The 57671-nt window shown below is 47.6% G+C and carries 54 protein-coding genes, 1 tRNA gene and 3 pseudogenes; 32 read left to right on the top strand and 26 right to left on the bottom strand.

The genetic code is table 11. The features are described from left to right. Positions 1-27 precede the first annotated feature (27 nt). A tRNA-Ala gene (locus tag CMM32_08860) sits at positions 28-103 on the bottom strand. Between the two features lie 179 nt (positions 104-282). Between CMM32_08860 and CMM32_08855 the strand changes: the two genes are divergently transcribed. Next, a complete protein-coding gene (locus tag CMM32_08855) occupies positions 283-534 on the top strand; it encodes a hypothetical protein (protein MBT07004.1) in 252 nt (83 codons plus the stop codon). Positions 535-558: 24 nt separating this feature from the next. On the opposite strand, the gene CMM32_08850 is transcribed toward CMM32_08855, so the two are convergent. From CMM32_08850 to CMM32_08835, 4 genes are all read right to left on the bottom strand, one after another. Continuing rightward, positions 559-1764 (bottom strand): argininosuccinate synthase, encoded by a 1206-nt coding sequence (locus CMM32_08850; protein MBT07003.1) that lies wholly within the window; start codon positions 1762-1764, stop codon positions 559-561. A gap of 27 nt (positions 1765-1791) precedes the next feature. Then, positions 1792-2904 carry a 23S rRNA (adenine(2503)-C(2))-methyltransferase RlmN gene (gene rlmN, locus CMM32_08845; protein MBT07002.1) on the bottom strand — a complete coding sequence of 371 codons (1113 nt, stop codon included), beginning with the start codon at positions 2902-2904 and terminating at the stop codon, positions 1792-1794. Between the two features lie 47 nt (positions 2905-2951). Beyond that, positions 2952-3470, bottom strand: coding sequence for a hypothetical protein (locus tag CMM32_08840; GenBank protein ID MBT07001.1), 519 nt, complete (start codon positions 3468-3470; stop codon positions 2952-2954). Between the two features lie 106 nt (positions 3471-3576). Beyond that, complete coding sequence (locus CMM32_08835) at positions 3577-4140, bottom strand: rRNA methyltransferase (GenBank protein ID MBT07000.1); 564 nt, start codon at positions 4138-4140, stop codon at positions 3577-3579. A gap of 72 nt (positions 4141-4212) precedes the next feature. Between CMM32_08835 and CMM32_08830 the strand changes: the two genes are divergently transcribed. Continuing rightward, a complete protein-coding gene (locus CMM32_08830; GenBank protein MBT06999.1) occupies positions 4213-5184 on the top strand; it encodes a zinc-binding dehydrogenase in 972 nt (323 codons plus the stop codon). Between the two features lie 47 nt (positions 5185-5231). On the opposite strand, the gene CMM32_08825 is transcribed toward CMM32_08830, so the two are convergent. Further along, positions 5232-7196, bottom strand: coding sequence for an acetoacetate--CoA ligase (locus CMM32_08825; GenBank protein ID MBT06998.1), 1965 nt, complete (start codon positions 7194-7196; stop codon positions 5232-5234). A gap of 262 nt (positions 7197-7458) precedes the next feature. On the opposite strand from CMM32_08825, the gene CMM32_08820 reads away from it, so the two are divergent. Then, positions 7459-8340, top strand: coding sequence for a hypothetical protein (locus CMM32_08820; protein MBT06997.1), 882 nt, complete (start codon positions 7459-7461; stop codon positions 8338-8340). Positions 8341-8380: 40 nt separating this feature from the next. Here the strand turns inward: CMM32_08820 and CMM32_08815 are convergent, their stop codons facing one another. Continuing rightward, positions 8381-8872 carry a hypothetical protein gene (locus tag CMM32_08815; GenBank protein MBT06996.1) on the bottom strand — a complete coding sequence of 164 codons (492 nt, stop codon included), beginning with the start codon at positions 8870-8872 and terminating at the stop codon, positions 8381-8383. Further along, entirely contained in the window at positions 8856-9146 is a 291-nt protein-coding gene (locus CMM32_08810) for a 4a-hydroxytetrahydrobiopterin dehydratase (protein MBT06995.1), read from the bottom strand. The genes CMM32_08815 and CMM32_08810 overlap by 17 nt, the downstream gene beginning before the upstream one ends. A gap of 177 nt (positions 9147-9323) precedes the next feature. On the opposite strand from CMM32_08810, the gene CMM32_08805 reads away from it, so the two are divergent. Next, positions 9324-10181: a short-chain dehydrogenase gene (locus tag CMM32_08805; GenBank protein ID MBT06994.1), complete on the top strand. Its 858-nt coding sequence runs from the start codon at positions 9324-9326 to the stop codon at positions 10179-10181. Positions 10182-10235: 54 nt separating this feature from the next. After that, positions 10236-10730, top strand: a complete 495-nt coding sequence (locus tag CMM32_08800; GenBank protein ID MBT06993.1) for a hypothetical protein — start codon at positions 10236-10238, stop codon at positions 10728-10730. A 37-nt stretch (positions 10731-10767) separates the two neighbouring features. Here CMM32_08800 and mtnA read toward each other — a convergent pair whose 3' ends face one another. Genes mtnA through CMM32_08775 form a run of 5 tightly spaced genes read right to left on the bottom strand, consistent with a single transcriptional unit; the run spans position 10768 to position 17612 of the window. Beyond that, positions 10768-11883 carry an S-methyl-5-thioribose-1-phosphate isomerase gene (gene mtnA, locus CMM32_08795; protein MBT06992.1) on the bottom strand — a complete coding sequence of 372 codons (1116 nt, stop codon included), beginning with the start codon at positions 11881-11883 and terminating at the stop codon, positions 10768-10770. Positions 11884-11926: 43 nt separating this feature from the next. Further along, positions 11927-14536 carry a hypothetical protein gene (locus CMM32_08790; protein ID MBT06991.1) on the bottom strand — a complete coding sequence of 870 codons (2610 nt, stop codon included), beginning with the start codon at positions 14534-14536 and terminating at the stop codon, positions 11927-11929. A gap of 49 nt (positions 14537-14585) precedes the next feature. After that, the gene (locus CMM32_08785) at positions 14586-16235 is read right to left on the bottom strand and encodes a hypothetical protein (protein MBT06990.1); all 1650 of its coding nucleotides are present in this window, start codon (positions 16233-16235) and stop codon (positions 14586-14588) included. Between the two features lies 1 nt (position 16236). Continuing rightward, positions 16237-16842 (bottom strand): hypothetical protein, encoded by a 606-nt coding sequence (locus CMM32_08780; protein MBT06989.1) that lies wholly within the window; start codon positions 16840-16842, stop codon positions 16237-16239. Next, on the bottom strand, positions 16839-17612 hold the full coding sequence (locus CMM32_08775; GenBank protein MBT06988.1) for a hypothetical protein: 774 nt from the start codon (positions 17610-17612) through the stop codon (positions 16839-16841). The genes CMM32_08780 and CMM32_08775 overlap by 4 nt, the downstream gene beginning before the upstream one ends. Positions 17613-17697: 85 nt before the next feature. Between CMM32_08775 and CMM32_08770 the strand changes: the two are divergent. The 4 genes and pseudogenes from CMM32_08770 to CMM32_08755 all read left to right on the top strand — a co-directional run bounded on the left by CMM32_08770 (position 17698) and on the right by CMM32_08755 (position 21153). Next, a pseudogene (locus CMM32_08770) lies at positions 17698-18756 on the top strand (dehydrogenase). Beyond that, positions 18723-19121 (top strand): annotated as a pseudogene (locus CMM32_08765) (hypothetical protein). The pseudogenes CMM32_08770 and CMM32_08765 overlap by 34 nt, the downstream one beginning before the upstream one ends. 96 nt (positions 19122-19217) lie before the next feature. Continuing rightward, positions 19218-20282 carry a glycosyl transferase, group 1 gene (locus tag CMM32_08760; GenBank protein MBT06987.1) on the top strand — a complete coding sequence of 355 codons (1065 nt, stop codon included), beginning with the start codon at positions 19218-19220 and terminating at the stop codon, positions 20280-20282. Then, positions 20275-21153: a hypothetical protein gene (locus CMM32_08755; protein MBT06986.1), complete on the top strand. Its 879-nt coding sequence runs from the start codon at positions 20275-20277 to the stop codon at positions 21151-21153. The genes CMM32_08760 and CMM32_08755 overlap by 8 nt, the downstream gene beginning before the upstream one ends. Positions 21154-21157: 4 nt before the next feature. Here CMM32_08755 and CMM32_08750 read toward each other — a convergent pair whose 3' ends face one another. Beyond that, on the bottom strand, positions 21158-21991 hold the full coding sequence (locus CMM32_08750; GenBank protein ID MBT06985.1) for a deaminase: 834 nt from the start codon (positions 21989-21991) through the stop codon (positions 21158-21160). After that, positions 21978-22808, bottom strand: a complete 831-nt coding sequence (locus CMM32_08745) for a creatininase (protein MBT06984.1) — start codon at positions 22806-22808, stop codon at positions 21978-21980. The genes CMM32_08750 and CMM32_08745 overlap by 14 nt, the downstream gene beginning before the upstream one ends. 776 nt (positions 22809-23584) lie before the next feature. Between CMM32_08745 and trxB the strand changes: the two genes are divergently transcribed. Beyond that, entirely contained in the window at positions 23585-24544 is a 960-nt protein-coding gene (trxB, locus tag CMM32_08740) for a thioredoxin-disulfide reductase (GenBank protein ID MBT06983.1), read from the top strand. 49 nt (positions 24545-24593) lie between these two features. Then, positions 24594-25484 (top strand): LysR family transcriptional regulator, encoded by an 891-nt coding sequence (locus CMM32_08735; protein MBT06982.1) that lies wholly within the window; start codon positions 24594-24596, stop codon positions 25482-25484. 25 nt (positions 25485-25509) lie between these two features. Here the strand turns inward: CMM32_08735 and CMM32_08730 are convergent, their stop codons facing one another. The 4 genes from CMM32_08730 to CMM32_08715 are packed head-to-tail and all read right to left on the bottom strand — an operon-like array spanning position 25510 to position 30502. Then, a complete protein-coding gene (locus CMM32_08730; GenBank protein ID MBT06981.1) occupies positions 25510-26217 on the bottom strand; it encodes a hydrolase in 708 nt (235 codons plus the stop codon). A 15-nt stretch (positions 26218-26232) separates the two neighbouring features. After that, on the bottom strand, positions 26233-27204 hold the full coding sequence (locus tag CMM32_08725) for a protein-methionine-sulfoxide reductase catalytic subunit MsrP (protein ID MBT06980.1): 972 nt from the start codon (positions 27202-27204) through the stop codon (positions 26233-26235). Between the two features lie 25 nt (positions 27205-27229). Next, complete coding sequence (locus tag CMM32_08720) at positions 27230-29296, bottom strand: dehydrogenase (GenBank protein ID MBT06979.1); 2067 nt, start codon at positions 29294-29296, stop codon at positions 27230-27232. A 3-nt stretch (positions 29297-29299) separates the two neighbouring features. Beyond that, on the bottom strand, positions 29300-30502 hold the full coding sequence (locus tag CMM32_08715; GenBank protein ID MBT06978.1) for an aspartate aminotransferase: 1203 nt from the start codon (positions 30500-30502) through the stop codon (positions 29300-29302). A 166-nt stretch (positions 30503-30668) separates the two neighbouring features. Here CMM32_08715 and CMM32_08710 point away from each other — a divergent pair. The 10 genes and pseudogenes from CMM32_08710 (at position 30669) to CMM32_08665 (ending at position 40693) form a co-directional block, all read left to right on the top strand. After that, positions 30669-31832 (top strand): annotated as a pseudogene (locus CMM32_08710) (aspartate aminotransferase). A 119-nt stretch (positions 31833-31951) separates the two neighbouring features. Next, positions 31952-33958, top strand: a complete 2007-nt coding sequence (locus CMM32_08705) for an excinuclease ABC subunit B (protein ID MBT06977.1) — start codon at positions 31952-31954, stop codon at positions 33956-33958. Positions 33959-34039: 81 nt separating this feature from the next. Then, positions 34040-34798 (top strand): short chain dehydrogenase, encoded by a 759-nt coding sequence (locus CMM32_08700; GenBank protein MBT06976.1) that lies wholly within the window; start codon positions 34040-34042, stop codon positions 34796-34798. Positions 34799-34860: 62 nt separating this feature from the next. Beyond that, entirely contained in the window at positions 34861-35235 is a 375-nt protein-coding gene (locus CMM32_08695) for a dihydroneopterin aldolase (GenBank protein ID MBT06975.1), read from the top strand. Between the two features lie 389 nt (positions 35236-35624). Further along, a complete protein-coding gene (locus tag CMM32_08690; protein MBT06974.1) occupies positions 35625-37541 on the top strand; it encodes an excinuclease ABC subunit C in 1917 nt (638 codons plus the stop codon). A 45-nt stretch (positions 37542-37586) separates the two neighbouring features. Further along, on the top strand, positions 37587-38168 hold the full coding sequence (gene pgsA, locus CMM32_08685) for a CDP-diacylglycerol--glycerol-3-phosphate 3-phosphatidyltransferase (GenBank protein ID MBT06973.1): 582 nt from the start codon (positions 37587-37589) through the stop codon (positions 38166-38168). Further along, on the top strand, positions 38169-38687 hold the full coding sequence (mobB, locus tag CMM32_08680; protein ID MBT06972.1) for a molybdopterin-guanine dinucleotide biosynthesis protein B: 519 nt from the start codon (positions 38169-38171) through the stop codon (positions 38685-38687). Beyond that, the gene (locus CMM32_08675) at positions 38674-39954 is read left to right on the top strand and encodes a molybdopterin molybdenumtransferase MoeA (GenBank protein ID MBT06971.1); all 1281 of its coding nucleotides are present in this window, start codon (positions 38674-38676) and stop codon (positions 39952-39954) included. Before mobB ends, CMM32_08675 begins: the two co-directional genes overlap by 14 nt. 29 nt (positions 39955-39983) lie before the next feature. Next, positions 39984-40250: a molybdopterin converting factor subunit 1 gene (gene moaD / locus CMM32_08670; GenBank protein MBT06970.1), complete on the top strand. Its 267-nt coding sequence runs from the start codon at positions 39984-39986 to the stop codon at positions 40248-40250. Next, positions 40247-40693: a molybdenum cofactor biosynthesis protein MoaE gene (locus CMM32_08665; GenBank protein MBT06969.1), complete on the top strand. Its 447-nt coding sequence runs from the start codon at positions 40247-40249 to the stop codon at positions 40691-40693. The genes moaD and CMM32_08665 overlap by 4 nt, the downstream gene beginning before the upstream one ends. Positions 40694-40790: 97 nt before the next feature. Here the strand turns inward: CMM32_08665 and CMM32_08660 are convergent, their stop codons facing one another. The 3 genes from CMM32_08660 to CMM32_08650 all read right to left on the bottom strand — a co-directional run bounded on the left by CMM32_08660 (position 40791) and on the right by CMM32_08650 (position 43268). Continuing rightward, a complete protein-coding gene (locus tag CMM32_08660) occupies positions 40791-41723 on the bottom strand; it encodes a branched-chain amino acid aminotransferase (GenBank protein MBT06968.1) in 933 nt (310 codons plus the stop codon). 34 nt (positions 41724-41757) lie between these two features. Continuing rightward, on the bottom strand, positions 41758-42921 hold the full coding sequence (locus CMM32_08655) for an alcohol dehydrogenase (protein MBT06967.1): 1164 nt from the start codon (positions 42919-42921) through the stop codon (positions 41758-41760). Between the two features lie 113 nt (positions 42922-43034). Continuing rightward, the gene (locus CMM32_08650) at positions 43035-43268 is read right to left on the bottom strand and encodes a hypothetical protein (GenBank protein ID MBT06966.1); all 234 of its coding nucleotides are present in this window, start codon (positions 43266-43268) and stop codon (positions 43035-43037) included. A gap of 86 nt (positions 43269-43354) precedes the next feature. Here CMM32_08650 and ccmA point away from each other — a divergent pair, with 86 nt between their 5' ends. The 9 genes from ccmA to ccmI all read left to right on the top strand — a co-directional run bounded on the left by ccmA (position 43355) and on the right by ccmI (position 50449). After that, complete coding sequence (gene ccmA, locus CMM32_08645; GenBank protein MBT06965.1) at positions 43355-43960, top strand: heme ABC exporter ATP-binding protein CcmA; 606 nt, start codon at positions 43355-43357, stop codon at positions 43958-43960. Beyond that, a complete protein-coding gene (gene ccmB / locus CMM32_08640; protein MBT06964.1) occupies positions 43957-44622 on the top strand; it encodes a heme exporter protein CcmB in 666 nt (221 codons plus the stop codon). Before ccmA ends, ccmB begins: the two co-directional genes overlap by 4 nt. 25 nt (positions 44623-44647) lie before the next feature. Next, the gene (locus CMM32_08635; GenBank protein MBT06963.1) at positions 44648-45406 is read left to right on the top strand and encodes a heme transporter HemC; all 759 of its coding nucleotides are present in this window, start codon (positions 44648-44650) and stop codon (positions 45404-45406) included. Beyond that, positions 45390-45590, top strand: coding sequence for a heme exporter protein CcmD (ccmD, locus tag CMM32_08630; GenBank protein ID MBT06962.1), 201 nt, complete (start codon positions 45390-45392; stop codon positions 45588-45590). The genes CMM32_08635 and ccmD overlap by 17 nt, the downstream gene beginning before the upstream one ends. Next, positions 45580-46023, top strand: a complete 444-nt coding sequence (locus tag CMM32_08625; GenBank protein ID MBT06961.1) for a cytochrome c maturation protein CcmE — start codon at positions 45580-45582, stop codon at positions 46021-46023. Before ccmD ends, CMM32_08625 begins: the two co-directional genes overlap by 11 nt. Then, positions 46020-48011, top strand: a complete 1992-nt coding sequence (locus tag CMM32_08620) for a heme lyase NrfEFG subunit NrfE (GenBank protein MBT06960.1) — start codon at positions 46020-46022, stop codon at positions 48009-48011. The genes CMM32_08625 and CMM32_08620 overlap by 4 nt, the downstream gene beginning before the upstream one ends. A 6-nt stretch (positions 48012-48017) precedes the next feature. Further along, positions 48018-48560: a DsbE family thiol:disulfide interchange protein gene (locus tag CMM32_08615; GenBank protein ID MBT06959.1), complete on the top strand. Its 543-nt coding sequence runs from the start codon at positions 48018-48020 to the stop codon at positions 48558-48560. Further along, positions 48557-49033 (top strand): cytochrome C biogenesis protein, encoded by a 477-nt coding sequence (locus CMM32_08610; GenBank protein ID MBT06958.1) that lies wholly within the window; start codon positions 48557-48559, stop codon positions 49031-49033. Before CMM32_08615 ends, CMM32_08610 begins: the two co-directional genes overlap by 4 nt. Next, on the top strand, positions 49034-50449 hold the full coding sequence (gene ccmI, locus CMM32_08605; protein ID MBT06957.1) for a c-type cytochrome biogenesis protein CcmI: 1416 nt from the start codon (positions 49034-49036) through the stop codon (positions 50447-50449). On the opposite strand, the gene CMM32_08600 is transcribed toward ccmI, so the two are convergent. Then, positions 50446-51996, bottom strand: coding sequence for a hypothetical protein (locus CMM32_08600; GenBank protein MBT06956.1), 1551 nt, complete (start codon positions 51994-51996; stop codon positions 50446-50448). The genes ccmI and CMM32_08600 overlap by 4 nt on opposite strands. 20 nt (positions 51997-52016) lie before the next feature. Continuing rightward, a complete protein-coding gene (locus CMM32_08595) occupies positions 52017-52703 on the bottom strand; it encodes an MBL fold metallo-hydrolase (GenBank protein MBT06955.1) in 687 nt (228 codons plus the stop codon). Positions 52704-52854: 151 nt separating this feature from the next. On the opposite strand from CMM32_08595, the gene CMM32_08590 reads away from it, so the two are divergent. Continuing rightward, positions 52855-53445 (top strand): hypothetical protein, encoded by a 591-nt coding sequence (locus tag CMM32_08590; protein ID MBT06954.1) that lies wholly within the window; start codon positions 52855-52857, stop codon positions 53443-53445. A 61-nt stretch (positions 53446-53506) separates the two neighbouring features. Then, positions 53507-55540 carry a hypothetical protein gene (locus tag CMM32_08585; protein MBT06953.1) on the top strand — a complete coding sequence of 678 codons (2034 nt, stop codon included), beginning with the start codon at positions 53507-53509 and terminating at the stop codon, positions 55538-55540. Positions 55541-55575: 35 nt separating this feature from the next. Here CMM32_08585 and CMM32_08580 read toward each other — a convergent pair whose 3' ends face one another. Continuing rightward, on the bottom strand, positions 55576-56373 hold the full coding sequence (locus CMM32_08580) for a 4-hydroxy-3-methylbut-2-en-1-yl diphosphate synthase (GenBank protein ID MBT06952.1): 798 nt from the start codon (positions 56371-56373) through the stop codon (positions 55576-55578). Positions 56374-56484: 111 nt separating this feature from the next. Continuing rightward, the gene (locus CMM32_08575; protein MBT06951.1) at positions 56485-57363 is read right to left on the bottom strand and encodes a gluconolactonase; all 879 of its coding nucleotides are present in this window, start codon (positions 57361-57363) and stop codon (positions 56485-56487) included. Between the last annotated feature and the right edge of the window lie 308 nt (positions 57364-57671).

The raw sequence follows: 57671 nt of genomic DNA, 5'->3' as shown, positions 1-57671 counted from the left end.
TAAACATCTGTGTTTCTGCCGCGCAATTGGTGGAGCCGAGGGGGATCGAACCCCTGACCTCGACATTGCGAACGTCGCGCTCTCCCAACTGAGCTACGGCCCCCTCCCCATGATTTTAAGTCAACTGGAATAACATTAAAAAGCTTAGATGGCTTCCTCAGATTGGCACAATGCTTTATATATCTTGCTGTAGCAACGATAAATCGTAGCTTTAGCACTTTAACACGAGGTGGTGTTTTGCCTGAACTTTTAGTTTTTGTCGCCTATTGCTTGAAGCTTTATATGTGGGTCTTCGTTTTCGATGCGCTGCTTAGCTGGCTTGTTTCCTTCAATGTATTAAACACGAGGAGCCAAGTTGTTTATGTTGTCGGAACAGCCTTACAGCGCCTGACCCGCCCAGTGTTAACGCCAATAAGACGTTATACGCCTGATTTGGGCGGTATCGACATTTCACCTATCGTAGCTATTCTTGGCTTGGTGTTCATTCGAGATGTAGTGGTGTTAGGTTGGTTTATGCGTGCGTTTGTCGGCTAAATCCGGACGGGCTTACACACTGGTCTAATTCCTTTGTTTTTTTAGGGTGCGTAATCGCAAGGCATTCAATTTTATAAAGCCTTCCGCGTCTTTTTGGTTGTAAACAGAATCTGCCTCGAAAGTTGCAATCTCGGGGTCGTAGAGGCTTCTTGGTGCTTGTCTTCCTTCAACGATAACGTTTCCTTTGTACAATTTTAAGCGAACAGTGCCTGTTACAGATTTCTGCGTTTGGTCAATAGCGGCTTGCAACATTTGCCGTTCAGGAGACCACCATAGTCCGTTGTATATAAGCTCTGCATACCGCGGCATGAGTTCATCTTTTAAGTGCATTTCTGCCCTGTCCAAAGTTAGGCTTTCCATAGCGCGATGGGCGGCTAGTAAAATGGTTCCACCTGGTGTTTCGTAAACACCACGAGATTTCATGCCGACGAAACGGCTTTCTACAATGTCCGTTCGGCCTATGCCGTTGGAGCCGCCAATCTTGTTCAGACGGCTAAGTACATTTGCGGGCGACAATTCTTTGCTATCTATAGCAACAGCGTCCCCCTGTTGGAATCCTATCTCTATAATATGTGGTTCGTCCGGCGCTTGCTCGGGGGAAACCGTCCATTCAAACATGGATTCATCGGGTTTTTCCCACGGGTCTTCAAGCACTTTCCCTTCGTACGAAATGTGTAGAAGATTAGCGTCGGTTGAATAAGGGGGTTCGCCTTGTTTGTCACTTGGGATAGGTATCTGTTGTCGGGAAGCATACTCTATCAATGCCTTCCGAGAACCCATGTCCCACTCGCGCCATGGACTAATGACTCGTATATCGGGATTCAAAGAATAGTAGCCAAGTTCAAAACGAACCTGATCATTTCCTTTTCCAGTTGCACCATGCGCAACGGCGTCTGCTCCAGTCGCTTCTGCAATCTCGATCTGTCTTTTTGCTATCAGGGGCCGCGCTATGGCTGTCCCCAGCAGATAAATTCCTTCGTAGGTAGCGTTGGCTCTAAACATAGGAAATACGTAGTCCCTGACAAATTCTTCTCGTAAATCTTCTATGTAAATTTCACTTACCTCCATTTTAGAGGCTTTTTCGCGGGCTTCCGAAAGTTCTTCTCCTTGTCCGAGGTCAGCAGTAAACGTAACCACCTCGCAATCGTAGTTTTCCTGTAGCCATTTCAAGATTACCGATGTATCTAATCCTCCAGAGTAGGCCAGGACAACCTTTGCAACTTTTCCCATTATTCCACCTGTAGTTGTTTAACGTCGTCAGTGTCGCGTCAATTTTCTTTCCCGCGCACTGTCAGATTTTAGTTGTCCGCATGCCGCCAATATATCGCGCCCACGAGGAACTCTAATAGGCGCTGATAGACCGCCTGCGTTTACTATGCCAGCAAAGGCGTGCATTCGATTGTTACTGGAGCACTGATAGGGAGCATTAGGCCATTCGTTGAAGGGGATCAAGTTAACTTTTGCTGGGATCCCATTAAGTAGTCGTACCAGCGCTCTCGCGTCCGAATCTGAATCGTTGATGCCCTTAAGCATTACATACTCAAAGGTGATGCGACGCGAATTTTTTCCTGTTGGATAGTTTCGGCAGGCATTAAGTAGTTCCTCTATTGGATACTTTTTATTTATGGGTACTATAGTACTCCGTAGTTCATCTGTGACGGCATGAAGTGAGACAGCAAGGTTGACACCTAGCTCCCGCCCGCACCGCTCGATCAGTGGCACCACTCCAGCTGTTGATAAGGTTATTTTCCTCTTGGATAGAGCAAGCCCTTCACCATCCATGACGATGGAGAGTGCCCGGGCTACATTTTCATAGTTGTACAGGGGCTCCCCCATGCCCATCATAACTACATTGGAAATTAATCTTTGGTCAGAGCTTGAAGGCCATTCCCCTATAGTATCCCGGGCAATCAAAAATTGTTCAATTATTTCTCTCGACGAAAGATTGCGGACTAATTTTTGGGTTCCAGTATGGCAAAATTTGCAGGTCAAGGTGCATCCGACTTGGGAGGAAATGCATAGAGCACCCCGATCTTCTTCTGGAATATGAACGCATTCCACTTCATTGCCATCGGCAAATTCGACCAACCACTTTTTTGATCCATCGTCGCTATTTTGCATCCGCTTAATCTTAGGCCTATCAATAGTGTAATGATCACTTAATAGGGTTCGGAGGTGTTTTGGTAAGGTGGTCATATCATCGAATTTCTGAACGCCACGATGATAAAGCCAATGCCATATCTGTTTAGCGCGGTATGGAGCTTCCCCGATTTTTGCAAGTTCTATCTGCAGGGCTTTGCGGTCTAGGCCGATAAGGGTGATTCGGTCCTCACGGCTGGATATTTCAGGTTCTTTTATTAGAGGGAGCATCTATTTTCATGCAGCTTAGTAGCGAGAATTATCCATTTGAAATCATTTCACTTGCATTGTTCGTGTTTCAGGATGGTTTCATAGGCTTGGGTAAAGCCAAAGAGGGAATAGGTATCTGTTGTTTTTGTGCCCCGAGTGGAAAAGCCCACGACAATCATTTTTTTTCCATTCCGCATGCGTTCAATAAAGGGTTGGTCTTGACCCTCGTAGGCCCAAGCAATTTCATTGCTTGTCAGTAGCTTTTGGCTTTTCCCATCAATATCTACGCTGACCTCGCTGTCTTCCCTAAACGGATATCCCGCGTGCAGTGTAACAATGCCAATCCTCTCCTTCGAACTAATTGAGACTAACACATATACATCCCCGCGCTTCGTATAATTTCCTTTTTCGGATTTCGGTTCACTTATAATATAGCACCCCGAACGTGCCCCGTCCTTATAAGCTTGCGCATGCCAATCTTGAAATGTCCCCAGCCACTTATTTCCATCAGCTGCCCTTGCTGACGGAAATAGGCTTGCAGTTATCAGAAGTATAAAAATACAAGGCAAAAGGGTTTTTTGTTTCATCGTTTTTGTAGGTTCCTAGAATATTCGGCCAGGATAGACTTCATATTAAAATATAGAAATACACAAGGTCCATCGTGTATTTATTTTGATAATAGTTCCAATTTCATCAACCCTTGTTTCGCTTTTTGGGTGCACCGTGGATATGCCTTGCTCGCTCTATGGTCGGGCCGGTACTCCCGACAGGCCTTTCCGCAAATTTTCCGGTGCTCAAAAGTCGGTCATACATAACGATAGCTCCTGCTGTTCCAACATTCACACAGAATTTGGTGGGAATCCGAATAATTTGCGAGCATCGGTTCATGAGTGTGGCCGTTAAGCTACCACGCTCCGGGCCCAAGACATAAGCGGCACAACGGGGATGGTGAAATGAGGGTAACTCCTTTGCTGTCTCAGTTAACTCTACTCCAATAAGGGCGCATCCATCTGCAAGCACTAGTTCATCAGCGGCCTTAAACCTATAGAATGGAACACTCTCCGGGGTGCCAGATGTATCGGATTTTCCAAGTGTTAACGAGTAATGAGCATTAATTGTGAAGGTAAAACTGGCCCCAAAGGCATGCGCCGTTCTGAATAGATTGCCCAAATTCATGGGTTTGGATATCCCTTCCACACCGATGCCAAAATATCCTCTGTTTTCGGGTGGTCGATACACTTGGTTTGGGCTCTGCATAGTTTCGCTCTTCATTTAAGTGACACTCGTGGTATATAAGTTTCTTGTATTAAAAATTAGGGGATGCATACAATGCGAGCAGCTCTTTGTAAGGAGTACGGAAGCCCTCCGAGGTTAGAAGTTGGCAATGTTGCCAGCCCAACCTTGAACAGTAGCGATCTCCGCATAGAAGTCCACGCTTGTGGCATAAATTTTGCTGATGTGTTGTTAGTACAAGGAAAGTATCAGGCGAAGCCAGAGCTCCCTTTCATACCCGGGAACGAGGTAGCAGGAACCATTACCCAAATGGGTTCCGATGTTGATGGATTTGAGGTTGGGCAGAGAGTGATTGCGCTGTCCCAAGGGGGTGGATTCGCTGAGGAAGTTGTAGTTGACCCCAGCAGAGTTCTGCCTCTATCGGAAAGAATGGATTTCGTATCCGGTGCTTCCTTCCCGACTACCTACGGTACTTCGCACCTCGCCTTGGAGCATCGTGCCCACCTCAAGGCGGGGGAAACTCTATTAGTATTGGGGGCTTCAGGGGGTGTTGGCCTGACTGCGGTTGAGATTGGTAAGGCCATGGGTGCTACGGTCATAGCTGCGGCGTCCTCGAGAGAGAAATTGGCTATAGCGGAGGAACATGGAGCTGACCATCTGATCAATTATGTTGAAGCGGATCTTCGGGATTCTGTCGTCTCGTTATGTGGTGGCGTTGACGTGGTGTATGATCCGGTGGGCGGCGATCCATTTCTCCAAGCCCTTAGATGCATGAATTGGGAGGGCAGAATTGTGGTTATAGGTTTTGCCAGCGGGACCATCCAAAAAATACCTGCAAATTATCTGTTGCTTAAGAATTGCTCTGCAGTGGGAGCTTACTGGGGCCCATATATGGATAAAGAGCCTGATATTCTACTGGATTCGTTGGGTAAATTAGTATCGTGGTTTGAAGCGGGGAAGTTAGTGCCACATATCTCTGCAAAGTTTTCCCTAGAAGATTGTAATGAGGGGCTGGGATTACTTTATGAGCGCAAGGCTACTGGAAAGGTGATGCTGATGCCGCGGTGACATGAGCCGTGCTGCTGGTGTTATTCAGTTACTAAGGGGGGCTGTGTTTATACGTTCAGCTCTGATAGATTTTGATAGAGCGCCAGGCATTCGGGATTTTCAAGAGAGCTTAGATTTTGCACCCGACGGCCGTGAACAGCCTCCCGAACGGCGAGCTCCGAAGTCTTCCCGCTTTTTGTCCGAGGAATGTCAGTCACTTGTACTATTTTTGAAGGCACATGCCTTGGTGAGCAGTGTTCTCGGATCCTGGACATGATTCTGTCAATAAGTTCTTGGTTTAACTTCTGATCTGGTTTCAGAATGACAAAAAGTATTATCCGAACGTCGTCATTCCAAGTTTGGCCGATAGCCACACTTTCCTGGATTTCCTCGAATTGTTCGGCTTGTCTATAAAGTTCTGCAGTTCCTATGCGGACACCCCCGGGATTGAGTGTGGTGTCAGAGCGGCCGTGTATGATAAAGCCCCCAGTGTGGGTCTTTTCAACCCAGTCGCCGTGGCGCCAAATACCCGGAAAGTGCTCAAAATAGGCTTTCCGATAAAGTCTTCCTTGAGGGTCATTCCAAAATTTGAGGGGCATAGAAGGAAAGGGTTTTGTACAGACCAACTCGCCTTTTTCACCCGTACATTCTCTTCCGTTACTGTCGAAAACCTCGGTTGCCATTCCTAAGGCAGGGCCTTGGATTTCTCCTTTCCAGACTGGCGCTGTAGGGATGCCCGTCATGAAGCAGCCAACGATATCTGTACCTCCAGCAATCGATGCAAGATGAACGTCCGATTTAATATTCTCATAGACATATTCGAACGAACGAGGTGCCAGTGGAGAACCGGTTGAGGTGATGGTTTTCAGTGAGTTGAGCTGGTGGGTCTTGGCAGGGGAAAGACCACTGTTCTCAAGGGCGTCTATGTATTTAGCTGAGATTCCAAAAAAGGTGATGCTTTCTTTGTCTATGTAGTCAAAGAGAATATTGGGAGTGGGATAGAAGGGAGAGCCGTCAAAAAGCATGATGGTTGCTTTTGAAGCTAAGGCAGAAACAAGCCAATTCCACATCATCCATCCGCAAGTGGTAAAGTAAAATACTCTATCATTGGGTTTTATATCACAGTGTAGTTGGTGTTCCTTAAGGTGAGTTAGAAGAGCGCCTCCTGCGCCGTGCACTATGCATTTCGGGCGACCCGTTGTTCCAGAAGAATATAGAATATACAGCGGATGATTAAATGGAAGCGGAAGGAAAGTGGTGGTAAGCTCTTCCTCTGTTGTACAAAAAGAATCCATAGCGATGCATTTTGTCATGGCTTCGATTTGTAGGGTGGAGCCTGTGTTAGAATACGGAACAATGACGCAGATTTCCACTGATGGTATCTGCGAGATAATTTCGATAATTTTTGATCCGCAGTTATGGCGTTTCCCATTATAGAAATATTCGTCATTGCAAACTAGGATGCGCGGTTGTATCTGCCCGAATCTGTCTACAACGCCCGCAGCCCCGAAATCGGGTGAGCATGAGGACCAAATTGCTCCAAGGCTAGAGGCGGCCAAAAACCAAACTATAGTTTCGGGTACGTTAGCCATTAGTGCCGCCACTCTATCTCCCGGTTGAATTCCAAAATCAGCGAGCGTTTTTGCTAACCTGCTAACATTGCGGTTTAAGTCCGCCCAACTCAATCTCCTTTGAACCTTGTCTTCGCCCCAGAAAACAATGGCATCGGAGTTGTCGTTCTTTGATAAAATATTTTCACTAAAATTGAGTCTGGTATTAGGAAACCATTGTGCCCCGGGCATTTTGTCCGGTTGTTTAACCGCGGTGTCTCCTGAGGCAGGTACAGGCAGGTCAAAAAAATCGCGTAGAGCTATCCAGAATTCCCCTGGTTGCTGGATGGACCAACGGTGGAGCGCGTCGTAGGTTGGAAACTCGTGGCCGCTTCGCTTCTCAGCAAAAATGGTAAAGCGCTGAAGATTGCTTTGTTGAATTCTTTCAGGGTTTGGCGTCCAAATCGGAGCATATTTTGTCATTGGTATGGTCCTTAAAGGTAAAACAGGCACAATTTCGCATCTATTTCTGTCTCTGGGAAGGAGAAATGGTTTGCGTCCTTGGTAGTTTCTTCTACTGTGTGGGTGTGTTTTAGCTTGGCCGGCGATGGCCTATAGGTTGCACCATTGCTTCCGATAGATGGTGGGGTGATGTTGGCGTGCCATCTCTGCGCCTCCTTTCCCACTCAAGTACGTATTTTGCGAGGATCACTTAGTGCAGTCGAATTGGATATTCAAGGCAACGATGTTCAAGGTCGCCTGTTGTATGCTTATTGCTTGCCTGTGTTTTTCGCTGATGAGCGGGATAATCAGACATCTAGGCAATGAACTTGAGCCTATTATTATAGTCTTTTTCCGCTGTCTTTTTGGTATAGTGGCGATCCTTCCTTTTCTTGTCGGTAATGGCTTGCCCTCGCTAAAAACTAAGCATCCTGTTTTGCATATAATACGGGGTTGCCTGGCTGTAGTTGGCATGTGTTGTTGGTTTTACGGAATTAATTTAATGCCGATGGCGCAGGCAGTTGCTCTTAGTTTTACTTCTCCTCTCTTTGCCTCTGTTGCTGCTGTTATTCTGCTTGGAGAGGTAATGCGTGCGCGCCGTTGGTCGGCGACGCTAATCGGATTTATTGGCACTCTAGTTGTGCTTCGCCCAGGATTTGAGGAGTTTACTCTGGGTAACTCTCTAATTCTTACTGGAGCATTGCTTATGGCAGTGAACCAAGTCATGGTTAAATATCTTTCTGGAAAAGATCATCCTAATGCAATTGTTTTTTGGCTTGTCTTCTTAGTATTCCCGCTTTCTGCTGCACCAGCGGCCGCAATGTGGGAGGCTCCGGCGGGCATGGAGTGGGCTTGGCTTATTGTCTTGGGGCTTATCGCGACTGTGGGTCACCAATCTATGGTGAGAGCATTTGCACTTGCTGAAGCCACAGCAGTGGTTCCCTTTGACTTTATGCGGTTGCCTTTCGTAGCCCTACTGGGATTTATAGCCTTCGGTGAGGTGCCGGATCTTTGGACATGGGTGGGGGCATTAATAATAGTAGGCAGTTGTGTGTATATTGCCCATCGGGAGGCTTATGTGAGTATTCGAAAGCAGTCGAAGGCGCCATTTTCTGGGAATCTCTAATAGCGGCTTCTTGCAAATATAGGGACGGAGCAAAACTTCACTAAGTGAGAGAAGCCTGCGTTGCAAACAAGGCTACCATCAGGATAGCCAAGACCCCTAGTGTTAAAATTTTCCGAAGGCCTTTATACCAAGGGGGAGCATAACCATGAGAGTGCGAAATTGTATCTAAAAGGAAAGCTATGGCAAAGCCTGTAGCCAAGAGGAGTAGTTTCGATATGGGTTCAGGCATGGCTAACGCGAGCCACGCGAGGATCATGGGAAGGAGTGTGGTCGGGAACCACCAGGTGGGAGGCGACATTTGGCGCGCGGCCGCCATAATTCCGAAGCCCCATTGTATTGCTGCTACAAAAGTAAGAATTAGGGCGCCGAATTGTATCAGCTGTAGATATGCATTCAGTGCGAGCAGCCGGGTCCCTAGTAATATACTTAATGTCAAAAACAAAAATACAAGAAGCCCTAGCATTGATAAAATTACCACACTCAGAGGCATATCTTCAGGTTTTTTGAACATGACGTTAGCTGTGGTGCTCATTCATGAATCGGGCGAGTCGGAAATCACGCTCACTCAGCCCATTCACATCATGACTGGCGAGAATTACCTCTACCTTATTGTATACATTTAGCCATTCTGGATGATGGTCCATTTTCTCAGCCAAAAGGGCAAGTCTTGTCATCCAGGAAAATGCTTCACAAAAGTCCTTAAAGAAAAAAGTCTTCTGTATGGCTTCTCTATCCGGCAATTGTGTCCAACCAGCAACTTGGGAAAGGTTTTCTGTTATTTCCGCAGGTGACATTTTGGCGGCCATTTCTAGGATCCCTTCTTGAACCTTAGTTAATCCAAAAAAACCAGCATGTTTTATCGTCTTTTTGAAGGCAGTATACAATAACATCAAAGAGCCAAATTTGTGGTATTATGCGTTGGTGGGCTCGGTCTCCGAGCTTCGTTTGTAAATTTACATGTCAATGGCAAATATAGTGTCTGTATGTTTGAGAGGGAGGTTGGGGTTTTGGCTAAGGAAAATAAGAAAGTGGCGATAGTTACAGGGGCAGCTGGCGGGCTAGGTCGCATGCTTGTGCGAGCTGCTTTGGATGTCGGTTATTGTGTGGGTGCCTTGGATAGGGACCAGCGAAAACTTGATGAGTTGGCGGGGGAGTTGGCAGGTGAAAATCGAGAGGAATTGATCCTGCCGCGTTGCTTGAATATTGCGGAGGAAAGTGATTGCAATGAAGCGGTGGCGGAGGTTGGGAGTCACTTTGGCCGTGTGGATGCGTTGGTTAATGCTGCAGGAATCGGAATGGTTGTGATTCGCGATGATCACATGTTGAAACCTATTCGATTTGACGAGGTGACCTCGGATGAATGGGATTCATTCTTCGATATTAATGCCAAGGGACCTTTTTTGATGGCAAAAGCGACCCTTCCTTATATGACGGACAATCGATGGGGTCGGATTGTCAATGTAACTACCAGTATGGATACCATGTTTAAGCTTGGTTTTTGTCCATATGGTCCTTCTAAAGCGGCCCTTGAAGCCAACACCGCTATTTGGGCTCAGGAACTTTCTGGCACTGGTGTAACTGTGAACGTTTTAACTCCAGGAGGAGCAACTGACACGCCCATGTTGGCGAAATTACCCTTTTCTCGCAGTGGTATGATTCAGCCAGAAGTTATGCAGGCGCCTTTGAAATGGTTGCTTTCCGCTGACTCTGATTCCATTACTGGGCGCCGTTTCGTAGGGGTATTTTGGGATCCTAATAAAGACGCAGCTGTGGCGGCCGAAGAGTCTGGTGGGCCGGCAGCCTGGCCAGGTACGGGAAAACAAGGCATCTGGCCTACCTAGAGCGGGGAGACTTGGCTAGTCGCCGTTTTAACTTAGCCTTTGAGGAGTGGGGGTATGAATATTGAGGCAGTTCGCGGACATAGTGTTGTAATTCAACCGGACCAGGGCCCATCCTATTGGCAGCCATTGCCGGCAAATGGCTATAGCAGCATAATTGTCCATCCAGGAAACAATGGAGGATCGGATATTTCAACGGGTTTCCAAACAATTGCTGCTGGGGGACGAGTGCGTCCACATTCTCATCAGAATCAGGTTGAGTTACAAATCTGTTTCCGTGGCACTGGAGAAGTGGTTGTGGGCGGCCAGTGTCATCCTTTGTCGCCAGGAACGACTTGTTTGTTGGGCCCCGATACAGCCCATGAGATTATTAATAATTCCGATGATGATCTCGTAATGTTGTGGGTGATATCACCCTCCGGCTTAGAAACATTCTTTCAGCAGATAGGTCGTGTACGTAACATAAAGGAGGCTCCGCCAGAACCATTTGATAGGCCGCGCAATATAGGTGCTCTCGAGAAACAAAGTGGTTTCCAGAATATTGGATCTTAATAGTAACTTCTTTGGCCCTATGTATTGTATTGGGATCTCACGGGTTCCTAGTAGTTGGGTGTTCTTGTTCTGGAAACATGCTTGCTAAGGCAGCTACAGAAGGTTCTGCAATTCCCCGCTCGGTAATCAATCCGGTCACAAGGTTGGCTGGAGTCACATCAAATGCATAGTTGGCCGCAGTGGTGGAATCAGGAGTTAGCTGCACACGCACAATGTGGCCATCTTCAGTCATTCCCTGGATATGAGTAACTTCAGTAGGCGAACGTTCCTCTATAATTTCGCCCACTTCATTATCAGAAATTTCCCAGTCTATAGTAGAGGATGGAAGAGCAACATAAAATGGTATGCGGTTATCCTTCGCCGCAAGGGCTTTTAGATACGTTCCTATTTTGTTTATTACCACGCCACTTGCTGTCGTACGATCCGTTCCAACTATGCAAGCGTCAACTTGTCCAGTTTGCATGAGGTGCCCGCCAGTATTGTCGGCGATCACCGTATGGGGAACGCCGTGTTGGCCTAGCTCAAATGCTGTTAATGCGGCCCCTTGATTACGGGGGCGCGTTTCATCCACCCAAACATGGATTGGAATGCCGGCGTCATGGGCGGCATAAATAGGGGCAGTGGCTGTCCCCCAATCCACGGTTGCAAGCCACCCAGCATTACAGTGGGTCAGAATATTAATTTCTGATCCTTGAGGCTTTGTTTTGGCTAGGTCAATAATGAGTTTTCTTCCATGTTCTCCTATTTCGCGATTTGTTTTTACGTCCTCTGCACAGATACTAAACGCCATCTTGTAAGCTAGAAGCGCACGATCATTTTGGGGGGCTTCTTGGAGCATTTTCCGCATTTGATTAAGTGCCCAACGGAGGTTTACTGCGGTTGGACGTGAATCGATTAGGGCTCTGTATGCGGAGTTAAGGTTTGTATCATCTGGATTATGTCGCATGGCTAAACACATGCCGTAAGCTCCGGTTGCACCTATCAAGGGCGCTCCGCGCACCATCATAGTTTTTATTGCTAATGCAACATCATCAACTGTTTGGAGCGATACAATCTCGAATTTATGAGGTAATTTTGTCTGGTCAATGATGCGGACTGTCCAGCCGTCTTTGTCGAGGAAGATGGTACGATAGGGTTGCCCGTTGATTCTCATTTTAGTGCCGTTTCGAAGAGTTGAGCAAAGGAAGCTAATGCCTTCACAGCGATTCATCTGGGTTTGTTGCTGGGATGGTCTTTCCCATCATAGTATCGTTTTTGGTGTTGACATGATTAACTGTGCCCAGTGCCATAAAAAGTGTGCAAAAATAAGGGGCTACTTGCCCGACTAATATTAACGTCCACAGTGCTTCCAGCTTATCATCGATACCTGTACGCAGGCAAAATATAACTATGAGAGCAAGGCTAAGTAATAAAAGACAAAGTTCAGCCCTTATGTCTTTAAGTTTTGCCCCAATAGGCGTCTCCCTTGCTATTCTTGGGGTTTGTATGAAGGGGACTTTTTTTAGTGTAAATAGTCCAAAAAACACGGCCCGGGCGATAGTGTAGCTCAAAGATAGGCCCGCAATAGTGGCACGCCACCTAGCCCTTTCCGAGCAGTTCACGCGTATCCTGTAGAGAAGGTTATTTCTAATTTGTCGAAGGAGGAGAAATCCAAGGACTGGGACAAGAAACAGGGGCGAAGGGGGTGGTAAGATTTCTGGATAAACAGACATTGCGGCTGTCCAGAATAATGCAGCAACACTGAATATCAAAGCTAGAAAGTCCGTTATCCAGGGTAACCATCCGGCTAAAAAATGGTATCTTTGAGACCAGGTAAGAGAGCTCTTTCGTAGGCCAGTGAGATAACGAAAATGGTGTCGCAATATCTGCATTCCGCCATATACCCACCGAAAGCGTTGATTTCTGTATGCGCATAAATCTGGCGGCAAGAGGCCTTTCCCTAGAGACTCTCTAGTGTACATGGCATCCCAACCTTGTTCCAGAATCCGTAGTCCGAGTTCAGTGTCTTCGGTTAGACACCATTCACTCCAACCTCCTACTTCATCCAGGGCTTGTAATCGGACTAAAGTCATGGTGCCGTGTTGGATAATGGCGTTGGCTTCGTTGCGCTGAACCATGCCAATCTGAAAGAAACCAGCGTATTCCCAAAAACATCCGCTTTGAAAGCCATTGGATAGGGTCGAATGATGATCTTGTGGCGCTTGAACAATACCGACGTTTTCTTGTTCAAAAAAGGGAGCGAGGGTCCGCAGCCAATTTTTTTCTACGATATAGTCGCTATCAATTATTGCGATTATCTCTGTCAAAGGCGAGGTAAGTTTTCGGGCCATATTGAGGGCCCCTGCCTTAAAACCTGGACAATGATCAGTGTGGGAAAAAGAAAAATTTGGTCCCAGAGCGATGCAAGTTTTCTCGATGGGCAGCCATCGTTCTCTGTCAGTGCAATTATTACTTATTACTATGACTTCAAAATTGGGATAATCTAGTTGTGACAACGAAGTTAGGCATTCGAGCACTATCTCTGGAGGTTCGTTGCTGAAAGGCAAGTGAATAGAAATGCGGGGAAGTTCTTGTGGCGCCACAAACACGTGGTTTACATCTATGAGGCGGGTTTGTTTTTTCCAGCTAACATTGCTTAGCTCGATAAGATCCAACATAAAGAGTAGCCACAGAGGTATCTGGGCAAAACTTAGCAGGAGCCAAATCGGTTTTCCTAAGGGCCCAAGATAGTACTCTGGCGCCAGGATGAATGGGAGCAACATCCCCGCGAAAATAATTTGAAAACAGGTGCCAATGGATATGAGCTTGACAGATCGCAACGTTTTCCAGGTGCGGATATAGATGGCTAAAATAATAGATCCCGCTCCTACGGAAAAGAAGGTCCAAAGTAGCCAATAAGAGCTTTTAACGACAAAGCCCCATTTGGACTTCCGGTCAGCGGTGAAAACTCCCCAGTGGCTTCCTACAGGTCCTTCTTGTGCCATTTTCCAGGGTTGGTCATAGGCTTCGAGCCAAATATGGTCAATCTCGTTTGCGCGAGCGTATTTAGCAAAGTTTTCCGCAAACTTAGCTTGGTTTTCGGGAGATGGGATGGCGTGATTTCGCTTTGGGCCGTCGCTGGGCCATCCAACTTCGGCCAGCAACAAGGGTTTATCCGGGTATAAAGCTCTAAGTTCACCCAGGCGCATGTCGATATAAGTCAGGGATTTTTCCACTGAAATTCCCTCCCAATAAGGAAGGATATGAACAGCGATAAAATCAACTGCTTTGACTAGCTCTGGATTATCGAGCCAGATATGCCATGGCTCAGCAGTGCTCAAGGGTAACGTCGTCTCGTTCTTGGCTAATGTAATATGTTCAATAAGTTGAGATGAGCGCAATTCACTTCGCAGTAACACTTCATTACCGATGAGCAACTTCCTTATGTTTGAATGATTGTGTGACTGTTCGATGAGAGAAGAGATCTGCGCTTTATTCTGTTTAGGGCTTGTACCAATCCATGCTCCAGCGATTACATCTAGATTATGTTTTTGTGCGGAAATAGCTAGGCTGCCCAAAAAGTCACCAGAAGAATAAATCCTGATGAGGTTAGTTATCTGACTAATCCTCTTCATATCCTGCTCGATATCAGCGATGCCTAATGGGGAAGAGCTGGTGCCATCATATTTTCCGAAAGGGCTATAGGCGATACCAAGCGGAGCGAAGCTTGGGCTATTTCTGTGGCTCTCGGGCGCCGTTGCCCACCAAAACAACGTTCCCCCCAGAGCAGGTAGCCCCAGAATAAGAGCGACGTGTGAGTAATGCATCAAGTGTGTGAATATAGGTCTGCTTTGATTCAATTGGCGGATCGTGTGGTTAGTTCTGGTTTTGGGATATTCTTCGTGGACTGGCGATGGCACGCAAGATTAGGTGATGCAAATCATCAAGTCGACCAAGGCTCTTATCTTCGGGATCCAGACCAGCTACAAAGCCCGCTTTAGTAAATTTCTGCAGTATCGTTTTGTCATGAGAAAACACGTGGACGGGGACTGTCCAAGGTGCTCCATGCCCTGAGATAATTGCGGGCGGCTGGTGGTCTCCTAATACAATAATGAGAGGATGTTGGAGGAAGGTCAGTGCAAGTAAATTACCGACAAGTTGGAGATCATAGCCAATTGCCTGGCTGTAGGAGCTTTGGAGGTCTTGGCCATACAAGATTGTAGAGGAACTTTTGGTCTGGCGCGCTTCAGGGTAAGGATTGCCCGTCAAAAGCGTGCTCCAATCTTGCTTTATGGGTGGGATAGGATTGAAAGGCATGTGGCTGGTTATGGTCGCAAAAAGGTTGAACAATGGGGCGCGTTGGTCCTGTTTCCCTTCTTCGTCGTAGAAGCGAGCTAGACTGAATTGGTCGGGAATTCTCCACCAGCCGAAGTTTGGCCCCGGGTAGGCGAGGGATCTCGCATCCCACACCTTATCATAGTTGTAAAATCTCCCCTCTGGCCAGTGACGTTTTAGGCCCGGCAGCAGTGCGGTGATGCGATAGCCAGAATTCCGAAACCAGCTAGCCAGAGTTTCCGATTTAGTTGTTAGAAGTTGGTGATATTGCATGTTTGAGGAAATCCATTGGCCGGTCATTAGTGTGGCGTGAGATAACCAAGAGGCACCGCCGAATGTGGGGGTGTGATAGACGCCAGTGGCCATGTTCCATCCCTGTTTTCTGGCGGCCTTGGTCAGTTGGTTTAGGTGAGGTTCAATTTGCATGTAGTATGAAGGAGTTTTGAATACTGTTGTTCCATAGGATTCCAGAAAAACGAGGTGAAAATCTCTTTTGCTTAGTTCAATTGTGCCAGCCTTGTATTGAAGCCCTGCGGAATTATTTTCAGTTCCTCGACTATCTTGTCTCACTTGATAAAGAAAAAGTGCTTGCCGCGCATACATCAAAGAAACTGGTATGGAAAAGCCTCGCTCGAAATGTATTGAATCACTGGCCATGCCAGCAGTGTAGGCAAGCATGCAAAGAATTACTGAAACATTTAACCACCGCCGGCCCGTTTTCCCAAAAGAGTTTAGAAGACGAAGGAGTGCAGAAACGAACCAAAATAATGAAATAAGTGTCAGTGTAACAATTAAGCCAAATAGTAAAATTATTTCCGTGCTCAGATCCGCAATCACCATGGCAGCGACGTCGGGGATGTGTTGTAAATCCCAATATAGATTCACAGGGCGGCCGTATAAGGAAGGCGCGGTGACGTCTATATATCTGCCCATAATGAGAAAAATAAGCACGGAAACTAAAGTAAGGCGTCCGGCCGTTTTCTCCAATAGGCTACGTGAGCTCCCGAGGCTTATCAATAAAATTATGACGAGAGCCTCGATAGAAACCTCAGGCTGCAATCGAATCCATGGTGTCGGCCAAATGTTATGAAAGCTGAGGCACGCGTTAAGTGCCAGCGTTGCCCCAACTAGCGCAAGAAATTTAAGGATAACTTTGTCCAAAAGGCGTCGTGCGGGTAGGCTTTTAATCACCTCAGTTCCGGTTTGCCTCTAGCTCTATGATGAGTTCAATTTCATCTCCAACCCAGCCATTTGTGACCGCATACGACATATCATAGTCACTTCGATTGAAAGAACCCCGGATAGACACGCCAATAGTGTATTTTCCATGGCCAAACGGGTATGTGCCACTTTTATTCCAGTGCACATCAAGAACCATGGGCAGGCGTTTTCCCAGCAGAGTTAAGGTGCCGGCTACGGAGCCATGTTTCTGGTCCTGAATCTTGCTTCCCGCGCCTTCAAAAACTATTTCGGGAAATTCACGGCTATTTAAGAAATCGCTTCCCCGCAGGTGGGCGTCACGTTTCTTATGATTAGTAAAAATACTATCTGCACGAATGGTGATCAATACCTCGGTGAGTTCGAGGGTTTCCTCATCAAAAGTAAAGCTTCCTTCAGCCTCGCGAAACATACCCAGAACTTTAGCATAACCAATATGGTCGACTAGGAATCCTATACTAAAGTGATCCGGGTCGATCACATATTCGTAAGGAGTAGCATTCCCGTTGCTGTTATTGAGGTAGGCAGAGTAGAAAATCAGGGTAGCAACAACTATGGGTAATCGTATCCGTCGTCTCATGGTTGGGCTCCTGGGGTCTTTGCGGTATGTCGCAGTAATTGTAGGGTGTCACCAATAAAGGATACAAATAGAAAAATTGTGGCTGCTGCAAGACAAGTAAATTGGAGCGTCGAGCTTTCCAGCGGGCAAAGCGCAAAAATTGAAGCAGAAATCTGGGCTACGCAAGCTAATTTGCGTCGAAAACTTGGTGGTAATGGGGCTCGTAGCGCAGAAAGAGGCCAGCTAGCGGCGACAAATATGTATCGGACTAGGCCGGCAGCTAATACCCACGGGCCCATTTTTGAAAGTTCCCATACAAGAAAAGCCAAGATAAGAATAAAGGCGGCATCTACCTCCATGTCGAACTTTGCCCCAAAGAACGAGGTTTCGGATCGGGATCTTGCTACTATACCATCCAGCCCATCTAGAAGTGCGGCTGAAACGGCAAAGGCGATGAGAACCCAAATGCCTGTTTCGGTTATCAGATGGAGACACCCAATGGTGGAAGCCAAGAGAGCCGTAATAATGAGCCGAGCCAGGGTGATGCAGTTGGCCAGACCAAATTGAGGGGGGTGTTGTCTATTAGACAGAAGGAATATGATTGCAAGTGCTGATATGATGTAGAAACTGATGGCCTGCGCGGTGGCTCGGATTGGGAGGCCCCAACTGTCAACAATAACTGCGCTAACTAATACCAATATAGGGAAGCCCAGGATTAAATGTTTTGCAGTATTTTTTTGTGGGGGAGACAGAAAACAGATGTTCATAGTGCAGGTCAGGACGTTTCTCATGATATTATGAGGCCTCAATGGATTATGGTGTCGAACAAAGACCCTGAATAAATTATCCTAGGATGCAGGTATTAACTAAGTGATTATGGATAAAACAGAGACCTTCATAGAAGCTACAGCATTTTGGATTACTAGGCCAGAAACTGGTGAGCTCCGCTTCTGCCAGTTGCCAGTTCCTAGTATGGATGAGGTCAGAGTGCGGACCTTATATAGCGGCGTAAGCCTTGGAACCGAGCGACTAGTTTTCAGGGGTCAGGTTCCTGCTACTGAGTATGTGTCTATGAGGGCACCATTCCAGGAAGGAGAATTTCCTTGGCCAGTTAAATACGGCTATTCAAGCTGCGGCGTTGTCGAGGACGGGCCGCCAGATTTAATCAATAAAATCGTGTTTAGTTTGTTCCCGCATCAAGATACTTATGTGATTCCCAAAAGTGCGGTTTATCGGATCCCAAGTGGTGTGCCTCCGGAGCGCACCGTGTTGGCAGCTAACATGGAAACTGCTCTTAATGCATTGTGGGACGTCGCCCCCTGTGTAGGAGCTCGTATAGCTGTGATCGGAGGCGGAGTAGTTGGGTGTCTTACGGCGTACTTATGCAGCAGGGTGCTCGGTACGGAAGTTACTTTGGTGGATACAAATGCTGACAGGCGCGATATCGCTGAGGCGTTGGGAATAAAATTTGGTGTGGATGAGTCGAGCTCGCGGATGGACCTCGTTATTCATGCTTCGGGAAGATCATCGGGTTTAGAGACGGCTATTGCTGTGGCAGGCGCAGAGGCTAATATAATCGAGCTTAGCTGGTTTGGTGATAAACCTTCGATGGTGCATCTGGGTGCCACCTTTCATTCCCGTAGATTGCGACTAGTGTCTTCNCAGGTANGGTCTGTGGGNGTCCTTCAGCGNCCTAGNTGGACCCGNNAAANNCGGTTGGCNTTGGCACTNANGCTTCTCTCTGATGATGTNTTGGATTGNCTNNTCGAAGANGANAGNGNNTTCNNAGANTTGCCNNAAACGATGAANNGNCTGATGTCACAGCCGAAATCAGGTCTATGTCATAGGGTNNTNTACCCTTANNAGNGCNCATGTNGGATAAATATAAGGCAGNAAATNAAATGTTNAATTTGTCAGTACGCGANCACTTCATGATTGCACATAGTTTTCAGGGAGAGNTTTTTGGCCCGGCACANAACCTTCATGGNGCGACTTATGTGGTAGANNTTANNTTNGCNAGGCNAGAGTTGGATTCNCATGGTTTGGTAGTGGATATTGGGCTTGCGCAGACTGCTCTAAAGTCGGTTTTAGATGCGCTCAATTACAAAAATTTAGACGAAGTTGATGAATTTAAGGGGATAAACACCACTACCGAAAAACTCGCTAAAATTATTTTTATCCGGATGGCCGATAAAATCAGAGAGGGATCTCTTGGTTTCGAGGCTGATGGTTTGACTTCAATGATGGTGAAGTTAAATGAATCCCATGTAGCGTGGGCTAGCTATGAAAGCAAATTATGAAGCCAATGTTTTTCAGTATCCTTTAGCTAATAAAGCAGGCAAGGTTAAGTGAGAAGATTGGTTGAGCGTTTGAGTGCCAGTACATAGAGTTCTAAAGTGAAAGTTGATTTGGTCCATTTCGTCGTGCCTGGTGACATAAATGCCCTAACGGGTGGTTACATCTATGATAAGCATATGATAGGTGGCCTGCAGCAAGAGGGTCTAGCCGTGAAGCTGCATTTGTTGGAGGCAGAGTTCCCATTGCCAACTGGCTCTGGTTTGAGTAGTGCTGCAGAGGCCACAGAAAAAATTTCAGATGGCCAAGTGATAATTATAGATGGTCTTGCCCTTGGGCCTCTGCAAGAAATATTAGAGGTTCACCGACATCGGTTAAAAATTGTTGGCCTTATCCATCATCCCCTGGCCAATGAAACGGGTTTGAGGAGAGATGTAGCCAAGAAACTTGGAGAGGCTGAGCGGCGGGCACTTTCGTTCTGTCGAGCAGTTGTAGTTACCAGCCAGATAACTCGTTCTACATTGATCCATAAATATGATGTCCAGGCTGAGAAAATTTGTGTGATAGAGCCTGGTGCAGAAAAGGCTTCTGTGTTCAGTCCGCGGCTAAAGGGAGCTATTCGACTCATTTGTGTGGCATCTCTGATTCCCAGAAAGGGACACAACATTCTGGTCGAGGCCTTGTCGCTATTGGCTAATCGACCATGGGCTTTAACTTGCATAGGGGACCTACACCGTGACCCACGGACCTCACGCCTGGTACGTAATTTGGTTATAAAGTTCGGATTGACGGATAGAATAAATTTTGTTGGGGAAGTCAGCGATTCTCATCTTCAGGTACATTACCAGAAGGCTAACTTATTTGTCTTAGCCTCTCATTATGAGGGTTATGGTATGGCCCTGTCTGAGGCTATTTCTTGGGGTATACCTGTTGTTTCTACTACTGGTGGTGCCATCCCGTCTACTGTTCCTCGGTCAGCTAGTCTTCTGGTTCGGCCTGGCGATGCACGCGCGTTGTCTTGTGCGGTTGGGAGATTCATGGATGAACCAAGAGTTCGAACTAAACTTCTTGCAGGGGCTCGTGGAGCAAGTAGCAAACAAAAGAGTTGGCAATTTGCAACTTCGCGTTTTGTAGGAGAGATACGGCGAATAGTTTTTGATGAATGAATTTTTATCTAGTTGGTTAGATGTACGCGAAGGAGCTGATGCTCGTGCACGGAATGTCGACGTGGTAACCGCCTTGAGTGCCTACGTGGATGAATTGGCAGATATTCATTTGATCGATCTTGGGGCTGGAACGGGGAGTCTTTTCCGATATTTGGCTCCAAGGCTGGGGAACCGTCAAACTTGGCGCCTGGTGGATTATTCATCGAGCCTTTTGGAACAGGCGGAGACTCGTTTGACGAAATGGGCGGGGCAGCATGAGCTTATTGTTCAGTCGAAGGTGGGGGGATGGTATGCAAGTAACATGGTAAGGGAGTATCGCGTAGATACAGAGATATGGGATTTTGCGAGGGGCTTCCCTGATTTTCCGATTGATCCTTCTGCTGATCTTATAACTGCTTCCGCATTTATAGATCTAGTTTCTTTGAGTTGGATCGAGCAGTTGGTGGCTTTTTGTAAAAAAGCACGAACGAGCTTTTATGGGTGCCTCACCTATAATGGTCTCATCGAGTGGAGCCCCAAGCACTCGTTTGACGGAGAGTTTTTGCAATTATTGAATAATGACCAGCGACGAGACAAGGGTATGGGACCTGCTCTAGGGCCAGACGCTTTTCAGGCAATTAATAATTCTTTTGTCTCCAGCGGCTTTGTTGTTAAGACGGGATCCAGCCCTTGGGTATTGGATTCCAAGGATTGGCAGTTGCAGAAGGCTCTTCTGCTTCAATGGGTGAAGTTACTGGACCAAAAGAGTAGTTGGCCGGCTTGGAAGATTAAGGAATGGAATGAATTTCATTTGGCTGTAATTGTGGAGGGCAAATCGCAGCTTAAAGTGGGTCATCAAGATATTTGGGTTGTGCCTCCCGAACCTGTATGAGGGGCTATCGCTCTGTTAGATGATTTGTAAGTCGCCAGTGATAGAGGACATCGTCTCCCATATGATATTTTAGTGTCTTCAAACGGGNGGCGGCGTTGGGACCCGAGATTTCTGGGATTTGAAGCCCTCTCTTTCCTTCTCCGAGAAAAATGGGAGCAAGGGCAATTTGGAGGTAGTGTACGGTCCCCGCGTTAACGAACTGGGAGACGGTTTTGCCACCACCCTCAATCAATAAATTTTTCAACCCCCTTGAGGTTAGAATTTGGCAGCAGTCGCTTGGCCTCATCTTTCCGTCGGCCATAGGGAGAGGGAGTATTTCGACGTGGGGAGCAGAATGTCGATCCTTGTTGCCGATATCCTCTCCACAAAGAACTAGGGTGGGAGCATCTGGCTGGGCAAAGATATGATGCTTTGAGCTGAGCCGAAGGTTTGGATCAATTACAACGCGAACAGGATTTGGGCCATCCACTAATCTTGTGGTTAGTTGCGGGTTATCATTTCGTACAGTATTGCTTCCTACCAATACCGCATCCGTAAGAGCGCGCATTCTGTGTAGGTGAACAATATTTTTCTGGCCGTTTATATAGTGTGACTGACCATTTGTCGTCGCTATGAAGCCGTCCATGCTTTGCCCTAGATGAGCTGTAACAATATGCTGGTCTTTTGTAGCAAAGGGACAGTAGAGGTCTAGTAATTCTTGNGCATCGCGAGTAATTTCTCCGGAAATTCTGTATGTTCCATCGGAGTTAAATCTTACTTCTTGGCTGGATACCCCAAGCCTGCAATTCAGCAAGGCGCGCCATACAGTATCTATATCAATTAAATCAGGTTCTCGCATTTTCTAGGCTGGATAATGGGAAACGAGCCATATCGCATAGAACCTGGAGTATCTTATTTACCATATGCTCAATAAGTAGTGCCCCTCTTTCAGGGTCCGCGTTTGAAGCGTTACCTATAGCACCATGGAGGGTCAAATCTTGAGCCTGCCAGGCGGTACGCGCAAATCCGCTTAGGCCAATATGCGGGTGCTTCCCGTTTGTGAGTGGTGAGGTTGATATAAAGTTTTCTGATAGTTCCATTCTTACCGAGCTCGGGTTCAGGTATAGCATCATGGAGGTTTCTATTTCTCCGGCGTGGATGCCATTTGTAATTTCTTGCGGATCAAACAAGCCATCTGGTATCCCAAGACGGAAACTATTAACACTGACGGCCAACATGCGATTCTCTGTGCGGAGCCGCTGGGCTACAAGATCGACGATAGTTGGTTGTCCGCCATGGGTNTTAAGAATCAAAAGTTTTTTTATTCCAACCTTGTGTGCTTGTTTCCCCAAGGACGTCCACATAGACATTAGGTGTTCGGGTGGGCAACTCAAAGTCCCGGCAAAATCGCTATGCTCTGAGCTTTCACCAATCTCCATCAATGGCAATGCGATAAGTTGATGCTCTGTGGCGGTGTTGGCCATCAGTTGCTTAACTAGGCCTCTACATATCTGTACATCAGTATCCAATGGAAGATGAGGTCCGTGTTGCTCGATTGCGGCAACGGGAAGCAGGGCAATGGTTGACTCTGTATTGATGGAGGCAAAAGACTGAGTTGTTAGCTCAGCCCAGTAGGAATTCCCATTAAAGGAAGAAGAATTATTAACATCGGGCATCGGGTCATTTTTTAGTGGCGGATCCCTAAGGTCAAGCCCAATGCCCGGCTATTTTCGGAAACTCCTGGCTATCTGGGGGATGGCTCAAGTTTTCAGCTNCCTNCNTTAACGTTGCCCGTGTGCTTGCCGGCGTGCCCCAGCCCGGCCCGATAATCGTTTCCTGCTAGTATCAATCCGATTGCCAATGCTACCGAGAGACAAGCGGCCAGGGCGACCAGAGGCAACCGGTTCTTCATTCCATTGCGGCGCCTCCTAAAAAGCCGCCGTTTTCGTGGGAGTGTGGCTCGATCAAGCATTTTTCAATTAGTCCATGGGATAGTTTTAGAAATGAAATCTACGTTTTAGGGGTTTCTAGAGCAATATATTTTTTTATGTAATATTTGAAAGGCTGTGGTAACGNTGAATATATTTTCTTTAACCAGTGTTACAATTGCTAGTAATTACACAACATCTAGTTCTATGATGGTGGGCCAGTACCATTGCTGGTGGGTTACACTGTTGTTCGGTAGTGGATACACTAAAGATAAGGGGCCGCCCGAAAATGTATTTTTGTTTGTTGGGACATTTTGCAACACCCGGCCCGATTCGGGCTNTCAAGGGACGCTGTNGGTTAACAGCGGTCCTCTATCTCTTATAATGGCAGGAGGCGGGTAACTATGCGACGCAGCCGCAATGCGAATAAGTCGCATTATGCTGTGAGGGCAAGATTGCTGTTTGTCACAGCAATGGCCTGGCAGTGCCGGTGACTGGAGCGAAATCGGGGTTAAGTGTGTTTTATGGTAACAAAGAAAAAAAGTAGAGTTCTAATTCTTGGATCGGGGCCAGCTGGTCTTACGGCTGCTGTTTATGCGTCGCGGGCAAATCTTGAACCGGTATTAATCCATGGTATTCAACCAGGCGGGCAAATGACAATTACAACTGATGTGGAGAACTATCCAGGTTTCGCCGAAGTCATCCAAGGGCCTTGGCTAATGGAACAAATGAGAGCTCAGGCAGAATCAGTTGGAACAGAAATGTTTTCGGATATTGTGGAGTCCGTGGACCTTAGTAAACGTCCTTGGGTGTGTGTGGGGGACAGCGGGCAGGTTTTTGAGGGTGAGACTCTAATAATCTCGACCGGCGCACAGGCCAGGTGGTTGGGCTTGGAAAGCGAAGAGTCATTTAAGGGTTTCGGGGTTTCTGCTTGTGCCACGTGCGATGGATTTTTCTTTAGGGGTAAGACCGTTGCAGTTGTGGGGGGTGGAAATACTGCAGTCGAAGAAGCGCTGTTTTTAACGAATTTTGCGTCTAAGGTTTGGTTAATACACCGTCGAGATAAACTACGGGCAGAAAAGCTTCTACAGGACCGGTTGTTTGCAAACAAAGCTGTAGAGATAATTTGGGATCACGAAGTGGAGGAAGTGGTTGGCCATTCTAACCCCAAGAGTGTGACCGGTCTTCGTCTGAAGAGTGTTGCTGGCGGGTCACGGAGAGACGTTTCCATTGATGGTCTTTTTGTGGCCATTGGGCACACTCCTAATACCCAATTATTTGAGGGTCAGCTAGGCATGGATGAAGAGGGCTATATTGTGACCGCCCCTGATACTACTAAAACTAATATACCGGGTGTATTTGCTGCGGGCGATGTGCAAGACAAGATTTATCGTCAGGCGGTCACAGCTGCTGGCTCTGGGTGCATGGCTGCCTTGGATGCCGAAAAATTTCTGGCGGATGACGGTGATTCGACAGTATCGTGAAACATGTTCGGCGGAGCTGTATACAGCGAATTGGAGCAGGTACCGTTAAATGAACTGGGACAAACTGAGGACATTCCATGTGGTCGCTAAGAACGGGAGTTTCACCGGGGCTGGTAGGATTTTAAATCTCAGCCAGTCGGCGGTAAGTAGACAAATACGAAGTCTTGAAGAGGCCTTAAATCTACCCCTCTTTCACAGACATGCTAGAGGATTGCTGTTGACTGAACAGGGGGAGGAGCTCTACCAAACCGCCCGAGATATTTATGCTAAGCTATCTATGACGGAGGCTCGCCTTCTTGAAATCAGGGAGAGACCAACAGGTCCGCTGAAAATAACAACCACGGTAGGGTTTGGCTCACTCTGGCTAACGGAACATATAGGGGAATTTTTGGATAGATACCCAGATATTTCCATAAGTCTTTTTGTCACCGATGTGGAACTAGATTTAACAATGCGGGAGGCTGATGCCGCTATCAGGGTCACCCCACCGACCCAGCCTGACCTGATACAGCGGCACCTATTTACGGGGCATTTTGGGATTTATGCGGCTCCTGCCTACCTTAATGCGTTTGGGACTCCCAGAAGTGTGGCCCAACTAGCGAACCATCGTGTTATTAGTTTTGGCTCTGAGATGCCCTCTCCTTTTGAGGGTCACAACTGGTTAGTTGATGAAATAGTTTCTGCGGCAGGAAAGTTTGAGCCAGCTTTAACCGTAAATAATGTGTATGGAATGCTACGATCGACAGAGAATGGGGCTGGAATTGCAGCTCTTCCCTCATTTTTAGGAGAGGGTAAAACAAACTTGGTTCGTATACTAGATCGGATAGAGACCCCGGCGGCGGATTGTTACTTTGTGTATCCAGCCGAGTTAAAAAATTCACAAAGGATAGGAGTATTCCGGGAATTTCTGCTTCGAAAAGTCTCCGAGACTTCTTTTTAGTTCCTGGCAAGTTTGCAGATTGGTTTTAACTGTAAAGAACAGTTCCTCGCATTCGGAGGGGGTCCACGTCTTGTAAATGACGAGGGAGGGAAGCCATGCATTTGAAAACAATAGCCCCCGCCTTTGAAAGGTTTTCGGAATGAGTAGGTCTAACATGTTGTCCGCCTGCAAAACCGAAGACGGGCATGCCAGCTGCATGAGCTGCTGTAACACCTGGGACGCTATCCTCAATTACAATGCTGCGCGAGGGACTGACGCCCATTTTGGCCGCAGCATGAAGAAATAAATCAGGTGCTGGCTTCCCATTATGAACCTCTGACGCACTAAAAATAGTTTCTGGCAAAAAGAAATCAGACAAGTTAGTAAGAGTTAATGATAACCGAATTTTTTGTTGACTCCCTGAGGATGCTACACATTTCAAGGTGCGGATTGCTTTGAGAGCTGTTTTGATTCCTTCAATAGGCTTCAATTCTTTTTTGAATGAGTGTGTTGTTTTCTGTTGAAGCTTAGTCTGGAAATTTGGGTCGAGTGGTCTACCTAACTCTTTTTCCACCTCTCGTTGTATAGAGTTAAGGTCTCGGCCAACAAACTTTGTGACAGCCTCTTGAAAAGAGCACATGTATCCTTCCTGGGTGAGGGACTGGGCCAAAATTTTGTTCGCAATGCTCTCAGAGTCAACGAGCACGCCATCGCAGTCGAAAATCACCAAGGCATAGTCTTTAAGATAATTCATCAGCAGCAGACGGGGCTATCTGTAGAGGTTTTCGTGCTGTAGGTCTTTATAGAGAGACGCAACAAATTCGTTGTATCCGTTGTACATCAGTGTTGCGACAGGCGCTTTCGTGCCTAGAGGCTGTTCTGTTTGCTGGCTCCATCTAGGGTGTGCAACCTGAGGGTTTACATTGGCCCAAAATCCGTACTCTTCGCCGGCTAAGTCTTCCCAAAAGCTTTTTGGGCGGTCAGCAACAAAACTAAACTCCTGGATGGACTTAATCGACTTGAACCCGTACTTCCATGGGACAACCAACCTTAATGGAGCACCATTCTGGGGAGGTAGGGGTTTCTTGAACATTCCCATAGCTATCATGGCCAGGGGGTTTTTCGCCTCTGCGATGGTTATGCTTTCCGTGTACGGCCATGGCAACCAGTGTTGACGTTGTCCTGGCGCAAACTTGGGCATCAGGAAGCTAGTCATTTTTAGGTATTTGGCGTGTTCTAAAGGTTCAGCAAAGTCGACCAGCGACTTTATGGGAAATCCTATCCAGGGGACAGCCATGGACCAGGTTTCGACGCAGCGATGTCGAAGCCACCGCTCTTCCAGTGTGAACATTTCTAATAGATCAGAGGGATCAATTGTTTTTTCCGTTTTTACTAGTCCAGTAATGCGCACGGGCCAAGGATTCAGAGGTAATTGTTGAGCAGCTTTCCATATCTTTTTATGGGAGCCAAACTCGAAAAAATTATTGTAGGTGGTTACGAGTTTGTTGGAGGTTAGAGGGCGGTCCAAGGTATAAACAGAATTGCGGGGAACCGACGAAAATGCCTCAGGCGGTATGCCTGGATTAATATTTGTATCTTCAGAGAGTGCTGCTGGTAGGGAGGTCGATGCGGCCGCCAGGGCTAAACCACCAGCTAAGGCCTGGCGGCGGCTCAAGGTGGCTTGCTTTGCAAGCCCAGTTTTATTTGCTTTGCCTATAGTTTTTGAGCTGATGTGAGTCATTGACTAGAGAAAATCAACTAGGTGTTTAGGCGGGTTTGATCCAAACAGCGGCATCGTGGAAAACTCCTCCGCCGTTTGGCGGCCCGGCATCTGCTCCGATCAGGGAGTTAACTCCGATTCCATTTTCGAAGGCCCTATTTGGCCAGATACCTTCAATAATGGCCACTCCCGGTTGCTGTTTCTTACTTATTTCCACATGAACTAAAATTTCACCTCGATGATTACCAATTTTTACTTTGTCCTCATCGTGGAAATTGTTGGCCGCTGCATCTTCAGCACAGAGCTTTACAGTTGGCCGGTTTTCTTTCTTTATAGATGTCGTCGTCTCAGTAAAAGAGGTATTCAAGTAATTATGAGATGGGGCTGTCACGAGACGGAAAGGATGAGTTTCATCTGCTTTTTCAATCAAGTCGATATGGTCAGGGAGTGGGGGAAGTTGGTTATAGTTTGGCCCTTCCTCACTCCAATTTGGGGCAAATCGAAAGCGTCCTTCCTTATGAGAAAAGCCCTCTAAAAAATGGGATTCGTCGAAACTAGGCTGGCAATCAATCCAGTGATTGACTCGAAGTTGCTCGAGGCTACCCCAACCAGAAGCTAGGAGTGTTTCATTAATTATTTCTTCCTCCGTCATGTCAAAGCCCCGGTGGTTAGCTCCTAGGCGTTTTGCCAGGTCGCACAAGACATGGTGATTGGAGCGGGATTGACCGACAGGGTCAACCAAACGTGGCCCCAGCATAATATGCTGATGGCCTCCCCCTTGATATATGTCGTTGTGTTCCACAAAAGTTGTTGCGGGTAAAAGTATGTCTGCAAATAATGCGGTGTCAGTCATAAATTGTTCATGAACGCAGAAAAAGAGGTCATTTCTTCTAAGTCCCTGCAACACTTTATTGGTTTCAGGAGCTACGACTGCCGGATTAGTATTTTGAATCAACATGGCATTGACGGGCGGGCCATCGCCAAGATCAGCTTTGTCTCCAGTTAATATTGGCCCAATCCTGCACTGATCCAACATACGAATAGAAGGATCATATTTATCCAAACCCTCTATTAGGGTTTTGTCCCAGTGATAAATGTCCCCGTTGGTATAGAAGGCGCCGCCACCTGGTTCCGTCCAGGCACCCGTTACAGTTGGGAGGCAGGAGACGGCGTGGGTATTGACTGCCCCATTTCTTGACCGTGAAAAACCATATCCAACTCTAATAAAACTACGTTTAGTTTCCCCATACATTTTTGCAAATTCTTCAATTTCGGAAACGGACAGGCCAGTAATTTGGGCAGCCCATTCCGGAGTTCGTGTCTTAAGGTGTTTCTCAAGCCGTTCAGGACAGTCGCTGTATTTGCCCAAATAGGCACGATCAGCGTAGCCATCTCGAAAGAGAATATGCATTAGGCCACAAGCTAGTGCTCCGTCTGTTCCCGGACGGAGCGCTAGGTGGAGATCAGCCACTTGAGCCGTACGGGTCCGGTATGGGTCAACAACGACCAACTTGGCATTCCGAGATTTTCGGGCCTTCTGAATGTGCGTCATTACGTTAACTTGGGTCGAGGCAGGGTTGCCTCCCCATGACACGATCAGATCGGATACGGCCATTTCCCGAGGATCTGGGCCTCTAAATGATCCCACCCCAGCATGCCAGCCGGCACGGACAAGGGTTACACAAATGGTACTATGCTGGCCGGAATATTGCATGGCGTGGCGGAGCCTATTTATCCCATCTCTTTGCAATAAGCCCATGGTCCCTGCGTAGAAATACGGCCAGACACTCTCGCTTCCGTGCTGTTGTGTGGTTTTTATAAATGCATTGGCAACCTCATCCAGAGCATCATCCCAGGGAATAGACTTGAATTCTCCATTTCCCTTTTCACCGATTCGGCGCATTGGATTTGTCAATCTATCCGGATGATGAGTGCGTTCCGCGTAGCGTGCCACTTTCGCGCAGACCACTCCGTCTGTGTAACTATTAGCTCTTGCTCCCCGAACCCGGCCTATGCGTTGTGGGCTGAGGAGGTCGACTTCGAGTGCGCACGTGCTGGGGCAGTCATGCGGACAAGCTGAATAAGCTATTGGCTGTAATGAATCCTGGTCCATATTCTATGCTAACCCGTTGCAGGCTTGATGGATCCGCTGGCATGCATCTTCGAGGGCGGCGTCAGAGGTAGCATAAGAAATACGAAAATGTGGGCCAAGGCCAAACGCTTCACCAAATACCACCGCGACACCAACTGACTCGAGAAGGTATTTGGCAAAGTCTTCATCGTTCTCAATGTCGCTTCCCGACAGAGTAGTTTTGCCTAGCAGGCCAGCGCAGCTCGGGTAAACATAAAATGCGCCCTCTGGCTTCCGGCAACTGATTCCCTCAATTTTATTTAGGGCTTCGACTACCATATCACGGCGTTTTTTGAAGGCAGCATTTCGGGCCGTTAGAAAGGACTGGTCGCCATTTAGGGCTGCCACGGCCGCTGCTTGAGAAATAGAGCAGGGGTTAGATGTGCTTTGTGACTGGATCTTCGCCATTGCTTTAATCAGATTAGGAGGTCCACCCGCAAAACCAATACGCCAACCGGTCATTGCGTATGCTTTTGATACCCCATTAACGGTTAAAGTTCTGGGTAGTAGCTCAGGGGTGATTTGGGCCGGTGTAGTGAAGCGAAATTGGTCATAAACAATTTTTTCGTAAATATCATCGGATAGGAGCCAGACATGTGGATTACGGAGGAGGATCTCCGTAATAGCAATGAGCTCTTTTTCTTCGTATGCGGTCCCAGAGGGGTTCCCCGGGGAATTGAGGATCAGCCATTTGGTTCTTGGGGTGATGGCTTGCTCGAGAGCATCGGGAGTTAGACGAAAGCCATCAGTTTCGGTTGTTGGTACCACTACGGGGGTGCCACCAGACAAGAGGACCATATCTGGATAAGAGACCCAGAAGGGGGCGGGAATAATGACTTCGTCCCCTGGATTAAGGGTCGCCATAAGTGCATTATACATCACATGCTTGCCGCCGACTCCGACATTTATTTGTTCAGGAGTATAGGATAGGCCATTGTCGCGGCTAAATTTCTGACAGATTGCTTCGCGAAGTTGCTGAGTTCCGTCGACCTTAGTATATTTTGTTTGGCCGTCTCGCATTGCTTTTATCGCCGCTTCTTTTATGTGTTCAGGGGTATCAAAGTCGGGCTCTCCCGCCCCGAGTCCTATCACGTCTTCGCCGGCTTCTTTGAGCTCGTGCGCGCGGGCCGTTACAGCCATTGTCGGTGANGGTTTAATACGATCTAATTTTTCGGCGAGCATAGGCATGTTGGCTTTCATTGGTTCTTATTGGTGGTACGATAAGCTACGCTGTATCGGTTGCTATGTGCAATGTTAAAAGAAGTCATACCGATTGCAGTTTAACCTTTGTTTNNGCATAGTCGGATTTTGTTGGTATTTTGAATAGGAGNTAGCTTTGCNGTTATCAGGAGGGTTGGCACGCCTAGGAACAGAGAGTGCTTTTGAGCTTTTGGCTCGAGCAAAAGAGCTCGAGGCCCAAGGGCGAGATATTATAAATCTTGGGATTGGGCAGCCAGATTTCCGAACTCCTGACCANATTGTAGAGGCGGCCCAGAAAGCCNTAGCCGATGGTCACCATGGATATACCCCGGGTAACGGAATTCTCCCATTGCGGGAGGCGGTTGCNAAAGACATCTTTAAGAATAGAGGCGTCCAAGTTGATCCNGGTCATGTAGTCATTGTTCCGGGGGGAAAGGTGACCATGTGGTATGCAATTCTGTTGTTCGGCGAGGCGGGGGCAGAAATTATGTATCCAAATCCTGGTTTCCCCATTTACGANTCGGTTATTAATTATTCTGGAGCAAAAGCAGTCCCTATTCGGCTGANCGAGCAAAATAATTTTGCCTTNGATGCNGACGAAGTCNTAGANNANNTTAATTCTAAGACCCGGCTCTTAATTCTGAATAGCCCGGCAAATCCCACCGGGGGTGTTNTCCCGAGANGAGAATTTGACCGACTAGTGGAGGGNTTGGAGTCGTATCCAGATGTCGNCATCTTATCTGATGAAATATACTCACGGTTGTTGTATGACGGGACGGAGTTTGTCTCTATGTTGGAGTATGAATCCCTTCGGAATAGGTTGATTTTGCTGGACGGCTGGAGCAAGACTTATGCAATGACAGGTTGGCGCATCGGCTATGGTGTTTGGCCCGAGAGTTTGGCTGACTTGGTTACGAGACTCAATATCAATTCGGTGTCCTGCACTAGTGCGGCGACTCAATATGCAGCCATTGCGGCTCTAGAAGGTTCGCAGGAATTTGTGAACGAAATGATTCAGGCATTTAAGGATCGCAGAAGCCTCATAGTTAACGAGACTAATACGATTCCTGGTGTTAGCTCAATTGTCCCAAGTGGGGCATTTTATACTATGCCTAATATCACCAAGACTGGGGTCTCCTCTAAGGAAATGGAAAGTATATTATTGGAAGACCTCGGCGTCGCAGCAGTTGCCGGGACAAGCTTTGGTTCTTTTGGTGAGGGTTATATGAGGTTCTCTTACGCTAATAGTGCAGAAAATATCACGCGGGCAATGCATAGAATTCGTGAGTATGCCGAGTCCAAGGGATGGGGTAGATAATGAGACGTTCTTTTGGTGAGAGTTCGACACCCTCGATTAGCACTGTAGGGGAATTTTGGTGGGGGGCATTTCCTTTTACTCTAGTGTTCTTGGCTAGAGAGAGTCTGATTAGCTAGTNCTTGGAAAAAAAATTTCAAATCCAAGCCCCTTTCAAGCCAGCCGGAGATCAGCCCGAGGCAATTTCAGCAATNCTGAATGGGCTCGAACATGGGGAGAGAGACCAAGTTCTTTTGGGGGTCACCGGATCAGGTAAGACATTTACTATGGCCGAGGTGATACAGAAAACCCAAAGGCCTTGTTTGATACTTGCTCCAAATAAGACGCTGGCNGCGCAACTTTACGGCGAGATGGCATCTTTTTTCCCAAGCAATGCCGTTGAGTATTTTGTTTCCTATTATGATTACTATCAACCTGAGGCCTATGTTCCTCGTTCCGACACGTACATAGAGAAGGATGCTTCTATCAATGACCAGATCGATAGGATGCGACATTCAGCCACGCGGGCTTTGTTGGAGAAGGATGATGTAATAATCGTCGCAAGTGTATCTTGCATTTATGGAATTGGNTCAGTCGAGACGTACTCTCAGATGGTGGTCGACTTGAGGGTTGGTGATAGAGTTGATCGTGGCCAACTATTGCGGAAATTTGTGGAGCTCCAATACAAACGTAATGACACTGCTTTTGGCAGAGGCCTATTTCGTGTTAGAGGCGATAGTATAGAGATTTTCCCTGCCCACTATGAAGATCGAGCCTGGCGAGTGTCTTTATTTGGAGATGAAATTGAGGCTATAGACGAGATAGACCCACTAACAGGGACGCAATCTGATAGCTTAGATTCTGTGCGGATATATGCGAATAGTCATTATGTTACNCCTGGTCCTACTCTAAAGCAGGCCATTAAGGGCATTGCTCATGAGCTTAAGGAACGATTAGAGGAACTAAGGAATGCTGGGAAGCTGCTTGAAGCTCAAAGGTTGGAGGAACGCACCTCCTTAGATATGGAAATGATGGAGACCGCCGGCACTTGTTCAGGTATAGAAAATTATTCTCGTTACTTGACGGGCAGGCGACCAGGAGAACCTCCGCCAACTCTGTTTGAATATCTTCCTACTAATGCATTAGTTATCGTGGACGAGAGCCATGTCACCGTGCCTCAATTAGGAGGTATGTATCGGGGAGACTTTCGGAGGAAATCCACGCTTTCTGAATTTGGATTTCGTCTTCCTTCGTGTGTGGATAATCGGCCATTGAAATTTGAAGAATGGGATTCGATGAGGCCCCAAACAATTTTCGTTTCCGCCACGCCTGGGCCATGGGAATTAAATCGGACAGAAGGAATTTTTGTAGAGCAGGTGATCAGGCCGACGGGTTTGTTAGATCCGGTTTGTGATGTCCGGCCGGCTNCATCTCAGGTGGATGACTTGCTAGAGGAATGTAGGCAATCTGTTGCCTTNGGTGGCCGAGTGCTTGTGACGACGCTTACCAAAAGGATGGCGGAAGATCTGACGGAGTATCTAGGGGAAAACGGGCTAAGAGTGCGTTATTTGCACTCAGATATAGACACACTAGAGCGGATCGAAATAATTCGCGACCTACGTTTGGGTGAGTTTGATATTCTAGTAGGTATCAACCTTTTGAGGGAAGGCCTAGACATACCGGAGTGTATGTTGGTAGCCATTCTTGATGCTGATAAGGAGGGCTTTCTGCGCTCCCGAACTTCGCTCATTCAAACAATTGGCCGGGCTGCGCGGAACGTCGAAGGCCGCTGTATTTTATATGCAGACAAAAAGACAAAGTCCATGCAGTCTGCTATGGATGAAACTAATAGGCGGCGGCTAAAGCAAGAGAAGTACAACATGGACCATGATATTATCCCTAGGAGCATAGATAAGTCTGTCGGCGATATAATGCAAGCGGTTAGCGAAGGGGATTATATTACGGTAGATACAGGAAAGCCTGGATTAGGGGATAGAATAGGGGAGAATCTAGGGNCCCATTTGAAGGTGCTGAGGAAAAGAATGCAGGAAGCTGCATCCAATTTGGAGTTCGAGGAAGCGGCTCGGCTAAGAGATGAGATAAGGCAGCTTGAGGCAGTCGACTTGGGTGTTAAATATGGTAGTGGCTAGAGCCTTGCAGTTGATCTGGCCCGGAAAGAGGCGGCTAGCTTGTGAGTGTTGGCAAGAGGTGTTAAGCCAAGGGAAACGTTTATGGCAAAAACGGCGTTAGTTACGGGTGCAGGCAACAGAATAGGTAGGGCGATTGCTAGTGCGCTGGGGGCAGCGGGTTGGAACGTGGCTGTCCACTATCACAAATCTAGGAAATCAGCTGAAGGTTTGGTTGCTGAGATTAAGCGGTGTGGCGCTGGAGCAGTAGCAATTCAGGCTGATTTGAGTAATCCATACCAGTTACAGGCTATTTTGCCGAAGATAAGTGGCACGCTNGGGTTAGTAGATTGTCTTATTAATAATGCGGCCGTATTCGAGAGGGATGAACTGGATACCCTAGATCATATCAGTTGGGAATCTCACCTTGCCGTAAACTTGACTGCTCCACTTTTGCTAACTCAAGCTATGGCACGTGGCCTTTCAAATAAAGAAAAAGGGAATGTCATTAATATAGTCGACCAGCGTGTGTGGAACCTCACTCCTCATTTTGTTTCTTATACCTTAAGTAAGTCTGGGTTGTGGACGATGACTCAAACCTTAGCTTTGGCGCTGGCACCCCGTATACGAGTTAATGCCATTGGTCCTGGGCCAACTTTGCCTAGCAAGCGTCAAACGACGGCGAAATTTAAATCCCAGTGGCAAGCAGTGCCCTTGCAAAGGCCAACGGCTGTAGAGGAAATAGGAGAGGCCGCACTTTATATACTTGGTGCCCAGGCAATGACAGGACAGATGGTCGCATTAGATGGTGGGCAGCACCTGGGTTGGTCTCAAGCTGGTGCTCTCAGCGGAGATGACGAATGATCAGGTCCGAAATATTGACATTAATAGACTTTCATATTTTTGTTAGGAGTGCGTAGGTTGTGATGGCAAAGTTGTCCTCCCAACGTCTTTTTGTTCGNGACCTAGTCGTCCCGTGTAGTATTGGGGTCCATAGGCACGAAAGAGATGCGCCCCAGCGAGTTCGGGTAAGTGTGGAAGTTGATATGGCTGCCGTGTTCAGTCCGAATTTGGATTCTATCGGGGCCGTCCTGAGTTATGATGATGTTGTGGAGGCTGTGAAGAAGATTAGTTCCTCCGGCCATATAAATTTGGTGGAAACCCTGGCTTCACGGATTGCCGAAGATTGCCTGGTAGATGAGCGAGTGGCGCGGGTAAAAGTTTTGGTGGAAAAGCTTGATGTTCTCAGCGGAAGTGCCACAGTGGGGACNGAGGTCGTGTGCGTTGCTGAGGGGGGCTAAGGGCTCCTATTTTTGTCCACGGATGGGTGGTTTTCGCCCGTTAAGCTGCTGGTGCAAACGAATTTGTTCACAACTAGCTATTGCGATCTAGCTTTTAGGTTACTGTTTGGTAGTAAGTTTTGGGGCTTCCATCATAAAATAGATAGGCTAGCCATAATCCCGCCTTTTCAACAACTTACATATTTTGCCTATTTTTTAGGCAAACATGCTGAAGGGACGGAGTCAGTCATCGGGCGCCACAGTGTGGTTAGTTTTCCACATAGTTTCCCACAAGTTTGGTGGATATTGTGCGGCAAACCTTGCTAACGTAAAAATCACTAGGGAAAAGTGTGTCTGCTACGGGTGTGTCAGAGTGATTTTCAGGTTTAGAGGGATAGGAGAAATAAAAGATGGTTTCGGAGATTGGTTATCAGGTAGAGGTCCATGAGCCGGATGGCTTGGCTGCTGAGCCTGGTGTAGCTGTAATCCGAAGAGCAGCGAAAACGCTCTCTACTCATCCTGGTGTTTATAGGATGTTAAATACCAACGGGGATGTTTTGTATGTTGGGAAAGCAAAAAATCTGAGGAAAAGGGTTTCTGCCTATGCGAGGGCGACCGGTCACGATGGACGCATAATAAAGATGATTGCTCAGACTGCGGGCCTAGAAATAATCATCACACAAACCGAAGCCGAAGCCTTACTACTTGAAGCAAACCTGATTAAAAAGTGGCGGCCAAGGTACAACGTAGTTCTGCGCGATGATAAGAGCCATCCCTATATTTTTCTGCCCGCTGACCATAGTTGGCCCCGACTAGAGAAACATCGGGGTACCCGTAACCGGGCNGGAGAATATTTTGGTCCGTTTGCATCGGCTGGTGCGGTAAACAGGACCTTAAATGCTTTGCAAAGAGCTTTCCCGCTCCGCACTTGTTCTGACAGTATTTTTAAGGGCCGGACGCGGCCCTGTTTACAATATCAAATCAAACGCTGCGTTGCTCCCTGTGTCGATTATGTTTCCCTGAACGACTATACTAAAATGGTTGAGGAAACTCGTCAGTTTCTTTCAGGCGAAAGCGATAAGGTCGGGAAAGATCTAGCTGAGCGAATGCAGGTTGCTAGCCGGCAACTTGAGTTCGAAACTGCTGTTGTGTTGAGAGATCGTATTCGGGCTCTTGCCTACATTCAATCCCACCAGGGTATTAACGTTAAGTCTATCGGGGATGCGGATGTAATAGCTGCTGAACAGCAAGGTGGCCAAACATGTGTCCAAGTATTCTTTTTCAGGGGAGGTAGTAATTTTGGTAATAGAGCATACTTCTTGGCTCACCATAAGGACTTAGGAATTGCTGATATTTTGTCTTCTTTTGTTGTCCAGTTTTATGAGTCTCGCGAGGCTCCCCGCCTGTTGCTTCTGAGCCACAAAATAGACAACACTTCTATTGTGAAGGAGGCACTTAGCCTTCGTTCCACTGGGAGGGTAACTATACAGGCACCCCTCAGGGGGCAAAAACGAGACTTAGTTTCTCGTGCAATAGAAAATGCAAGAGCTGCTCTTGGGCGTCGTTTGTCTGAAAGCGCTTCCCAAAACAAGTTATTAGAGGGGTTGGGAGCCTTGCTTGGTCTACAAGACAGTCCCAAGCGGGTGGAAATTTATGACAATAGTCATATATCCGGCGCAAGCGCGGTGGGCGCCATGGTGGTTGCCGGGCCGGAAGGGTTTAGAAAATCGGCGTATAGAAAATTTAATATCAAGCCTGCTCCGGATACCCGAATTGGATCAAGCGTCCGGGATGAAGATGATTATGCGATGATGCGGCAAATACTAACCCGTCGATTTACGAGACTTTTAAGCGAGAACCCTTATCGGGATCGCGAAACATGGCCTGACGTGGTTTTGCTGGATGGTGGGCCAGGGCAAGTGTCTTCGGCGTGCAAGGTTTTTGCCGACCTGGGAATTAGCGAGGTTCCGGTGGTGGGTGTGGCAAAAGGGCCCGATCGTAATGCGGGAGGGGAGCGACTATACTTTCCGGATAGAAATCCTATTATGTTGCCGCCAAATGACCCCGTTTTGTATTTTATCCAGCGACTAAGGGATGAGGCTCATCGGTTTGCTATTGGAAGCCATCGAGCACGCCGCTCCAAAGAAATTAGGTATTCCGAGTTGGATGAAATTGCAGGCATAGGGGCTAAACGGAAGCGGGCTATTCTTAATCGATTTGGTTCTGTTAGAGCTGTNGCCAATGCAGGAGTGCATGATTTGCAGGAAGTTGAAGGAGTAAGTGCGATGACAGCCCGCCGTATTTATGATTTTTTCCATGCCNACTAACCATGGGCGAATGTTAAGATTATTTAATGTGTGAGATGGGGAACAATGCACCTTAGCGACTTACCTAATGGTCTTACTATATTGCGGCTGATGTTTGTGCCTATTTTACTTTGCACCTGTTTGTTGCCTTCTGGGTGGTCAAATTGGCTGGCTCTTTCTATTTTTGTGGTTGCTGGTCTCACAGACTACTTGGATGGGGCTTTGGCCCGTCGGTTCAATGTGGTGTCCGAATTNGGAAGGATGCTCGATCCCATAGCGGATAAATTGATGATTGCCTCGGTCTTGTTATTACTTTTGTGGCAGGGGATAGCGCCCCTGGTTCCGGTTGTCGTTATTATAGGTAGGGAGTTAGTNGTTTCAGGATTGCGAGAATATCTGGCCTTAGTTGGCCAGAAGTTGGAGGTAACTTCCTTGGCCAAGTGGAAGACGACACTACAATTTATCGCTTTAGCCGTACTTTTGGCGGTAGGGAATGAGAATTTTCCAAACCCGCCGCGTCTCATGTTAGAATTGATAGGATTGGCGCTTTTCTGGCTTGCAGCTTTGCTTACCTTGGTTACAGGCTGTGACTATTGCTTTAAGGTCCGCTCTTTTGCGGGAAAACAACGCCTAGAGAACAGGTCCTAAATGCAGGTTCTTGGAGTAGCTGGTTGGAGCGGTAGCGGGAAGACCACGCTGATAACTCGGTTGATTGGGGTCCTTGTTGGTTATGGTATAAGCGTTTCCACGATAAAGCATGCGCATCATGAATTTGATATCGATAAAAAAAGAAAGGACTCTTTTAAGCACCGGGCGGCTGGCGCTCGTGAAGTCCTCGTGGGTTCCGCCAAAAGATGGGCATTAATGCATGAGTTGCGGTGCGAGGATGAACCCTCGTTGGAGGAGCTGTTAGAAAAGATGTCGAACGTGGATTTGGTCTTGGTTGAAGGTTTTAAATTTGGTGGCCATGAGAAAATTGAGGTGTATCGANCCCAGTTAGGAAAGCCGCTNCTTTGCACTGGAGATTCTAGGATTGTGGCGGTGGTTACAGATGACGANCTTCCATCCAGTGAGCAAAAAGTCTTTGGGCCTAATGATGTCNAAGGCTTGGCAAGGTTTGTGGTAAGCCGTTATCAGATAGTCGTGCCAAATTATGACCCAACTTAGTCAGGATTGTTTTGTTCACGGCGGTGAGCTAATGCGTTTAGAAGAGGGGCTAGATCTAATCAGGTCCCGTTTGAAGGTTACTTGTGCGATTGAAAGGATTGAGGTGGGAGAGGCCAGAGGCAGAATACTGGCCTGCGATGTCAGGGCTAATGCCAATGTTCCTCCTCATACTAACTCCGCGGTTGACGGATATGCTGTGTATCACTCTGATCTCAATCCCAAAGGGGAAACGGAGCTAAGGTTGCAAGGTAGAGTTCCGGCTGGCCATCCCTTTTTGGAACAAGCTAAACGACAGATGGCACTTCGTGTTTTTACTGGAGCCATGATCCCTGAGGGCGAGGAAGGTGCCGGACCAGACACTGTAGTAATGCAGGAAGATTGCCGCGGGTCGGCCGATAGAGTTTGGATCCCCCCGGGTATTCCAAAAGGTGCCAATGTGCGGCCGCTGGGGGAAGATGTTCTGGCAGGAGCTGTTATTTTGAGAGCAGGGCGGAAAATAACTGCAATTGATCAGGCACTGATAACCTCCGTGGGAGTTGGAGACGTAGGCATATATGCCAGACTAAAGGTTGCCTTGTTTTCTACCGGTGATGAGGTCTGTGAGCCGGGATCAATTCTGGGCCCCGGTCAAATCTATGATTCTAATCGTATAGTTTTAAGGGGTTTTCTAAAGTCTTTGGGCTGTGTAGTTACCGATCTTGGGATTTTGCCTGATAAACTAGAGGAATGTCGAGGAGCTATTGCTCAGGCCGCCCAGTCTCATGACGTGTTGGTAAGTTCGGGGGGTGTTTCTGTTGGTGAGGAAGACCATATTCGTGCTGCCATCGAAAAAATTGGCCGAATTGATTTTTGGCGGCTAGCTATTAAGCCGGGACGTCCCTTGGCCTTGGGCACTATCGGTGTTGCAGGTCGAGTGGTGCCCTATCTGGGGCTACCGGGAAATCCAGCGGCTGTTATTGTTACCTTTCTCCAATTTGGAAGAGAGTTAATTATGCGATTAGCGGGAGCGGAGGGTCTGTCGCCGAGGCTTTATCCTGTAGTGGCTGGCTTTTCCTACCAGAAAAAGCCAAACCGGCGTGAGTATTTGAGATGTGTTCTTAATCAAGAGGCTGGGGGCGAGCTAGCGGCCTATCCAGCGGGCAAGCAGGGCGCAGGAATTCTGTCGGCTATTTCGTTGGCAGACGGGCTAATCGAATTGCCAGAAGAAATGGAGTATCTTCTTGAGGGTAGCGTGGTACAGTTTCTGCCATTCGGCGAGTTTGGCTGAGCAATAGAAGAATGGGAAGATTGTAATTCATGAATGTTTTGTATTTTGCGTGGCTTAGAACCAAAATAGGAATTGGTGAGGAGATGTTGGAGTTGCCGGAGGAGGTAACTACTGTGAGTGAATTCCTGGATTGGCTTGGTCAGCGTGGGCCGGCTTATCGAGACGCCCTGCAGGACCGATCAGTAGTGCGTGTTGCGGTCAATCAGGAGTATGTCACTTTTGACCATGTGCTTGCTCCAGACGATGAAGTTGCGCTTTTCCCGCCGGTAACAGGCGGACTGGGTGGTGGTACGTGATTCGTATTCAGCAGGGAAAATTTGATGTTGGTGCAGAAATAGCGGAGATTTGTGAGGGGGATTTTGCTGTTGGAGGGCTTGCCAGCTTTGTTGGTGTAGTGCGCGATACTGGGTCGGGCCCTGANGGTTTTATGACTTTGGAGCATTATCCGGGTATGACGGAGCGTAAATTAGCTGATATTGAGCAAAAGGCGAGAGCGCGCTGGGACTTAGCTAATGTTTTGATTGTCCATCGTTATGGGAAGTTGGCAGTTGGGGAACAAATTGTTTTAGTAATTACTGCCTCCGCCCACAGGGATGCAGCATTGGAGGCGTGCCATTTCTTGATTGATTGGCTTAAAACAGATGCCCCTTTTTGGAAATATGAAGAAGATGAGCGGGCAGGTGGTTGGGTTGAGGCTCGTGAGAGCGATGATCAAGCCAAGTTGAAATGGCGGGATTAGCCGATCGAGAAGGCTGGAAAAGGGTTCCTTGCTGGTATGCTTTGAGGGTGTAATTTCAAATAGATTCTTTTAGATCCAACCTTTCAAAGGAGGGAAGCTACTGGCTGTTGATGATGTCTGTGTAATCATTGATCAACTGCTTGCTGACTGGCCCAACTTCGAAGTGTAAATCGTCTCCGATTTGTCGGACGGGAGTTACCTCTGCTGCTGTGCCAGTCACGAAAACTTCATCTGCTTCAGAGAGCTCTTCAGGCATGATAATTCGTTCTATGGTGTCAATATTGCGGGCCTTGGCGATATCTATTACCGTCCGTCTCGTTATACCATCAAGAAAGCAATCAGCCGCTGGCGTGTGCAGGGCTCCATCCATTACTAGGAAAATATTTGCACCTGTTGCCTCCGCTAGGCGCCCGCGCCAATCAAGCATCAGGGCATCATCGAAGCCGGCGGCTTCAGCTTCATGCTTGCTCAATGTGCAAATCATGTACAATCCTGCGGCCTTTGTTTTGGCTGGGATCGTCTCGGGGGATGGGCGCTTCCATTTAGACCATTGTAGACGGATGCCTTTTAGCCGTGCNTCAGGGGTGAAATAAGAAGGCCACTCCCAGGCAGCTATCGCTGTGTGAATAGAGCAGGCTTGGGCGGAAACACCCATCATTTCACTGCCGCGCCACGCGACTGGGCGCAAGTAACCATCTGCTATCTTATTATCTTCTAGTACCTGGTAACTCGCAGTATTAATGTCTGCTTCTGAAAAGGGAAGTTCAAAGCCTAAGGTACTTGCNGAGTGAAACAGGCGCTTNGTNTGTTCCTCTAACTTAAATATCCTTCCGTTGTAGGATCGTACACCTTCAAACACGGCGCTGGCATAGTGCAGGCCGTGGGTTAGAACGTGCACTTTCGTTTCACGCCAGGGTACCATCTGGCCATCAAACCAAATCAGGCCTTCAACGTCATCATAGCTTTGCATTGCCTTATTCTTCCCTCTTTTTCTGGCGCCATTAACTGAGGTGGATAAGCTGGCTAACATCCGCTCGAACACCTGTCAACAAGCCCAAAAATATTTACTTCCAGAGCCCCTCATAGATGGCAATGATATCTTCCGATGATGGAACGCGTGGATTATTGCTGGGCGATCCCGATTCCAAAGCTTGTTCAGCCATGGTTTCTAATAAACTAAAGTATTTATTGTTGCCAATTCCATATTCGCTGGGGCTCGGGACTTCTAGGTCGACATTAAGTAACTCAAGCTCCTCAATTAGTTTTTCAACTGCTATTGGGTCAGTGTCGCNTTTTTCAGTTATTTTCATCGCTCTGGCGCAATCTGCATAACGTGTTATTGCCTGGGGGGCGGAATAAGCTGTTACACTAGGTAGTAACATGGCATTGGAAAGGCCGTGTGGCACGTGAAAGTGGGCCCCTAGAGGCCTGCTCATGCCGTGAACCATGCAGACCGAAGAATTCGAGAAAGCCATGCCTCCCTGGGTTGCAGCTAGCATCATCCCTTCTCGCGCTGCCGCATCCAGGGGGTCTCTATACGCGTTTCGTAAATGGCGCGAAACCAGCTCCATACATGATTTTGCCATACTATCGGCAAACGGATTATTCTTTTTGCTTACGTATGCTTCTATTGCATGCGTGAGAGTGTCTATCCCAGTATCGGCCGTTAGGCGCAGTGGCATGGAGAGTGTCAAGGTATANTCAATCAGTGCAGCCTGAGGGACGTAAGCCAGGCCCATGCATAGCATTTTTTCGTCTGTTTCTGTATCTGTTATAACAGTAAATCTCGTGACTTCAGAGCCGGTCCCAGCGGTGGTTGGGATGGCAATGATGGGGTAGTTAGTTTCATCCACTTGGTTGGGCACCTTGTATTCACGCATACTGCCTCCGTGGGTGGCTAGAACCGCCATTGCTTTCGCGGTGTCAATGGGGCTCCCGCCACCGAGAGCTATTAAGCTATCAAAGTCGCCATCCCTTAGAATTTTGGATCCGCGGCCAACTACATCAGTTGTCGGATCAGGCACGGTGTCTACGAAAGATTTCCATTTAATTTGGGATCCATCTAGTATGTCGGTAATTTTAGACAATATATTTGACTTGGCCATGTATGGATCACTGACGATTAGTGGTTTCCCCACACCAAGTTTTTTAAGAGACACTACAATTTCTTTATGGGCACCACCCCCAACCATCATTAAGCGTGGTAACGTAATCGTAGCAATTGTCATGGATGACTACTCCTAGTTTAAGAAATGGTTAAAAGAACCACATATGCTCCAGTTCGGCCCTCCTGTTAAAGAGTTGGAGTATGGGGAACAGCAAGGATCGCAGGGATGAAGGTCTACTTAGTTAAGGCAATTTCCTCAGTANTCGTAAAGTCAATATCGGTTCCTTCGAGGGAAATGCGTGCGGTAACCGCTAATCGCTCATTGCCTTCGAGATCGCCTAAATTGACAGCCTTAGTGATAGCTTCCTCCATCTCTCGTTGAGATTTTATGCCTAATTTCTTTAGGAATTTTCGTATATTTATATTGAGTTCGTCTTTGTCCATCCCGCTTTGTCCCTTGGTTTTCATGCCTAGCACATCCAGACGGACTATGCTAAGCGGGTATGCTCTTTGGAAAGTTTAGCATATTATTTTGGTAGCAGGAGCCNGAAACAATTTTAAACGCGGTAAATCTTGGCCTTAGACGGGGTGATACCTTGCTTTTTGAGGGGATGGATTGGTCTATTGAGGCCGGTGGAGCCCTAATACTTAATGGTCCTAATGGGAGCGGGAAGAGTAGCCTCTTACGAGTGATTGCAGGCTTGCTAAGTCCATCAGAAGGCTACGTGGAGTGTCAGGGCGAGAAGGTTTATAGAGCAGAAGGTTATAGGATGGCCATGCACTATGTTGGCCACTTAAATCCCCTTAAACCAGTCTTTAGTGTCTTTGAAAACATCAAATTTTGGGCGGAATTGCATGGTGGTGGGGAAATAACGCCAGCTTTAAGGGCCTTTGGACTGGAGAATCTTGGAGATGTCCCGGGTCGATTGTTGTCTTCGGGTCAAAAGAGGCGGGTAGTATTAGCTAATTTATTGACGGTTTGGAGGCCAATATGGCTGTTGGACGAGCCCTCTATCGGCCTTGATGAGGAGTCAGTGGNAGCTTTGGTCGATGCCATAGAGGCCCATCGGGCAACGGGCGGTGTCGTTGTTGCGGCAACTCATGGAGAGTTAAAACTACAGGAAGCTGCGACAATTTCCCTAGGATTGGGGTCGGCATGAGAATTTGGTGGATATTGGTGCAGCGCGATTTGTTAATGGCTTGGCGGAGTTCCAGTGATATTTTTTCAGTTGTAATGTTTTTTGTTTTGGCGGTGGTTCTATTCCCTCTTGGAGTGGGGCCCGAGGTCGATACACTCAGGAAGATAGCCCCAGGTATCATTTGGGTAGCGGCATTGCTAGCCGCTATGTTGTCCTTAGACCAGCTGTTTCAGTCGGACGCTGATGATGGTAGTCTGGATTTGNTGCTCGTAGCGCCTATTCCCCTGGAGACTATTGTGATAGCCAAGTGTTGCGCCCATTGGATGGTCACGGGCTTGCCCTTAATAATGGTCGCTCCTATTTTGGGAATATTGCTGAACCTACCTCTTTCTGGATTTGCCGTGATGATAATTACACTGGTTATCTCAACTCCAACGATTAGCTTGCTGGGCTCCGTGGGCGCTGCTCTGACCATTGGTGCCCGCCGAGGCGGAGTGCTTGTAGCGCTCTTGATTTTACCATTGCTCACTCCAATCTTGATAATGAGTGCGAACGCGATCGACCTAGCTCTGGTGGGCTTAAATTACACCCCACTGATAGCATTACTGGGAGCCTTTTTCTTGATATGCCTGGTAATTTGTCCTTTTGTTGCGGCGGCGGCTTTACGGCTAGCCGCAGAATAAGCCGGTAGCTTGGTGTGATTATTAAATGATNAATCTACATAGATATGGAAACCCTAATCAGTTTATNAGGCTTTCGTCGCTGATTGTTCCTGTGGCAGGGCTCCTAACCTGTTTGCTCTTTCCGATAGGATTGTATCTAGCTTTGTTTGTTTCACCTCCGGACTACGAGCAACGTGAAACGGTCCGTATTATGTATGTTCACGTCCCTGCCGCTTGGATGGCCTTATTGAGTTACACTCTCATGGCTACTTTCTCGGCCACCGCGCTTATTTGGCGACATCCTCTGGCTAACGTAATGGCTAGGAGTGTTGCTCCTATAGGCGCTTCCTTCACGCTAATTTGTTTGATAACGGGCTCTCTCTGGGGGCAGCCAACGTGGGGCACATGGTGGGTTTGGGACGCTCGCTTGACATCAGTATTAATTTTGTTTTTTTTGTTTGTCGGTTACTTGNTTCTATATGGTGCCTTTGATGATATGGCNAAAGGAGCGAGGGCTGCCGGTCTAATTGCCATNGTGGGGTTCATATTTGTTCCAATAATAAAATTTTCGGTTGATCTTCTGGATTTACGCACCCTGCACCAGGGAGCTAGCGTTTCAAAGTTGTCTTCGCCCGCTATTCATGAGTCTATGATGTGGCCCCTGATGATCATGGCAGCAGCCTATTTGTGTTACCTAATTACATTTCTTCTACTGGGGGTTCGAACAGAAATTATGGCAGCCCGTGTGAGAGCAGACCATCGAATGCGGGCAGAGAAAGGAGTTCAGCTTGGAAGCTCTGAATGAATATCTTTGGATGGGTGGGGATGGAATTTTTATTTGGTCGGCATACTCTGCAGCGGCAATTCTCCTTGGTGGCCTTGCTTTGGTAATGCTTGTTGGCAAACGGAGTGTTGAAAAGCGGTTAGAACTGTTAGGGGACAAGCATAGTCAAACAAGGAGGGAGGCAGGTGCCCATGATGACCCCTAAACGGCGGAGGTTATATCTTGTAGGTGGAGGCATGACTTCGTTGGGCCTAGCAGTCTGTCTCGTTATTTTTGCTTTTCAGGATAATTTAGTTTTTTTCTATAGCCCTAGCGAGATCGCTAAGCAGCCCTTGGCGGCAGAACAGAGAATTCGGGTGGGTGGCTTGGTGCAAGAGGGAAGTGTGGTCTCGGAGGGAGATGGTCTTACGACCCGTTTTCGTATCACAGATCTCTCTGAGAGCATTGCGGTAACATACACCGGTATCCTTCCGAGTTTGTTTAGAGAGGGACAGGGCGTTATTGTCCAAGGCTATCTGCAGAGCCCAGAGAGTTTTGTGGCGGACGAGGTTTTGGCAAAACACGATGAGAACTATATGCCCCCGGAGGTTGCTGAGGCATTAAAGAAGTCGGGCCAATGGAAGGAGAGTGGAGATTGATTTCAGAGATTGGNCACATCGCCTTAATAATATCGTTGACCATTGCTCTCGTCCAAGGCACAGCGCCAATGATAGGGGCTGCTAGACGTGACGGGCAGCTAATGGCTATTGGTAAAACAGCGGCGTTANTACAATTCTTTTTTATCTCGATTGCGTTTTTAGCTCTCATGAACGCTTATGTGACATCCGATTTTTCTCTTGCTAATGTTGCGCAAAACTCGCACTCAGCGAAACCTATGCTTTACAAAATCGCCGGAGTTTGGGGAAATCACGAGGGGTCGCTTCTGCTTTGGGTGCTTATTCTTGCGACTTTTGGGGCGGCAGTAGTCTTTTTCGGTGGGAACTTGCCTCCCACTTTATGTGCCCGTGTTTTAGCGGTGCAGGCTTTGATTGCAGTTGGTTTTCTATCGTTTACTTTATTCACCTCAAACCCATTTGAGCGTCTTTTCCCGGTTCCCTTGGATGGTAACGGACTGAACCCTCTTTTGCAGGATCCTGGTCTCGCCTTCCACCCACCCTTCCTCTACCTTGGCTATGTTGGCTTCTCCATTGCTTTTTCGTTTGCTATAGCAGCGTTAATCGAGGGGCGGGTGGATGCTGCATGGGCCCGCTGGGTGCGGCCATGGACTTTGGTGGCGTGGAGTTTCCTGACTATTGGAATTGCCCTAGGGAGTTGGTGGGCGTATTACGAATTAGGTTGGGGGGGGTGGTGGTTCTGGGATCCCGTAGAAAATGCTTCTTTCATGCCGTGGTTGGCAGGGACAGCTCTATTACACTCCGCGATTGTGTGTGAAAAACGGGATGCTCTTAAGGCATGGACAATATTACTTGCCATCGTGACGTTTTCGCTCAGTCTTTTGGGGACTTTTCTTGTTCGTTCGGGAGTGCTCACTTCCGTCCACGCATTTGCAACGGATCCTGAACGTGGGGTGTTTATCTTGGCCTTTTTAGTAGTTGTTGTGGGAGGGTCTCTTAGCTTGTTTGCCATTCGGGCACCGCAATTGAAGGCAGGAGGTTTGTTTTCTCCTGTTTCGAGAGAGGGGGGCTTAGTGTTGAACAATTTGTTGCTGACGTCGGCAGCGGCAACGGTTTTGTTAGGGACCCTCTACCCGTTGTTTGTGGACGCGTTGGGTATAGGAAAAATCTCGGTTGGGCCCCCATACTTTAATACGGTGTTCATTCCTCTGATGACACCCCTTGTGGTACTTGCGGGAATAGCGCCGGTGTTGACTTGGAAGCGGACTGATCTCTATGGGGTCTTCTTGAGGATGAAGTTTGTTGCAATNCTAACACTACTGGTTGTGGCTTGGTGTCTTTATGAGACGTGGGGAAGCACGTTCTTAGGAACACTGGGAATAGCCCTTAGTGCCTGGGTCGGGATAGCGGTTTTAGTTGATATGGGTGCAAGGGTTGGATTGTTTAGGGACCCTATCCGTGTGAGTCTTTCCAAGGCTATGCGGACGCCTAGATCGATTTATGGTATGAATGTGGCCCATATCGGGCTGGCATTCTTGGTGGCAGGAATTACGGCATCCAGTGCGTGGCGTACCGAAGTGTTGCGAGTAGTACAGGTTGGCGAAACCGTATCTGTGTCAGGGTACGAGTTTGTTTTCCATGGAGTAGAAAAAATCCAAGGNCCAAACTATTCGGGTGAGCGCGGTCACTTTAGTGTTAAACGGGATACACGTGATGCTATTCAGTTGTTTCCTGAAAACAGGTTTTATCCGGTGCAGCAGCAGCCAACCACAGAGGCAGCTATATACACAGGCTGGCGCGGCGATTTATATGCGGTTTTGGGGGAACCCGATGCCCAAGGGGGCTGGTCTGCTCGNCTTTATTTCAATCCCCTTGTTTCTTGGATTTGGCTAGGCTCATTGGTGATGGCCTTGGGAGGAGTAATTTCTCTAAGTGATCGCAGACATCGAGTGGGTGCCCCTCATAGGATTATGTCTGGAAAAGCGAATAATCGAGTGGCAACAAACGTGTGATTAGGAATGTTTTCAGGTAATCGTAGGATTCTTTATTTGCTTCCAACTGCGGTGTTCGTAGTACTCTGTGGCTTTTTGCTTCGTGGCTTATCGTTGGACCCTGCTCTCGTCCCAACTGCTCTTATAGATAAGGCTGTCCCGCATTTTGATCTTGCGCCACTGGATTCTCAGACCGCCCCATTAGCTTCTGCTGATTTGAGTGGAGAAGTCACGTTGGTGAATGTTTTCGCTTCATGGTGCGGGCCGTGCCGTATAGAACATCCATTGCTCATGGAAATTGCAGGAATGGATAATATCAATTTGTATGGGATCAATTACAAGGATGATCCCGCTATCGCCCGAGACTGGCTCACGGAGCTTGGTGATCCATTTACAAGGATTGGTGCGGATCGTGATGGGCGAGTTGCCATCGAATTAGGTGTTTATGGTGTTCCAGAGACTTTCGTCATAGATAGGGAGGGGAGGATCCGATACAAGCACGTGGGCCCTATTTCTGAAGAAGATTGGAGTAGAGAGCTATTGCCACTTATTAGGAACCTTCGCGAATGAAAAACTATCTAGTCGGGGCGGTTGTCTTTTTCCTATGGGGATTTGTTGAGGCCAACGCCTTTGATACGGATGAGCCTCTCGATGANCCGATTTTAGAGGAACGAGCGCGGGAATTAGCCAAAGAGATCAGATGTCTAGTTTGCCAAAATCAGTCAGTTTTTGACTCTGATGCGGATCTGGCTAAAGATTTAAGAGTGTTAGTCCGGGAACGAGTTGCCGCAGGTGACTCGGATTTGAGTGTGAAGCAGTTCCTGGTAGAGCGCTATGGAGATTTTATTTTGTTGAAACCTCCTGTCAAACCACAAACTTATTTGCTTTGGTTTGGGCCACTGATAATAACTTTATGCGCTTTTATCTTTATCGGTTTTTGGTTGAGAGGTGTCTCCCGTGAACGCCCCGAGTTAAGTGAATTTTCTGCTGCCGAACGGAGGCGCATTGAAGACTTAATTAAAGATGAGGAAGGTGGGGCTTAAATGGTTGTCTGGTTTGCCTTAGGGGCAATGGTGGTTGTTAGTGTTTTTCTTTTGGGTAGGCCACTTATTCGTACAAAAGGTACCGTACCGTTGCGGCCTGACTATGATTTGGTGGTTTATAGAGAGCAGCTAAAAGATGTCGAGTTAGATTACAAAAGGGGCGTACTTTCTGAGAGCGACTATAAAAATTCCTGCACAGAAATCGAGCGAAGGATATTGGCGGCAGGTAGCAATCGAGATCTTCTNAGTCACGGGCAAAACCCCTCATCTNCTCAGTTTAGGGGTTCACTGATCATTCTTTGTGTAACGGTCCCGATGTTGACGGGGTTCATATATTATCAATTAGGCAGTCCGCTGATGGCGGACCAGCCTTTTGTCGAGCGGGTCGCTTCTGAGGATGNTGGAATAGGGGCCAGTGAGTTTGATAATGCTGTGGCNAGCTTAACATCCAGGCTTGTAGACAACCCAGAGGATCTGGAAGGCTGGATTTTGTTGGCACGAACTTATGCTTTCATGGAGCGTTTCAGCGACGCTGTTAGCGCGTATCGGGAGGCTGCGGTTCTTGCACCTAATAATGTCGATGTGCTGATGTCTTTGGCCCAGGCAATTGTTGTTAGCCAAAAAGGGAGGGTCACACCATCCGCTAGGGGAGAGTTTGAAAGGGTTCTGAGGTTGGACCCCAAAAACAAAATAGCTAGATTTTTTGTTGGCTTAGAACGGGAGCAGGCCGGCGATCTTGAGCGGGCCTATGATGTGTGGAGTGACCTCGCGTCTGACTCAAACTCAGAGGATATTTGGTTGCCAGAATTGAGAACGCGTCTGCAGGCCTTGGCCCAAAAACTAGAANTTTCAACTAACACCGAAATTACGGGCGATACCGCGGAGCCACTTAATGAAGAGGAGGAAGNGCGAGCCGTTACTGCCGCCCCTGGGCCCACGAGGGAGCAGGTAGAGGCTGCCGGTCAGATGACTGCGGATGAGAGAGGGGAAATGATCCGCGGAATGGTGGAACGGCTGGCAACTAGATTGGAGACTGCGCCAGATGATATAGAAGGCTGGAAAAGATTAGGCAATGCACGCCGGGTATTAGGAGAGTTGACGGAAGCGGAAGCAGCTTATGGCCGTGCCCTGGATCTAAGCCCTAGCGATGTGGTTGCATTAGAGGCCCAAGCACAAATCGCATTGGAGAGATCCGGTGATGGGTCCGTTCCCAAGATCACCCAGATGAATTATCAGAAAATTCTTGAATTAGATAACGAGCGTATGGATGCTCTCTGGTACCTGGGTTTGGCGGCATACCAAGAATCGCGAACCGATGAGGCCAGAACCTTATGGGAGACTTTGNTAAACCTACTTCCCCCTGATAGCCCTAATGCGCGGGAGGTCAAAAGAAGATTAGGAGAGTTAGGAGGTTAAATCTGGCGGTTGTGCCCTCTCCAAAAGCTCTCTCTAATTTCTCTTCGGAGGACTTTGCCTACGGGACTGCGGGGTAGTTGGTTCCATACGACTATATTTTTAGGAGTTTTTACGCCACCCAGTCTCCTGTGGCAGTGCTGGAGAGCCGCTGACTTTACCAATGTTTGGCCAGGAATCACTTCTATTACAGCTGTTACGGCCTCGCCCCATTTTTCGTCAGGGATTCCAACCACTGCACAATCTTGTATTTGAGGAAGCGATAATAGCGCCTGTTCTATTTCAGCGGGGTAAATATTAAATCCTCCGGAGATGATCATGTCGTTTTTTCTGTCAACAATATAAAAGTAGCCGTCCTCATCGGTCTTTCCGATGTCCCCGGTGTGGTGCCAATTAAAAGCCCTGACTTTTTCTGTGGCCGAGGGATTTTTATAATAGCCGGGTGTTATCAGGTTTCCTCTTACGACAATTTCGCCAATTTCATCTGGCCCTAGTAAATTCCCCCTATCATCCATTATGGCCAGGGTTGTTCGTAAGCACGGGCGCCCACAACTCGCTAGCCGCTCGAGCTTTCCTTCTTTCAACCACAGTGTGTGTTCGGAAGGTGTCATGAGAGTACACATCATAGGCGCCTCAGCCTGCCCATACAGTTGGGTCAAGACGGGACCGAAAATGTCCATAGCTTGGTGCAATTTGTCCACTGACATAGGGGCTGCCCCATAGATCAAATAACGAAGTGAGCCGTAGTTAAACGTGTTGACCTGTGGGTGTGTGAGCATCATGTAGATAACAGTAGGTGGCAGAAAGAGGACATTAATTTTGTGCAGTTCGATGGCTTCCATGATTTGAAGAGGGTCAGCTCGTGTTATGATTACATTTGTCGCGCCGAGAGGAAATAGCCAGAGGGCAGCGAGCCCTGCCGCATGGGTAAAGGGTGCAGCGATTAGGTGTACAGGAGCAGTGTTGAAAGGCATTGCATGATTAGCATTAACAATCATAGTTTCNATGACTTTATTAGTAAGTTGAGATGCTTTGGATCGGCCTGTGGTGCCACTTGTTGAAAAGAGGCAGGCAAGGTCATCTTCGCCTCTTTTAATAGGGGGGCATTCAGGTGGGAATTCCGCCATCCACTCCATTAAGGATAGTGAGCATTCTATTTTTTTATCAATGCCAGTGAAGCCAACTAGCGTAGGCGTACTTTTGGTGATTTGGCTTAGATGAGACTCAAAATTGCTGTGGATGAAAAGATATTTCGCGTCGCGGTCTTGTAATACAAAAATATTTTCTTCTAGTGGGCTAAGTGCGTTTAAGTTAACGTACACTGCACCGGCACGCAGAATTCCTAAGATACAGATAAAGGCTAAAGCGTTGTTGGGACAGTAAATGGCTACCGATTCCCCGGGCTGGATTCCGGCTTTTATTAAGCCGTTAGCAATTTGGTAGGACCGCTGTTGGGCATCTAGGTAGGTAAATTCGTTCTCAGCGTCTATGAAAGCTTTTCGGTTAGGGGCGATTTGTACGCCGCGGTCAAAAAAATCAATCAGTTGCATGAGTGCGTCATAGGTCTGTTTTACCGTATTACCAAGGAGAGTTCAGCAGTATCTTTCCAGGTGAATCGTCCATTCTGCTTTACAAGTTCTGGGAAATGACCGGGAATTATCCGGTCAGCGATTTTGAGAATGCGCGAAATAGTGTTGGTGCCCGACTCGGCGGTGCCGAACGCCATATCACATTCCCCGGTTATCGCCTCTTTCGGGTACTTTAGGGAGTCACCTGCCAATACAACGCAGCCATTTTCCTCAGTATTGAGCTGTACGCCAAAAGAGCCTGGCGTATGGCCCGGNGCGGGGAAATAGCTCACTCCTTTTGTTATTTCGTGTTCTCCGTCGATCAAGGTAACGTCGTGTTTCTTAAGCTGTTCCTTGATCATCCAGGGAATGTATAGGTCCTCTTTGTGGGGCGCATCCACATAGGTCCACTCTTTCGCGCTCACTAAAATTTTTGCATGAGGGAAAAGATCCACATTATTACAGTGATCAAAATGTAGGTGNGATAAAAATACAAGTTTTATGTCGGATGGCTTCATNCCACGTTTTTTGAGGTTATTTAGNAGGGTGGAGCGGTTACAATAATGGCCCACATCAAAAAGTATGGGCCCAGAATCGCAGGTTATAAGGGTTGCGTTGGCCAGTCCAAGAAAGCCATTTTGTAGTCTCAGATTGTTCCCCTGGACAATAATTTCATAATCGACGGCCATCAGTTTTCATCCTGGTTTNGCGAGTATCTTTGGCTCGAAANTAGACAATGTCTGCCTATACTATGGGCAATANCATAGAATACGCTTATTTCTTGTGATCTTATTATAGAATTCTGTAAAGCAGTGGTTCAAACAAAAATCTTGTGATGTAATGCCTTTGTTATCCTTGGCTACCCTTATTTTAATTTTAACAGTCCCGAACATAGTTGGTGGAAGGTGCTGGGCGTTCGACGAGNNNGACCTAGAGCAACTTCTAGAGAAAAATTCCTGTCGGGAGTGTGATTTGAGGGGGGCAGATTTGCGCGAGGCTAAATTGCGTGGGGCGGACCTGGTTGGCAGCATGCTTCAAAAAGCGCGCCTTGGTGGAGCCAAGNTGGATGGGGCACGGTTAGAGGAAACAAACTTAACTGGGGCAGATCTTTGGGGAGCGAGTTTACAGGGGGCTAATTTTAGACGGGCTGTTTTGGGAGATGCGAATTTTAGCTTTGCTAACCTTTCCGAATCCAATATGCAGGAAGTGGAATCACTGGGCGCAAGTTTTGGTTTTGCCAATCTCCAGAATGCTAACCTCGAGGGCGCCGACCTATCGGAGGCAAACTTACATGGGGCGTCGCTNCAAAAGGTTAATTTCTCTGCCGCTGTATTGACGGGGGCCAATTTTGATAGAGCAACGCTGGAAGGCGCAATATTTTGTGATACCTTAATGTCTCACGGCATTACCAATTCAGGATGTGGCAAGTAGGGTTTGCGCGGATATGGCCCTGACTAGGACAAAAGCAAAAAATGTATAAGAGGGATGAAATATGAGATTAGAAGGGAAAGTGGCTCTCATCACAGGAGCGGCTCGTGGTCATGCAGAGGCAATTGCCAAACGCTTTGCAAAAGAGGGGGCCTTGGTTTCTATTTGCGATATTTTGCCAGTTGGTGAGCTAGAAAATCAGGTGGGTACTGATATTGAAAAAGCGGGCGGTAAAGTTCTTTGCTCTCAAACCGACGTGTCGAAGGAAGACCAAGTGCANCAGTTGGTTGATCATACTATGGCCCATTTTGGCACNATAGATATCCTGGCCAATGTNGTGGGGATTGCGGGGCCGACGAAAGACGTTTGGGATATGAGNCTAGCTGAATGGAAACAAACACTNGATATTAACCTCGANTCACTNTTNCTCTGTTGTAAGGCAGTTCTTCCGGANATGATCCGCAAGCGTTCGGGNAAAATTATCAATTTTAGCTCTGGCACAGGAAAGCAGCCTCTCTCTCATAGAACTCCTTATGCAACATCAAANATGGGNGTGATTGGCTTTACGCGGACTTTGGCNGCGGATGTTGGGCGTTACAACATTACTGTTAACGCCATATGTCCGGGGGGGCATGAAGACCGAACNGTAGAACTTATTAGAGCGCGGGCGGAATATATGAATAANGATTTTGATGAGGAGGNTTTCAGACGGAATCTTNCAGCGAAAAATTCNAACCAAGTATTGGCTGGGAGATGGTGTNCNGATGANGANTATGTGGANAAGGGTTCAGGGCCAGATGATGCTGCTCGTATGGCNGTNTTCTTNGCNTCAGAAGATTCNCCAAATATAACNGGNCAGGATATGAATACNGGTGGCGGTGTNATGTGGTANNTGAAANNTCGGNAATGTTCTANTGGGAGAATTTNGNGGANGGGGNNAAAAGTGANNGTAACAGGCGTNAANACNACNGTGGTGGAAGCNGAAAAGCCNGTAGNNGNGGAAAAATATGTTGGGGGNAGGTATTTTCTNTTCATAGAGTTGCTAACTGATGAAGGAATTACGGGTATAGGNGANCGNATCGCNGGGAGTGCATTTTCGGNCCGCCTCGAGGATCTCAAATCTCAAGTCAACCTAGTTAAGGAGNTAGTAGGTCAAATTGTCCTTGGGGAAGATCCCCTTAATACAGAATTAATCTGGGATAAGATGTACGGAACCTGGCATGATTTGCGACATCCAAGTTTATATGCCACCCCAGTCATCAGTGCCATCGACATGGCACTTTGGGATATTAAAGGTAAAGTGGCTAATTTACCTATCTATCAATTATTGGGTGGCCAGTATCACAAAAAGCTTCGCGCTTATGCTTACATGCCAGATATTGATTTCGACAAACATCCGGAGAAAGCTGGTGAAGTTGCACTTCAATTACTGGAAGAAGGTAATACGGCATGTAAGTTAGATCCATTTATGCCCTTACATCCTATCCGTGATATTCCTTTGTGGAAAATTGAGCATGCAGCGAAAATTTTTCAGAGTATACGAGATGCTGTTGGTAATCGCTTGGAGGTTGCCATTGGGACGCATGGCCAGATGCCAACGTACAGTGCTATTCGAGTTGCTCACTACTTGGAGCCTTACCACCCATTTTGGTTTGAGGAACCAATTATGCCGGAAAATATCAGTGAGATGGCTCGTATTGCCGCCCACACCAACATACCCATAGCTACCGGGGAGCGCCTGGTAACAAAATATGAGTTTTCTGAAGTCTTGGAAAAACAAGCTGCCCAAATTCTTCAGCTTGATGTAGGGCAGTGTGGTGGGATCACTGAAGCAAAGAAAATTGCGGGTATGGCGGAAGCCCATTATGCAATGATAGCGCCCCATATGTATTGTGGGCCGGTTGTTTTTGCTGCTGCGATACAGCTCGATGTCTCTTCTCCAAACTTCTTAATCCAGGAAGCTAATATGGGCCCGCTGCACAAGCAAATTTTCAAGGAACCCCTGGTCTTTGAGAATGGCTATATCACCCCCCCCAGCGGCCCCGGGCTTGGCGTTGAGTTCGATCAAGAGGTGCTAAAGGCACATCAAGTGGAATAAAGATGAAACCAGGTTAACACTTGGCTACCCAGAACTTAGCGAACAGAATTAAACAACCGTGAAGCCCCGTGTACAATGTACTCATAATCACAGCCAAACTGCATCCACTGCACTCCCTGCGCCATCCAGTGACGGGCAAGTTCTGGTTCGTAACCGAGTCCCATGCCGACAAAAATATTCTTCCGTCGACCTGCATCAATAACCGTTTGTATAGCTGAAACAACTGTCGAATGATCCCGATTGCCAAGGTGCCCCAATGAACCGCTCAAGTCCATGGTCCCAATAACAACTGAATCTAACCCGGGAACGTTGACAATTTCTTCTATGTCTCTAACAGCATTTTCATGCTCCAGCATCACCGCAACAAATAACTTTTCAGGAGATTCGGCCAAGTATTGATCTAATGCTTGACGCCCATAATTCGTCCCCCGTCGGACCCCAAATCCCCGTTTCCCAGTTGGGGGATACCGACAATCCGCCACGACCTTCCTTACTTCATCAACGCTGGTCACTTGCGGAACTATTATACCATCAACCCCTGAATCTAGGATCGGTTTAATGCTTTCTGTAGAACTTCCAGGTACCCTCACTAGTGCCGGTTTATTGCAGGCTCTCGCCCCGAGTAAATGCGCCGCCACCGTTTCTATGGTCATGGGACTATGTTCCGTATCTATCCATAGAAAATCCGAATCCGGACCGAGCGCCTCGGCAATAACTGGGTCCTTAAGGGTAATACTTGGGCCCAAACACTGAACTCCTGAATCCATCTTTTTCCGAAATTCCTGTAAGCCATTCATTACTTTTCTCTCCCATACTGTGTGACCATCAAACATGCTTGCCACGAACGTTATAGGCTAAGGCCTATACCTGGAGCAGGAACCTAGTACTTCTATAACGCTATGGGTAATGTCCATTGGATACATTAGCCATATATTTCAATCTTGTTATAGGTCGACCCGCCTTTCAGCGAGGCCAGGCACATCTAGTTCGATAACAAATACCGCACCGGCTTCAGGCTGTTCCCAGCGAGAAATTCCTTGATAGGCAGAGGTGACATACAAATATTTCAAGTCGTCCCCCCCAAAAGCAGGGCACGTTATTTGCGTCGCCGGTAGTTCTACGGCCCGAATAAAACGCCCTCCACTATCATAGCAAGCAACACGGCCTGCTCCCCACTGGGCGTTCCAAAGGGACCCTTCGCTGTCTATGACAGCACCGTCCGGATTCAACTTTTCCGATGTGAGATCAATAAAGACGGATGGTTTCCCTACTGGAAGGCTTGTCTCGGGATCAATCCGCGTTTTCATAATCAACCGCTTCGGTGTATCACAAAAATAAGCTGTTTCCCCATCTGGCGAAAAACAGATCGCATTGGGGACAGTGATTTTCTCAAATAAGCGGGTGCAGACCCCGTTTCGTAGATGGTAAATAGACCCCGCCCCGCTTTCCTGGCCGAGCCCCATCGTACCCAGCCAGATGGCATTATTTGGAGCGGTGCGGCTGTCATTGGCGCGTGTTAGGCTATTGCAAGCTTCAACGGAAAGATTAGCTGTCCGCCGCCCCGTTGTCCTGTTAAAAGCAACCACCCCGCTTGCCGCAGCAACTAACAAAATATCCGAGTTAGTAAGAAAAGCAGCCGAAACGGGTTCGCCAAATCCATAGGATCTAAGTGTGCCCTGGTTTGTATTTCCAATAAACATTACCTGACCAACAATATCAAACCAGATAAGTTCGGCAGTTGTGCTGTCATAGATTGGTCCTTCTCCAAGTTCGTTACGCACCGGAGAGAAAACCTCGAAATCCAGGTCTTTATAGCGGGTCATTGCTAATATCCTCCATTTTTACTTTGTGAACACCCATGGCATAGACCAAAGCTAACCCGTGGCCCATTAGGCCAGCTACAATAAGAGCAAGCTCAATATTTATGTTAATATCGGAATCCATTTCCCTCAACTCTCTGTGCGCGCACACTACTTGTAGCAGGAACCTACGCTTTGGGTTATGGATTGCGACCCCTCATTGAGGCGGGGTTAGCCGGTAATTTAAGGATCGTTCCAGTATTAGTCACCGAAGTGCCGTCAACTTTCAGAACTGAAATATCTCTGTCCACAAAGTTTCCAACATAGAGATA

It is taken from the genome of Rhodospirillaceae bacterium, assembly GCA_002728255.1.
GTDB lineage: Bacteria > Pseudomonadota > Alphaproteobacteria > UBA7887 > UBA7887.
The sequence above is the reverse complement of the archived record's forward strand: the minus strand, read 5'-3'. Positions and strand labels throughout refer to the sequence as shown.

What these genes read in the sequence shown, in the direction of transcription:
- CMM32_08800 (MBT06993.1), top strand. Translation starts at nt 10,236, where the DNA reads ATGAATATTGAGGCAGTTCGCGGACATAGTGTTGTAATTCAACCGGAC.
- CMM32_08835 (MBT07000.1), bottom strand. Translation starts at nt 4,140, where the DNA reads ATGCAGAGCCCAAACCAAGTGTATCGACCACCCGAAAACAGAGGATAT.
- CMM32_08840 (MBT07001.1), bottom strand. Translation starts at nt 3,470, where the DNA reads ATGAAACAAAAAACCCTTTTGCCTTGTATTTTTATACTTCTGATAACT.
- CMM32_08805 (MBT06994.1), top strand. Translation starts at nt 9,324, where the DNA reads ATGTTTGAGAGGGAGGTTGGGGTTTTGGCTAAGGAAAATAAGAAAGTG.
- CMM32_08735 (MBT06982.1), top strand. Translation starts at nt 24,594, where the DNA reads ATGAACTGGGACAAACTGAGGACATTCCATGTGGTCGCTAAGAACGGG.
- rlmN (MBT07002.1), bottom strand. Translation starts at nt 2,904, where the DNA reads ATGCTCCCTCTAATAAAAGAACCTGAAATATCCAGCCGTGAGGACCGA.
- CMM32_08825 (MBT06998.1), bottom strand. Translation starts at nt 7,196, where the DNA reads ATGACAAAATATGCTCCGATTTGGACGCCAAACCCTGAAAGAATTCAA.
- trxB (MBT06983.1), top strand. Translation starts at nt 23,585, where the DNA reads ATGGTAACAAAGAAAAAAAGTAGAGTTCTAATTCTTGGATCGGGGCCA.
- mtnA (MBT06992.1), bottom strand. Translation starts at nt 11,883, where the DNA reads ATGAGAATCAACGGGCAACCCTATCGTACCATCTTCCTCGACAAAGAC.
- CMM32_08725 (MBT06980.1), bottom strand. Translation starts at nt 27,204, where the DNA reads ATGACTCACATCAGCTCAAAAACTATAGGCAAAGCAAATAAAACTGGG.
- CMM32_08730 (MBT06981.1), bottom strand. Translation starts at nt 26,217, where the DNA reads ATGAATTATCTTAAAGACTATGCCTTGGTGATTTTCGACTGCGATGGC.
- CMM32_08615 (MBT06959.1), top strand. Translation starts at nt 48,018, where the DNA reads ATGTTTTCAGGTAATCGTAGGATTCTTTATTTGCTTCCAACTGCGGTG.
- CMM32_08815 (MBT06996.1), bottom strand. Translation starts at nt 8,872, where the DNA reads ATGAGCACCACAGCTAACGTCATGTTCAAAAAACCTGAAGATATGCCT.
- CMM32_08855 (MBT07004.1), top strand. Translation starts at nt 283, where the DNA reads ATGTGGGTCTTCGTTTTCGATGCGCTGCTTAGCTGGCTTGTTTCCTTC.
- CMM32_08720 (MBT06979.1), bottom strand. Translation starts at nt 29,296, where the DNA reads ATGGACCAGGATTCATTACAGCCAATAGCTTATTCAGCTTGTCCGCAT.
- CMM32_08780 (MBT06989.1), bottom strand. Translation starts at nt 16,842, where the DNA reads ATGAGACGACGGATACGATTACCCATAGTTGTTGCTACCCTGATTTTC.
- CMM32_08810 (MBT06995.1), bottom strand. Translation starts at nt 9,146, where the DNA reads ATGGCCGCCAAAATGTCACCTGCGGAAATAACAGAAAACCTTTCCCAA.
- moaD (MBT06970.1), top strand. Translation starts at nt 39,984, where the DNA reads ATGAATGTTTTGTATTTTGCGTGGCTTAGAACCAAAATAGGAATTGGT.
- CMM32_08580 (MBT06952.1), bottom strand. Translation starts at nt 56,373, where the DNA reads ATGTTTGATGGTCACACAGTATGGGAGAGAAAAGTAATGAATGGCTTA.
- CMM32_08575 (MBT06951.1), bottom strand. Translation starts at nt 57,363, where the DNA reads ATGACCCGCTATAAAGACCTGGATTTCGAGGTTTTCTCTCCGGTGCGT.
- CMM32_08820 (MBT06997.1), top strand. Translation starts at nt 7,459, where the DNA reads ATGTTCAAGGTCGCCTGTTGTATGCTTATTGCTTGCCTGTGTTTTTCG.
- CMM32_08625 (MBT06961.1), top strand. Translation starts at nt 45,580, where the DNA reads ATGACCCCTAAACGGCGGAGGTTATATCTTGTAGGTGGAGGCATGACT.
- CMM32_08830 (MBT06999.1), top strand. Translation starts at nt 4,213, where the DNA reads ATGCGAGCAGCTCTTTGTAAGGAGTACGGAAGCCCTCCGAGGTTAGAA.
- CMM32_08790 (MBT06991.1), bottom strand. Translation starts at nt 14,536, where the DNA reads ATGCATTACTCACACGTCGCTCTTATTCTGGGGCTACCTGCTCTGGGG.
- CMM32_08755 (MBT06986.1), top strand. Translation starts at nt 20,275, where the DNA reads ATGAATGAATTTTTATCTAGTTGGTTAGATGTACGCGAAGGAGCTGAT.
- CMM32_08850 (MBT07003.1), bottom strand. Translation starts at nt 1,764, where the DNA reads ATGGGAAAAGTTGCAAAGGTTGTCCTGGCCTACTCTGGAGGATTAGAT.
- CMM32_08775 (MBT06988.1), bottom strand. Translation starts at nt 17,612, where the DNA reads ATGAGAAACGTCCTGACCTGCACTATGAACATCTGTTTTCTGTCTCCC.
- CMM32_08675 (MBT06971.1), top strand. Translation starts at nt 38,674, where the DNA reads ATGACCCAACTTAGTCAGGATTGTTTTGTTCACGGCGGTGAGCTAATG.